Origin of the sequence: Streptomyces sp. NPDC085932 (assembly GCF_044540525.1) — a bacterium.
Classification (GTDB): domain Bacteria; phylum Actinomycetota; class Actinomycetes; order Streptomycetales; family Streptomycetaceae; genus Streptomyces; species Streptomyces levis.
In genome coordinates, this window is record NZ_JBITSJ010000001.1 from 286942 (window position 1) to 344414 (window position 57473).

46 protein-coding genes and 1 pseudogene (2 of these 47 only partly in view) are annotated in these 57473 nt (G+C 73.6%); 27 read left to right on the forward strand and 20 right to left on the reverse strand.

The genetic code is table 11. The features are described 5' to 3' along the window. Together murC and msrB are read left to right on the forward strand one after the other, a co-directional pair. Positions 1-954, forward strand: the 3' portion of a protein-coding gene (murC, locus tag ACIGAQ_RS01180; RefSeq protein WP_399778211.1) for a UDP-N-acetylmuramate--L-alanine ligase. 438 nt of this gene lie to the left of the window's left edge; 954 of the gene's 1392 nt are visible here — the last part of the coding sequence; the start codon falls outside the window, past its left edge; it ends in the stop codon at positions 952-954. 14 nt (positions 955-968) lie between these two features. Next, positions 969-1376 carry a peptide-methionine (R)-S-oxide reductase MsrB gene (gene msrB / locus ACIGAQ_RS01185; protein ID WP_094052766.1) on the forward strand — a complete coding sequence of 136 codons (408 nt, stop codon included), beginning with the start codon at positions 969-971 and terminating at the stop codon, positions 1374-1376. Between the two features lie 6 nt (positions 1377-1382). On the opposite strand, the gene ACIGAQ_RS01190 is transcribed toward msrB, so the two are convergent. After that, the gene (locus tag ACIGAQ_RS01190; protein WP_399778214.1) at positions 1383-4241 is read right to left on the reverse strand and encodes an ABC transporter substrate-binding protein; all 2859 of its coding nucleotides are present in this window, start codon (positions 4239-4241) and stop codon (positions 1383-1385) included. A gap of 602 nt (positions 4242-4843) precedes the next feature. Between ACIGAQ_RS01190 and ACIGAQ_RS01195 the strand changes: the two genes are divergently transcribed. Next, entirely contained in the window at positions 4844-5782 is a 939-nt protein-coding gene (locus tag ACIGAQ_RS01195; protein ID WP_399778216.1) for a Dyp-type peroxidase, read from the forward strand. A 10-nt stretch (positions 5783-5792) separates the two neighbouring features. Here ACIGAQ_RS01195 and ACIGAQ_RS01200 read toward each other — a convergent pair whose 3' ends face one another. The 4 genes from ACIGAQ_RS01200 to ACIGAQ_RS01215 all read right to left on the reverse strand — a co-directional run bounded on the left by ACIGAQ_RS01200 (position 5793) and on the right by ACIGAQ_RS01215 (position 9505). After that, positions 5793-6803 carry a YbhN family protein gene (locus tag ACIGAQ_RS01200; RefSeq protein ID WP_399778217.1) on the reverse strand — a complete coding sequence of 337 codons (1011 nt, stop codon included), beginning with the start codon at positions 6801-6803 and terminating at the stop codon, positions 5793-5795. Positions 6804-7077: 274 nt separating this feature from the next. Then, complete coding sequence (locus tag ACIGAQ_RS01205; protein WP_399778219.1) at positions 7078-7794, reverse strand: FAD:protein FMN transferase; 717 nt, start codon at positions 7792-7794, stop codon at positions 7078-7080. Positions 7795-7797: 3 nt separating this feature from the next. Beyond that, positions 7798-8205, reverse strand: coding sequence for an FMN-binding protein (locus tag ACIGAQ_RS01210; protein ID WP_399778221.1), 408 nt, complete (start codon positions 8203-8205; stop codon positions 7798-7800). A gap of 13 nt (positions 8206-8218) precedes the next feature. Next, positions 8219-9505 (reverse strand): ferric reductase-like transmembrane domain-containing protein, encoded by a 1287-nt coding sequence (locus tag ACIGAQ_RS01215; RefSeq protein WP_399780620.1) that lies wholly within the window; start codon positions 9503-9505, stop codon positions 8219-8221. 205 nt (positions 9506-9710) lie between these two features. Here ACIGAQ_RS01215 and ACIGAQ_RS01220 point away from each other — a divergent pair, with 205 nt between their 5' ends. The 7 genes from ACIGAQ_RS01220 (at position 9711) to ACIGAQ_RS01250 (ending at position 16521) form a co-directional block, all read left to right on the forward strand. Continuing rightward, positions 9711-10409 (forward strand): response regulator transcription factor, encoded by a 699-nt coding sequence (locus ACIGAQ_RS01220; RefSeq protein WP_311683025.1) that lies wholly within the window; start codon positions 9711-9713, stop codon positions 10407-10409. Further along, entirely contained in the window at positions 10406-11863 is a 1458-nt protein-coding gene (locus tag ACIGAQ_RS01225) for a HAMP domain-containing sensor histidine kinase (RefSeq protein WP_362278012.1), read from the forward strand. Before ACIGAQ_RS01220 ends, ACIGAQ_RS01225 begins: the two co-directional genes overlap by 4 nt. 81 nt (positions 11864-11944) lie before the next feature. Next, positions 11945-13069, forward strand: coding sequence for an ABC transporter ATP-binding protein (locus ACIGAQ_RS01230; protein ID WP_399778223.1), 1125 nt, complete (start codon positions 11945-11947; stop codon positions 13067-13069). Further along, positions 13066-13767: an ABC transporter permease gene (locus ACIGAQ_RS01235; protein ID WP_399778225.1), complete on the forward strand. Its 702-nt coding sequence runs from the start codon at positions 13066-13068 to the stop codon at positions 13765-13767. The genes ACIGAQ_RS01230 and ACIGAQ_RS01235 overlap by 4 nt, the downstream gene beginning before the upstream one ends. Beyond that, positions 13764-14429, forward strand: a complete 666-nt coding sequence (locus ACIGAQ_RS01240; protein WP_399778227.1) for an ABC transporter permease — start codon at positions 13764-13766, stop codon at positions 14427-14429. The genes ACIGAQ_RS01235 and ACIGAQ_RS01240 overlap by 4 nt, the downstream gene beginning before the upstream one ends. Positions 14430-14504: 75 nt before the next feature. After that, positions 14505-15461 carry an ABC transporter substrate-binding protein gene (locus tag ACIGAQ_RS01245; RefSeq protein WP_311683015.1) on the forward strand — a complete coding sequence of 319 codons (957 nt, stop codon included), beginning with the start codon at positions 14505-14507 and terminating at the stop codon, positions 15459-15461. Positions 15462-15585: 124 nt separating this feature from the next. Next, entirely contained in the window at positions 15586-16521 is a 936-nt protein-coding gene (locus ACIGAQ_RS01250) for a hypothetical protein (protein WP_399778229.1), read from the forward strand. 13 nt (positions 16522-16534) lie between these two features. Here the strand turns inward: ACIGAQ_RS01250 and ACIGAQ_RS01255 are convergent, their stop codons facing one another. The 7 genes from ACIGAQ_RS01255 to ACIGAQ_RS01285 all read right to left on the reverse strand — a co-directional run bounded on the left by ACIGAQ_RS01255 (position 16535) and on the right by ACIGAQ_RS01285 (position 23109). Continuing rightward, the gene (locus ACIGAQ_RS01255) at positions 16535-17119 is read right to left on the reverse strand and encodes a GTP-binding protein (protein WP_399778231.1); all 585 of its coding nucleotides are present in this window, start codon (positions 17117-17119) and stop codon (positions 16535-16537) included. Then, positions 17106-17465 (reverse strand): DUF742 domain-containing protein, encoded by a 360-nt coding sequence (locus tag ACIGAQ_RS01260; RefSeq protein ID WP_311683009.1) that lies wholly within the window; start codon positions 17463-17465, stop codon positions 17106-17108. The genes ACIGAQ_RS01255 and ACIGAQ_RS01260 overlap by 14 nt, the downstream gene beginning before the upstream one ends. Before the next feature lies 1 nt (position 17466). Beyond that, on the reverse strand, positions 17467-17898 hold the full coding sequence (locus ACIGAQ_RS01265; protein WP_094052780.1) for a roadblock/LC7 domain-containing protein: 432 nt from the start codon (positions 17896-17898) through the stop codon (positions 17467-17469). Positions 17899-17919: 21 nt separating this feature from the next. After that, complete coding sequence (locus tag ACIGAQ_RS01270) at positions 17920-20436, reverse strand: nitrate- and nitrite sensing domain-containing protein (RefSeq protein WP_399778234.1); 2517 nt, start codon at positions 20434-20436, stop codon at positions 17920-17922. A 194-nt stretch (positions 20437-20630) separates the two neighbouring features. Next, a complete protein-coding gene (locus tag ACIGAQ_RS01275; protein WP_311683004.1) occupies positions 20631-21641 on the reverse strand; it encodes a substrate-binding domain-containing protein in 1011 nt (336 codons plus the stop codon). Positions 21642-21940: 299 nt separating this feature from the next. Further along, a complete protein-coding gene (locus ACIGAQ_RS01280; protein ID WP_399778236.1) occupies positions 21941-22429 on the reverse strand; it encodes a DUF6114 domain-containing protein in 489 nt (162 codons plus the stop codon). Continuing rightward, entirely contained in the window at positions 22429-23109 is a 681-nt protein-coding gene (locus ACIGAQ_RS01285; protein ID WP_399778238.1) for a DUF6230 family protein, read from the reverse strand. Before ACIGAQ_RS01285 ends, ACIGAQ_RS01280 begins: the two co-directional genes overlap by 1 nt. 628 nt (positions 23110-23737) lie before the next feature. Between ACIGAQ_RS01285 and ACIGAQ_RS01290 the strand changes: the two genes are divergently transcribed. Then, positions 23738-24379, forward strand: coding sequence for a Tat pathway signal sequence domain protein (locus ACIGAQ_RS01290; protein ID WP_311682998.1), 642 nt, complete (start codon positions 23738-23740; stop codon positions 24377-24379). 18 nt (positions 24380-24397) lie between these two features. Here ACIGAQ_RS01290 and ACIGAQ_RS01295 read toward each other — a convergent pair whose 3' ends face one another. After that, on the reverse strand, positions 24398-25231 hold the full coding sequence (locus tag ACIGAQ_RS01295; RefSeq protein ID WP_399778240.1) for a lytic polysaccharide monooxygenase: 834 nt from the start codon (positions 25229-25231) through the stop codon (positions 24398-24400). A 363-nt stretch (positions 25232-25594) separates the two neighbouring features. On the opposite strand from ACIGAQ_RS01295, the gene ACIGAQ_RS01300 reads away from it, so the two are divergent. The 6 genes from ACIGAQ_RS01300 to ACIGAQ_RS01325 all read left to right on the forward strand — a co-directional run bounded on the left by ACIGAQ_RS01300 (position 25595) and on the right by ACIGAQ_RS01325 (position 34491). Then, positions 25595-27391, forward strand: a complete 1797-nt coding sequence (locus ACIGAQ_RS01300; RefSeq protein ID WP_399778242.1) for a S8 family peptidase — start codon at positions 25595-25597, stop codon at positions 27389-27391. A gap of 280 nt (positions 27392-27671) precedes the next feature. Continuing rightward, a complete protein-coding gene (locus ACIGAQ_RS01305; protein ID WP_311682992.1) occupies positions 27672-28319 on the forward strand; it encodes a ScbR family autoregulator-binding transcription factor in 648 nt (215 codons plus the stop codon). Positions 28320-28357: 38 nt separating this feature from the next. Beyond that, complete coding sequence (locus ACIGAQ_RS01310) at positions 28358-29533, forward strand: damage-control phosphatase ARMT1 family protein (RefSeq protein ID WP_362277979.1); 1176 nt, start codon at positions 28358-28360, stop codon at positions 29531-29533. Between the two features lie 98 nt (positions 29534-29631). Continuing rightward, positions 29632-31797 (forward strand): germacradienol/geosmin synthase Cyc2, encoded by a 2166-nt coding sequence (gene cyc2 / locus ACIGAQ_RS01315; RefSeq protein ID WP_399778244.1) that lies wholly within the window; start codon positions 29632-29634, stop codon positions 31795-31797. Between the two features lie 116 nt (positions 31798-31913). Next, entirely contained in the window at positions 31914-33797 is a 1884-nt protein-coding gene (phsA, locus tag ACIGAQ_RS01320) for an O-aminophenol oxidase PhsA (RefSeq protein WP_399778246.1), read from the forward strand. Between the two features lie 127 nt (positions 33798-33924). Next, positions 33925-34491 carry a PDZ domain-containing protein gene (locus ACIGAQ_RS01325; RefSeq protein WP_311682985.1) on the forward strand — a complete coding sequence of 189 codons (567 nt, stop codon included), beginning with the start codon at positions 33925-33927 and terminating at the stop codon, positions 34489-34491. Positions 34492-34555: 64 nt separating this feature from the next. On the opposite strand, the gene ACIGAQ_RS01330 is transcribed toward ACIGAQ_RS01325, so the two are convergent. Next, the gene (locus ACIGAQ_RS01330; protein ID WP_399778248.1) at positions 34556-35311 is read right to left on the reverse strand and encodes a phosphodiesterase; all 756 of its coding nucleotides are present in this window, start codon (positions 35309-35311) and stop codon (positions 34556-34558) included. Between the two features lie 185 nt (positions 35312-35496). Between ACIGAQ_RS01330 and ACIGAQ_RS01335 the strand changes: the two genes are divergently transcribed. Then, on the forward strand, positions 35497-36624 hold the full coding sequence (locus ACIGAQ_RS01335) for an aminopeptidase P family protein (protein ID WP_362277969.1): 1128 nt from the start codon (positions 35497-35499) through the stop codon (positions 36622-36624). A 47-nt stretch (positions 36625-36671) separates the two neighbouring features. Next, positions 36672-37652: an aminoglycoside phosphotransferase family protein gene (locus tag ACIGAQ_RS01340; protein ID WP_399780623.1), complete on the forward strand. Its 981-nt coding sequence runs from the start codon at positions 36672-36674 to the stop codon at positions 37650-37652. Positions 37653-37667: 15 nt separating this feature from the next. On the opposite strand, the gene treZ is transcribed toward ACIGAQ_RS01340, so the two are convergent. Continuing rightward, positions 37668-39413 carry a malto-oligosyltrehalose trehalohydrolase gene (gene treZ / locus ACIGAQ_RS01345; RefSeq protein WP_311682980.1) on the reverse strand — a complete coding sequence of 582 codons (1746 nt, stop codon included), beginning with the start codon at positions 39411-39413 and terminating at the stop codon, positions 37668-37670. Between the two features lie 173 nt (positions 39414-39586). On the opposite strand from treZ, the gene ACIGAQ_RS01350 reads away from it, so the two are divergent. Continuing rightward, positions 39587-40138: a DUF1707 and FHA domain-containing protein gene (locus tag ACIGAQ_RS01350; protein ID WP_311682978.1), complete on the forward strand. Its 552-nt coding sequence runs from the start codon at positions 39587-39589 to the stop codon at positions 40136-40138. Positions 40139-40312: 174 nt separating this feature from the next. Next, positions 40313-41660: pseudogene (locus ACIGAQ_RS01355) on the forward strand (M14 family zinc carboxypeptidase). 10 nt (positions 41661-41670) lie between these two features. Here ACIGAQ_RS01355 and ACIGAQ_RS01360 read toward each other — a convergent pair. The 3 genes from ACIGAQ_RS01360 to glgX all read right to left on the reverse strand — a co-directional run bounded on the left by ACIGAQ_RS01360 (position 41671) and on the right by glgX (position 47842). Next, positions 41671-42921, reverse strand: a complete 1251-nt coding sequence (locus ACIGAQ_RS01360) for a M14 family zinc carboxypeptidase (protein WP_311682977.1) — start codon at positions 42919-42921, stop codon at positions 41671-41673. 288 nt (positions 42922-43209) lie between these two features. Next, positions 43210-45579 (reverse strand): malto-oligosyltrehalose synthase, encoded by a 2370-nt coding sequence (gene treY, locus ACIGAQ_RS01365; protein WP_399778252.1) that lies wholly within the window; start codon positions 45577-45579, stop codon positions 43210-43212. A gap of 127 nt (positions 45580-45706) precedes the next feature. Then, entirely contained in the window at positions 45707-47842 is a 2136-nt protein-coding gene (gene glgX, locus ACIGAQ_RS01370) for a glycogen debranching protein GlgX (protein WP_399778255.1), read from the reverse strand. A gap of 501 nt (positions 47843-48343) precedes the next feature. On the opposite strand from glgX, the gene ACIGAQ_RS01375 reads away from it, so the two are divergent. Together ACIGAQ_RS01375 and ACIGAQ_RS01380 are read left to right on the forward strand one after the other, a co-directional pair. Continuing rightward, entirely contained in the window at positions 48344-49585 is a 1242-nt protein-coding gene (locus ACIGAQ_RS01375) for an SAV2148 family HEPN domain-containing protein (RefSeq protein WP_311682971.1), read from the forward strand. A 131-nt stretch (positions 49586-49716) separates the two neighbouring features. Then, on the forward strand, positions 49717-50439 hold the full coding sequence (locus ACIGAQ_RS01380; RefSeq protein WP_311682969.1) for a 3'-5' exonuclease: 723 nt from the start codon (positions 49717-49719) through the stop codon (positions 50437-50439). Positions 50440-50456: 17 nt separating this feature from the next. Here the strand turns inward: ACIGAQ_RS01380 and ACIGAQ_RS01385 are convergent, their stop codons facing one another. Then, a complete protein-coding gene (locus tag ACIGAQ_RS01385) occupies positions 50457-51320 on the reverse strand; it encodes a phosphotransferase enzyme family protein (protein WP_399778258.1) in 864 nt (287 codons plus the stop codon). A gap of 160 nt (positions 51321-51480) precedes the next feature. Here ACIGAQ_RS01385 and ACIGAQ_RS01390 point away from each other — a divergent pair, with 160 nt between their 5' ends. The 4 genes from ACIGAQ_RS01390 (at position 51481) to mgt (ending at position 56253) form a co-directional block, all read left to right on the forward strand. Beyond that, positions 51481-52425, forward strand: coding sequence for a carbohydrate ABC transporter permease (locus ACIGAQ_RS01390; protein WP_399778259.1), 945 nt, complete (start codon positions 51481-51483; stop codon positions 52423-52425). Then, a complete protein-coding gene (locus ACIGAQ_RS01395; RefSeq protein ID WP_399778261.1) occupies positions 52422-53255 on the forward strand; it encodes a carbohydrate ABC transporter permease in 834 nt (277 codons plus the stop codon). The genes ACIGAQ_RS01390 and ACIGAQ_RS01395 overlap by 4 nt, the downstream gene beginning before the upstream one ends. Beyond that, a complete protein-coding gene (locus ACIGAQ_RS01400) occupies positions 53255-54529 on the forward strand; it encodes an ABC transporter substrate-binding protein (RefSeq protein ID WP_399778263.1) in 1275 nt (424 codons plus the stop codon). Before ACIGAQ_RS01395 ends, ACIGAQ_RS01400 begins: the two co-directional genes overlap by 1 nt. Before the next feature lie 521 nt (positions 54530-55050). Beyond that, on the forward strand, positions 55051-56253 hold the full coding sequence (gene mgt / locus ACIGAQ_RS01405; RefSeq protein WP_362277945.1) for a macrolide-inactivating glycosyltransferase: 1203 nt from the start codon (positions 55051-55053) through the stop codon (positions 56251-56253). A 94-nt stretch (positions 56254-56347) separates the two neighbouring features. Here mgt and ACIGAQ_RS01410 read toward each other — a convergent pair whose 3' ends face one another. Further along, positions 56348-57473 carry the 3' portion of an MMPL family transporter gene (locus tag ACIGAQ_RS01410; protein ID WP_399778265.1) on the reverse strand. The gene runs 1124 nt beyond the window's last position, so the window shows 1126 of its 2250 coding nt (coding positions 1125-2250); the start codon falls outside the window, past its right edge; its stop codon occupies positions 56348-56350.

A 57473-nucleotide genomic window follows, 5' to 3' on the forward strand; every position in this document is an offset into this window, starting at 1 on the left:
CTGGACGCGCCCGGCTCCAACGCGCTGCACGGCGAGGGCGAGATCTTCGTCGCCGAGGCCGACGAGTCGGACCGCAGCTTCCACAAGTACGCGCCCGAGGTGGCGATCGTCCTCAACGTCGAACTCGACCACCACGCCAACTACGCGTCGATGGACGAGATCTACGCGTCGTTCGAGACGTTCGTGGACCGGATCACCGAGGGCGGCACGCTGGTGATCTCCGCCGACCACGAGGGCGCGCGCGAGCTGACCCGGCGGGTCGCCGGACGCGGTGTACGGGTGGTGACCTACGGCGAGTCCGAGGACGCCTCCGTGCGCGTGACGTCGGTCGTGCCGCAGGGGCTGAAGAGCCGGGTCACCGTCGTGCTGGAGGGCGAGGAGCTGACCTTCGCGGTCTCCGTGCCCGGCCGCCACTACGCGCACAACGCGGTCGCCGCGCTGGCGGCCGGGGCGGCGCTCGGCGTCCCCGCGGCCGAGCTGGCTCCGGCGCTCGCGGCCTACACCGGCGTGAAGCGGCGGCTGCAGCTCAAGGGCGAAGCGGCCGGCGTCCAGGTCATCGACTCCTACGCCCACCACCCCACCGAGATGACCGCCGACCTGGAGGCCATGCGCGGAGCCGCGGGCGACGCGCGGATCCTGGTCGTCTTCCAGCCCCACCTGTTCTCGCGCACACAGGAGCTCGGCAAGGAGATGGGGCAGTCGCTGGCCCTCGCCGACGCCTCGGTCGTGCTCGACATCTACCCGGCCCGCGAGGACCCGATCCCCGGCGTGACCAGCGAGCTGATCATCGAGGCGGCCCGGGCAGCGGGCGCGGACGTGACGCCCGTGCACGACACGGCGGACGTCCCCTCGGTCGTCGCGGGAATGGCGAAGCCCGGTGATCTCGTTCTCACCATGGGAGCGGGCGACGTCACCGACCTCGGCCCGCGGATCCTGGACCGTCTGTCGAACTGAGGGGCTGGAGGCTCATGCCGTACGACGTCGAGAAGCCGGACGAGCAGTGGCGCGCGGAGCTCAGCCCGGGCGAGTACGCCGTGCTGCGCCAGGCGGCCACCGAGCCCGCCTTCACCGGTGAGTACACCGACACCAAGACACAGGGTGTCTACTCCTGCCGCGCCTGCGGTGCGGAGCTGTTCACCTCGGACACGAAATTCGAGTCGCACTGCGGCTGGCCGTCCTTCTTCGACCCGAAGGACACCGACGCGGTGGAGCTGATCGAGGACCGGTCGCACGGCATGGTGCGGACCGAGGTGCGGTGTGCGCGCTGCGGCTCGCACCTCGGGCACGTCTTCGAGGGCGAGGGGTACCCCACGCCCACCGACCAGCGGTACTGCATCAACAGCATCGCGCTGCGGCTGACGCCCGACGCGGGCTGAGCGCGCTCAGCGGATCCGGCACTCCTTGCGGGTGAGGGGTGCCGTGTCCCCCGCCGTGCGGCGGCACACCACACGCGGCCGGGAGGTGCCGTCGCCGTGGCGGCGCACCTCCTTCAGGACGATGCTGTGCCCGGTGCGGTCGCCGTAGAGCGGGGCGCGGGTGAAGTCGATGGTGCCCGTGGCCATGCCCTCGATCTTGACGTTGCGCAGGTTCACCCAGGTCGAGGCGCGGCTCTGCGGCCGGTCGTCTCGGCTGGCCGCCCAGAACAGGGCGCGGGTCGCGTCATGGGCGAGGGCGGTCTGGCCGCTGGACAGGGCCGGGCTGTCGTGGCGCAGGCGCCGGCCCGCCAGGCCCGGCAGGTGCTGGGCGGCGTCCAGGTAGAAGGCTGTCGTGGTGGCGGCCTGCTCCAGCTCGGCGAGGGCCGCGTGGTACAGCGTGACCTTCGGCGCCACGGACTGTCCCCCGGCCGTGAAGTCGGCCTTGGACAGGTCGTCGCCGGTGATGATGGCCAGGGGCCGTCCGGCGCAGCCCGGCTCGGTGCCCAGCTGGGCCATGAGCGGGTCGACGTCCTCCACCCGCCCCGCGAAGTAGATCACCGACGGGACCCGCTCGCCCCGGCAGATCTCCTGCGCGTGCGAGCGCAGCTGCGGTGTGCCGCCGCTGAGCCGGTAGCGGCGCTGATCGAGCAGGGTGAAGCCCTGCAGCCGCAGCATCCGCCCGCCGTAACGGGCCTGTTCGTCGGTGTACAGATCGTCGGTCCGCGCCGTGTCGCGGGCCAGGACCAGGGCGTACTGCCGCCGCTGCGGGGTGCGCAACTGGGCGGCTATCAGGCCCAGTTGGCGGGTCTGCCACTCGTCGGTGGCGGCCAGGCTGAACCAGTTGGCGAACTCGCGGGGCAGATACGTCGCGGAGTTCGTGCCGGAGACGACCGGCAGGCCCGCCTCCATCAGCGTGCGGGTCGTGGCCCGGCTCGACTTCAGGTCGCGGCCGGTGCCGACGACCCCCACCACGGTCGGGTCGTGCGCGGCGTACGCGGCGATCGCCTCGGCCATCTGCTCCTGGTGGCCCAGGTCCACACCGCCGTTGGCGATCAGCACGCGCAGTTTCACGCTGGAGTTCTCGTTGACGACCGCCTGCGCCAGATACACGCCCGCCAGTTCCTCGGCGCCCTTCACCAGCGAGGAGCCGTCGGCCGGGTCGGCGCTGAGCGGTCCGGCGTAGACGACGGTGACGTACCGGCCGGTGTGCCGGGCGAGGACGTCGGCGTTCTGCCGGCCGATGCGGTCCTCCAGCTCCGCCACCGTCCAGGGTCTCTGCTCGCCTGCCGCGAGGGCCGAGACCTCGTCGGCGGGCCGGGGCTCCGGCAGCCAGTCGGCGAAGCGGACGCCGTCCGTCGCTATGCCGATGCACTCCACCCCGCCTCCGGGCACGGGCGCGCGCCGGGTGTCGCGGTTGGCGGTGAGCAGGGACGCCGAGCAGTAGCGGTCGTGCAGGGCGTCGGTCCGCATGACCGTGCCGGCGGCCAGCAGGGCGATCACCAGGACCAGGGTGTGCAGCGCCCACACCAGCCGGGCGAGCGTGGGCCGGGTGGAGGCCCGCAGATGCCGGCGGCGCTCCTCGACGGGCCCGAGCTGGTCGTGCGGCAGCGGGATCTTCATCACCCAGGGCAGGACGGACCTCTCCCGGCTGGGGGACTGCTCGGCCCGCAGGTTGTGCGCCCACTCGCGGTACCAGGTGCGCAGCCGCTCGCCGAATTTCGGCGGTACCGGATCCGGATCGGGCGCCGTCCGGACCACGCTGCGCTCCAGACGTGCCACGTCGTGCGCGCGCACCGCGGCCACCACGAGCAGCGGATCGAGTTCGCTGCGCCGGCTGCGGACGTCGCTGACGGCGCGGATCAGCTCGATGCCGCCGTTGCGGGCGTCCGCGTGCGGCAGGAACAGCATCGGCGGGCGCGGCCGCTTGAAGCCGCGCAGGTCCCAGCTCCAGCGGCGGTGGTTGTCGCGCAGGTCCTCCCGCAGCGCCAGCACGCACAGCTGGAGATGGAAGTCGCCGCCCGCCTTGAGGGACTCGGCCACGTCGTACGCCCGGGCGGCGATCGCCTTCCAGGACCGCACCGGCCGCAGCAGCGAGACCTCGGTGGGCTCGTCCTGGCCGGCCGCCTGCAGGAAGGTCGTCGTCATGAACCAGCGGCTCTCGCGGCGCAGCCACAGGAAGATCGGCGCCCGGCCGGGCAGCACGTAGTTGAGCACGGTCAGCAGCAACAGGAAGACGAGGCCGGCGCCCACCGCCACGTACCACTCGCTGCGGGCCAGCAGCGCGGCCAGCACGGTGACGAGACTGGCCGGGAGGATGTGCGCCATGTCGAACAGCGGCAGGCCCGAGTGCCAGCGGGCGGTGTTCCTGGGCCGCCAGCGCTGCTGCGCCAGCTGGTTCAGCAGCAGCTGCCGCTGGTCCTGCCCGGCCTCGGGGCTGCCCGGGGCGGGCGCGGGCCAGCTGTCGCCGAGCGCCGCCACCGCGTCGTCGATGGCGTGCACCAGCCGCAGCCGCGGGAATGCGTAGCGCCGGTACACCGCCTTGGGGCCGCCCCACTTCTTCGGGTCGCTCAGCGCGCGCACCAGGGCGGCGGCCCTGCGCACCTCCGTGGGGCCCTCGTAGCCGTCCTGCACCACGGCGCAGCGGGTGCCGTGCGCCTCCTGGCCCGCGTACAGCTGCCGGACCAGCCCCGTCACCGCCTCGTCGTCGGCGCTCTCCTGCGCGTGCACGACGAACACCGGCATGGGCGGCTCGGCGCTCGTGCGGAAGTCCTGGATGAGCATTTCGAGCTGGTCCTGGAGATGCGCCCCGGCGCCGGTCTCGGGCATGCCGTCATGTCCCCCGGGGCAGTCGGGCGGCGTGCGATCGGCGTTCACCATGGGCAACCCCCGTTCACCTTCGGTGACTTACGAGGCTAACCGCTGCGGCTGAGGTGAGAGTGGGTGACGCAGGAACTTCGACCGGCGGTCCGGCCGGCGAGCGCGGCGCTGCGGACCCCCGGGGCGGCCGAGGTGACGTACGACGAGTGCGGCAATCTGCGTGACCCGCTGCCCGTCGCCGGCACGGACGCGCTCCCCCTGCCGCCGGGCGCGCACGCCCTGCACGGGGCGGACGGGCTTCGTCCGCAGGGCGCCGGGACACCGGCGGCCTGCCGGCACCCGCCCTTCGGCCGCCGACCCGCCACCACCACGCACCGCCACGGCACCGGGCCGAGGCGATGCCGCTCGGACCCCGGGACGTCAAGGTGCCGCGGGAGGATGCCGGCCGGCAACCGGCAACCGGCAACCGGCAACCGGCAACCGGCAACCGGCCGCCGGGCGGCGGGAGTTCCGCCCGCCCGTTCGCTGGGCATCGTGTCAGGGGCGTGGGCCGCGCCGCCCCGGAGGGGGAGCGGGCGGGCCGTACCGGCCGGCGAAGGGATGGGAAAGCCATGACGTCACCGCTGCCCTCGGGAGAGCCGCTGCCGCAGCCGCTGCTGAACCCGCCGGCCTCGGTCGCGGTGTTCCTGGTCGCCACGATCGAACCCGGCGGGGAGACCGCCGTGCGGGAGGTGCTGGGCTCGCTCGCGGGCCTGGTGCGCTCCGTCGGCTTCCCCAGCCCCGACGGCGGCCTGGGCTGCGTCGCAGGGGTCGGATCCCGGGCCTGGGGCCGGGTGTTCGGCGGCCCGCGGCCCGTCGCACTGCACCCGTTCCGCGAACTGGCCGGGCCCCGCCACCACGCGCCGGCCACCCCGGGCGACCTGTTCTTCCACCTCGAGGCCGCCCGCACCGACCTGTGCTTCGCCCTCGCCGCCGAGCTCGTGCGGCGGCTGCGCGGCGCGGTCGCCGTGCGCGACGAGACACAGGCGTTCTCCTCCTTCGACTCGCGCAACCTGCTCGGCTTCGTCGACGGCACCGAGAACCCCGTCGGCCGGGCCGCCGCCGACGCGGCCCTCGTCGGGGACGAGGACCCCGGCTTCCGCGGCGGCGCCTACGCGCTCGTGCAGAAGTACCTGCACGACGTGGACGCCTGGGAGGCCCTCGCCGTCGAGGCGCAGGAGAAGATCATCGGCCGCACCAAGCTCACCAACCTCGAACTCGACGCGCCCGGCTCCCACAAGGACGTCAACACCGTCCTCGGCCCGGACGGCGGGGAGCAGCGGATACTGCGCTCGGCGATGCCGTTCGGCCGGCCCGGGCACGGGGAGTTCGGCACGTACTTCGTGGCCTACGCGCGCACGCCGGAGATACCCGAGACGATGCTGCGCAAGATGTTCCTGGGCGGGCCCGGGGCGGGGCCCGACCCGCTGCTGGACTACTCCCGGGCGGTCACCGGCAGCCTGTTCTTCGTCCCGCCGGCCGCCTTCCTGGAGGCCCTGCCGGACAGCTGAGGGGCGGAGCTCACAGCAGCCTGCGGTGCAGCAGGGCCGACAGGACGAGCACGCCCGGCAGCATCGGCAGCCACACCGTCAGCACGCGGTAGCCGATGACGGTGGCGGTGGCCGTGCCGGCGGGCGCGCCGAACGCGGCCATCGTGACCACGAGCGCCGCGTCCACCGGGCCGATCCCGCCCGGCGCGGGCACCGCCCCGGCCGCGGCGCCGGCCACCAGCAGCGCGAGCACCACCTGCGCCCAGGACAGCGGCAGTCCGAGCGAGAAGCCGACCGCGGCGACCGCACTGCCCTGGAGCAACGGGGCCGCGGCCGCCCCGCCCCACAGGGCCAGCACCCGGCTCGGACGTCTGTGCAGCGCGCGGGCGTCGGTCAGGGCGGTGCGCAGGAAGCCCAGGACGGGCCGGCGCAGGGCGGTTACGGTCACCAGTGTCACGACGGCCGCGACGAGGACGACCGCCGCCACCCCGGCCGCCGTCAGGAGCGCGCGGTGGCCGGGCAGGAGCGCGCCGGGCCGCAGCACCTGCGGGAACGCCACCAGGAACGCGAGCAGCACCAGCATCTTGACGACCGGCCTGACCAGGGCGTAGAGGGCGAGCGAGGCGGTGGCGCGGGGGAGCGGGACGCCCTGGCGCTGCAGGAAGCGCAGGGTGACGGCGTGCGCGCCGATCCCCGCGGGCAGCACCTGGTTCGCGGCACCGGCGGCGCACTGCGACGCCACCAGCGGGCCGGGCGGCAGCCGCTCCGGCAGCGCGCCCTGCCGGGCACAGGCGGCGGCCACCCAGGTCAGGCAGGTGCACAGGAACGCGGCGAACAGCCACCGGGGGTCGGCGGACGCCAGCCGCGCGACCCCCTCGGCGGCGGCCCGCCGGTCGGTCAACGCCCACCCGCCGATCAGCAGCAGCGGCAGCAGGGCGAGGGCGGGCCGGGCGAACCGGGCGGCGGCGGGGGAGCGCCGGGGCGGACCGGCCGGGCAGGCGGCGGGGAGCGGTGCGGGCGGCGTTTCGAGGAGCTGGGACACGGCGTATGTCGTCCTTCCGGGTGCCGCCCGGGGACGGGGCGGCCGGGCACGGGGCGGGGACGGCCGAAACGTGCCCGGCCGGCGTGACGCCGCGGTGTCCGCGACGCAAAGGGCGGCGGACGGGGCGGCGACACGGCGGGCCGGGGCCACGATCCTCGGCGTCCCGGCCGGGCGCGGAGCGCAGGCCCTCGCCCTCGACGTGCGCGTTCGGCAGGGCGCGGCCGAGCCACCCGGTCCGGTCCCCGCGCGGCCCGTGCCCCGGCTCCCCCCGGCCCTACGCCGCCACCGGGAACCCCTCGCTGCGCAGCACCCTGCGCCGCGCGTCCACCGCGAACACCTCGCAGCCGGGCCGGGACGCCGCCCAGGAGACGCCCTCCGGGCCCAGCGCGAAGGCCGCCGTGGCCACCGCGTCCGCCTCGGTCAGCGTCGGGGCCACCACCGTCATGCTGAGCAGTCCGGTCGCCGGGCGGCCCGTGCGGGCGTCCAGGATGTGGTCGCCGCGTTCGTAGCGGGCGGACGTGGCGACGGCGCGGTCCGTGAGGTCCAGGACCGCGCACAGCCGCGCGGCGTCCTCGGGGTGGCGGACCCCCACGCGCCAGGGGCCGCCGGCCGCGACCACGTCGCCGCCCGCGTTGAGGCAGAAGCGCCGCGCACCGGCCGCCGACAGCAGCTCCGCTCCGCGCTGCACCGACCAGCCCTTCACCACCGCGCAGGGATCCAGCCGGCCACCGGCCGGACGGACGTCGAAGGCGCCGCCGGTGGCCACCCGGTACTCCTCGCACAGGTCCAGGACCTCGCGCAGATCCGGGCCGGGCTCGGGCAGCTCGCCCCGGTCCAGCCGCGACACCTCGCTGTCCGGGCGGAACGGGCTGAAGCGTGCGTCGACCTCCCGCAGCCACGCGAACAGCTCGTCCACCGGTGCCGCGGGGTAGCCCGCGTCGTCGATCCGCACCGAGACCGGGAACCCCATGACGTGCTCCACGCGCCGCATCCGTCAGCCCTTCGCGTCGAGGGCGGCCTGGAGCGACTCCTTGTAGCCGTCGCTGGTGACCGTCGCGCCGGACACCGTGTCGATCTCGGCGCTCTGGGCCCGCAGCGTCTCCTCGATGAGCTTCGGCACGGCGGCCGTGGTCTGCGGATGGTCCGGCTGCCGCAGCATCCGCACCGAGGCGATCCGGTCGCCCGCGAAGGTGACCTCGACCTGCACCGGTCCCTTCTCGGTGCCGACCGTGGACCCCCGCACGACCGTCGACGTCGTGCCGCCGGGTCCCGCGGACGACGACACCGAGGGTGCCGGCGCCGGGGCCGCGGCCTCCGTGCCGGTGTCCGGGGAGGGGGCGTAGCGCCAGACGGGGATCAGGCCCGCGACGCTGAGGACGAGGACGGGTAGGGCTCGCTTCACGACAGTCTCCTCGTCATCCGGCCAGGCTGAAGCGCTCGAAGTGGATCTGCGGCCGGGGCACGCCCAGCTCCCGCAGGCTGCCGAGCACGGCGTTCATCATCGGCGGCGGGCCGCACAGGTAGACGTCCCGCTCGTTGATGTCCGGCACCAGCCGCGCCAGCTCCCCGGGCGCCAGCCGGTCGGGCACCGGCGGGCCCGTGACCAGGTGCAGTGCGGCGCCCCGGGCGAGCGCGAGGTCACGCAGCTCGTCGTAGAGCACGGCGTCCCGGTCGGTGGCGACCCGGTAGATCACGACCGCGTGGCCGTGCAGCTCCTCCAGCAGGGCCCGGATGGGCGTGACACCGACGCCGCCCGCGACGAGCACGGCGTCGGGCCGGGTGCGGTGCAGGGCGGTGAAGGCGCCGTAGGGGCCCTCGGCGAAGACGCGGGTGCCGATCCTCAGGTGCCGCAGGGCCGCGCTGCCGTCGCCCGCCCGCTTGACGGTCAGCCGCAGCGTACGGCCGTCGGGCGCGGCGGACAGCGAGAACGGGTTCGCCTGCCACCAGCGGTCCTTCGTCAGGAACCGCCACAGGAAGAACTGACCGGCCCGCGCCGGCAGCCGGTCCAGGTCGCGGCCGGTGAGGTACACCGAGACCACGTCGTCGTTCTCGGGGACGACGGCCGTCACCCGCAGCCGGTGGCGCAGGTTGCGCCACAGCGGCAGCGCCAGCCGGCCGGCGAACACCGCGGCGAGGGCCGCGCCCCACAGCGTGTACCAGTACGCCGTCGCCACCGGCGAGGCGGTGAACGTCGTCCCGGCCGCGACCTGGTGCGTGAACGCCAGCACCACCGCCACGTAGGTGTACAGGTGGATGAAGTGCCAGGTCTCGTAGGCCAGCCGCCGCCGGGCCGAGCGGGCCGAGACGACCCCGACCACGACGACGACCGCCAGGGCGACGATCGCCCGCAGCACGCCCTCGACCGTCTCGGCGAGGTCCACCAGCTGGTTCACCGGGTCCAGGGAGGACGACCCGGCGTAGCCGAGGACGACGAACACGGCGTGCGCCAGCAGCAGCCACAGCACCGAGAAGCCCGTCCAGCGGTGCCAGGAGGTCAGCCGGTCCATGCCGATCCGCCGGTCGAACCACGGCAGCCGTGCCACCAGCAGCAGCTGGAACGCCATCAGCAGTGCCGCGTACAGCCCGGTCAGCCGGCCCAGCACGAGCAGCGCGTTCGAGGCGAAACCGGCCTGGACGAAGAAGACGGTCACCACGGCCGCGTTGGCCAGCAGCAGCGCGTACAGGCCGGTGCGGCCCACCACGTTCGGCCGCACACCGGGGCGGGTCGCCGCGGGAGGTTGTCGGAGGGGCGTCACGGTCGGCAGCTCCTTGATCGGATCCTGGGATTCGAGCTTGGCGCCGGGGAGCTGTCGGAAAGCTGTCGCTCAACTTTCAAGTTTTTATCGATCCCACCACGGCAGGGTGGGCGGCTATGGCGGCCCGGGACGGGTGCAGCACTATGAGGGCGTGGAAAAAGTACGACTTCTCGTCGTCGACGACGACCCGCCGATCGCCGACCTCGTCGCGACCGTCGCCCGCTACGAGGGCTGGGAGGCGGTCACCGCGTACAGCGGCGAGGACGCGCTGCGGCGGGCCGCCGAGTTCCACCCGGACATCGTGGTGCTCGACCTGATGCTGCCCGGCGTGGACGGCTTCGGCGTCCTGGACCGGCTGCGCGCCTCCGGCACGATGGTGCCGGTGGTGTTCCTGACCGCGCGCGACGGTGTCGCCGACCGGGTCGCCGGCCTCACCCGGGGCGGCGACGACTATCTGGTCAAGCCGTTCGCCGTGGAGGAGCTGATGGCCCGGCTGCGCACCGTCCTGCGGCGCAGCGCGGGCCCGTCCTTCCAGCGGTCCGTGCTCCGGGTCGGCGATCTCACCATGGACGAGGACACCCGCGAGGTGCGGCGCGGTGAGCGGCTGCTGTCGCTGACCCCGACCGAGTACGAGGTGCTGCGCTACCTCATGCGCAAGTCGCCCACCGTGCTCACCAAGGCGCAGATCCTCGACCACGTGTGGGAGTACGGCTTCGGCGGCCGCTCCAACGTCGTCGAGCTGGTCGTCAGCCGGCTGCGCCGCAAACTCGACGAGACCGACGACGGCGCCGCCCCGCTGATCCACACCGTGCGCGGCTTCGGATACGTGCTGCGGCAGGCCGCCGAGTGATCGCCCGGCTGCGGCGGGCCTACCGCAGGATGCGCCTGGGCACCCGGCTGGCCCTGGGCCTCGGCGCCCTGTCGCTGGTGGTGTTCGCGGTGGTCGGCACGGCCCTGACCACCTCCATGCGCGACTACCTGTCGGCCCAGCTCGACACCCAGCTCGCCCAGGCCCAGATCGCCCAGTCCAAGAGCATCGCCGACTACGGCACGCTCTCGGGCAAGAAGTACTACAGCTGGTTCTACGCCGTGTACGACATCAAGGACGGCGGGCCCGAGCTGCGCCGGCCCGAGGACCCGGCGGACCTGCCGAAGGACGTCGACGACTTCGCCGCGCTGGCCTCGGCGCAGTCCGCCGCGCACGAGGAGCTGCTGCGCACCGAGCACCTCAGGGGCGCGGGCACCTACCGGCTGCGCGCCTGCGAGGTCGAGCCCGGCGTGGTCCTGGTCAGCGCCGCGCCCATGGACGAGATCCAGGACACGGTCGGGCAGCTGATCACCCTCCAGGTCGTCACCTTCGCCCTCGCGCTGCTCGCCCTGGTCGTCTTCGGCCGCCGGATGCTGCGCCGCGGCCTGAAACCGCTCAGCGACATGGCCACCACCGCCCACGGCATCGCCTCGCACGACCTGACCGAGTCGGCGGCCCGGCTGCCGCTGCGCGCCGACGGCCGGGACGGCGGACCGGAGGTGGACGAGCTGCGGACCGCCTTCAACACCATGCTGGAGCACATCGACGACTCCCTCGCGGTGCGCGCGGAGGCCGAGCAACGGCTGCGCCGGTTCGTCGCCGACGCCTCCCACGAACTGCGCACCCCGCTGATGTCGGTACGCGGCTACGCCGACCTCTTCCAGTACGCGGCCGCCAACGCCCCCGGCGAACGCGACCGGCATCTGGCCCGGCTGCGCGCCGAGGCCGCCCGCATGGGCGTGCTCCTGGACGACCTGCTGCTGCTCGCCCGGCTCGACGCCGCAGAGGTGGAGACCCCGCTGCGGCTGCAGGACGCCGATCTGACGGAGCTGGTGGGCCAGGCCGCCGACGCCTTCCGCGCGGGCCACCCGGACCACCCGCTGACCCTGCTCGCGGGACCCGGCCCGGTACGGCTGCGCATGGACCCGCTGCGCATCCGCCAGGTCGTCGACAACCTCCTCACCAACGCCGCCGTGCACACGCCCGCCGGGACGAAGGTCTCCGTCGAGGTGCGTGTCACCCCCGGCACCGCCGAGGTGCGCGTCGCCGACACCGGCCCCGGTATCCCGCCCGACGACCGCGCGCGGGTCTTCGACCGCTTCTACCGCGTCGACAAGGCCCGCAGCCGGGACCGCGGCGGCAGCGGCCTCGGCCTGGCGGTGGCCCGGTCGCTGATCGGAGCGCACGGTGGCCGGATCGAGCTGGACAGCGCACCCGGAACGACGGTGTTCACGGTCTGTCTGCCCCTCGACGGCGCGGGCCCCGCGGGCCGTTGACCCGGGCCCTTTAGACTCGTCCGGCAACAGCCCGTACGACCATGGCCAAAAGTCTCCGCCAACCCGAAGGGCCCCGGCGTCTTGATACGGATGGAATCAGTCACCAAGCGGTACCCGGACGGCACGGTGGCGGTCGACCGGCTCTCGCTGGAGATACCCGACCGCTCGATCACGGTCCTGGTCGGACCGTCCGGCTGCGGCAAGACGACCACCCTGCGGATGATCAACCGCATGGTCGACCCCAGTGAGGGAACGATCCTGCTCGACGGCGAGGACATCCAGCGCCGGCCCGTCACGACCCTGCGCCGGTCGATGGGGTACGTCATCCAGAACGCCGGCCTCTTCCAGCACCGCACGATCGTCGACAACATCGCGACCGTCCCGCGCATGCTCGGCTGGGGCAAGCAGAAGGCCCGCGCCCGGGCGGCCGAACTCATGGAGCGGGTCGGCCTCGACGCCGCCCTCGCCAAGCGCTACCCGTACCAGCTCTCCGGCGGTCAGCAGCAGCGCGTCGGCGTGGCCCGGGCGCTCGCCGCCGACCCGCCGGTGCTGCTCATGGACGAGCCGTTCTCGGCGGTCGACCCGGTGGTCCGCAAGGGACTCCAGGACGAACTGCTGCGCATCCAGGACGAGCTGGGCAAGACCATCGTCTTCGTCACCCACGACATCGACGAGGCCATCAAGCTCGGCACCATGGTCGCCGTGATGCGCGAGGGCGGCCGGCTCGCCCAGTACGCGCCGCCCGCCGAACTCCTGGCCGCTCCCGCCGACGCCTTCGTCGAGGACTTCCTGGGCGCCGACCGCGGCATCCGCCGGCTGTCCTTCTTCCCCTCCGCCGGACTCGCCCTGACGACCGGCCCGGTGCTCCCGCTCGACGCCACCGCCGAGCAGATCGCCGCCGCCGGCGCCCCCTGGCTGCTGGTGACCGACGCCGAGGGCCGTCCGCTGGGCTGGGGCGAGCCGCGCACCCTGACGGCCGGTGCCATCCGGCCCGCCGAACTCCTCCCGCACGGACGGCCGTTCGTGCCCGGCACCGACTCGCTGCGGACCGCCCTCGACAGCGCCGTGCTCTCCCCGGCCGGTCACGCCGTCGCCGTCGACGACGCCGGGCGGGTGACGGGGGTGGTCTCGCAGGCGGCCATCGGCGAGGCCATCCGCGGCGCCCACGCCGCCGACCGGGCCGACGAGGCCAAGGTCGCCTCGTGAACCTCGACCGCTTCTTCGACATCCCGAGCGACCTCCAGCACAGCTGGGCCGGTCTGATCGGACTGCATCTGCGCGAGGCCCTGCTGCCGGTCCTGGCCGGGCTGCTGCTCGCCCTCCCGCTCGCCCAGCTGTGCGTCCGCTTCCGCTGGCTCTACCCGCCGGTGCTCGGCGCCACCACCGTCCTGTACGCCGTGCCGTCGCTGGCCTTCTTCGTCGTCCTCATCGACTACACCGGCCAGACCGAGCTGACGGTGATGATCCCGCTGGCCGTGTGCAGCCTCGTGGTGCTCGTCCCCGCCATCGTCGACGGGGTGCGCTCCGTGCCGCAGGAGACCCTGGCCGCCGCCACCGCGATGGGCATCGGACCCGTACGCCGCTACCTCCAGGTGCAGTTGCCGATCGCCGTGCCCGCCATCATGGCCGGGCTCCGGGTCGCCACCGCCTCCAGCATCTCCCTGGTCAGCGTCGGCGCCCTGATCGGCAACCAGGGCGCGCTCGGCAACCTGCTCGCCGCCGCGCAGAAGTACGACCGCCCCGAACTGGCCCTGAACTCCGTGCTCACCACGGCCGCCCTGGCCATCGTGTGCGACGCCCTGCTGGTCCTGCTGCGCGTCGCGCTGACCCCCTGGATGCCGAGCGGCGGACGTCCCAGGACGGCCGCGCGGCAGCGTCCCGTGCCCCAGGAGGCGACCCGGTGAACGTGCTGAACTTCGTCCAGGCCTTCTTCAGCGACGGCGCCCACTGGCACGGCTACGACGGCATCCCGCAGCGCCTGCTGGAACACGTGCAGTACTCGCTGCTCGCCCTGGCCCTGGCCGCCGCGATCGGCCTGCCGGTCGGGCTGCTGACCGGGCACACCGGGCGGGGCGGCAACGCCCTCGCCTTCATCGCCACCGCCGCCCGCGCCCTGCCCAGCTTCGGCCTGCTGGTGCTCATCGTCATCGTGCTGGGATTCGGCCTGCTGCCCGTGATGATCCCGCTGGTCATCCTCGCCGTCCCGCCCGTCCTCGTGACCACCTACGAGGCGGTCCGCTCCGTCGACCCGTCCCCGGTGGACGCCGCCCGCGGCATGGGGATGCGGGAGTCGCGGATCCTCCTCCAGGTCGAACTGCCCGTCGCCCTGCCGCTGATCCTCAGCGGGCTGCGCTCGGCGGCCATCCAGATCGTCTCCACGGCGACCATCGCCGCGTACGTGAGCCTCGGCGGGCTCGGACGGTACATCGTCGACGGTCTCTACCAGCGCGACTACGAGAAGGTCGTCGGCGGTGCCACCCTCGTGGCCCTCCTGGCGCTGGTGACGCTGGCGGTGTTCTGGGCGGCCGGCCGCCTGACCGTGTCACCGGGCGTACGCAGACGGTGAGTTCTTGACGATTCGTCAGAAACCGTAACAAGGTCGCCCTTGACTGATCACAAAGCGGCTGGATTGGATCGGTGGATGACTTCTACCGCGAAAAGCAGCTGGTCCAGGACGAGGCACACCGGCGCGGCGGCCGTCGCGCTCACCGCCGCCGCGGCGCTGCTCGCGGGCTGTTCCTCCGGCGACACCTCCGACGACCCCCTGGCCGGCGAGAAGGCGAAGGCGGGCACCGTCGTCGTCGGCTCCAACAACTTCGCCGAGAGCACCCTGCTCGCCGACCTCTACGGCGAGGCGCTCAAGGCCAAGGGCCTGAAGGTCACCTACAAGCACAACATCGGCAGCCGCGAGACCACCTACGGCCTGATGAAGAACGGCTCCGTCACCGTCCTGCCCGAGTACAACGGCTCCCTGCTCGCCTACCTGGACCCCAAGGCCGAGCAGAAGTCCGCCGAGGCCGTCAACGAGGCGGTCAAGGCCAAGCTCGACAAGAAGCTGACGCTGCTGGAGTCCTCGCCCGCCGAGGACAAGGACTCGGTCACCGTCAACGCGCAGACCGCGAAGAAGTACAAGCTGACGTCCTCCTCCACCCTCGCCGATCTCAAGGACGCCGCGCCGGAGCTGGTGATCGGCGGTTCGCCCGAGTTCCAGACCCGGCACCAGGGCCTGGAGGGATTGAAGTCCGTCTACGGCCTGGAGTTCAAGTCCTTCAAGGCACTCGACGCGGGTGGTCCGCTGACCCAGGCGGCGCTGACCCGCAACACCGTGCAGGCCGCGGACATCTTCACCACGGACCCGACCATCGTGAAGGAGAAGTTCGTCGTCCTGAAGGACCCGGAGAACCTCTTCGGGTTCGCCAACGTGACCCCGCTGGTGTACAAGAGCGGCCTGCCGAAGGAGGGCGTCGAGGCGCTCGACGCCGTCTCCGCCGCGCTGGACACGAAGACGCTCCTGGAGCTGGACGCGCAGGTGCAGTTGGAGAAGAAGGACCCGCTGGACGTCGCCCGGGCGTGGCTGAAGTCGGCGGGCCTGGCCTGAGCCGGCCGCCCGTCACGATGCGGTGACGGCGACGGCCGGGCCCCCGGGGGACCGAACGCGGGCCGGCGGCGGGGCGTCACAGGGACGACAGCCGTCCCGGCCGCCGCCGACCCCTGGGAGAGTCATGCGCACCGACCCGGCCCGCACCGCCCGTCTGCTGCTCGTCCTCGTCCTGACCGCCGCCGCGGCCGGTGCCGCCGCCGGGTGCGGCACCCGGGAGGCCGGCGCCGCCCCACCGGCCCCGCGCTCCGCCGACCGCCCGGACCCCGTCGCGGCGGAGCGCGCCCGGCAGGTCGCCGACGCCTGGGACGGCTCCCGGGCCGCCGCACGGTGGCGCGCGGGTTACCACCCCGTGGCTCCGGCCGTCCGGCTTCCCGGGTCCGGCCCGCTCCTCGACGACACCGGCCGCCGCGCCTACGAGACCGGGAACTTCGACCTGCGCGGGACGCTCCCCGCCGCACCGGGCCCGAACGGCCGGGTGACCTGGCCGGGAAGGGGCTCTCTCACCGTGCCGCTCCTGGACGCCGAGGACGCCTACCGGGCCCTGGACCGTGCCGACGGCCCCGGCCCGCGCCTGACCGTGACCGGCGCGCGGCTGGGCGAGATGACCCTGGACACCAGCCGCGGCCCGGCCACCGTGCCCGCCTGGCTGTTCACGCTGGAGGGCTACGACCGTCCCCTCGCCCGCGCCGCGGTGCGCCCCTCCGAGGAGCCGGCGTCGCCCATCGAGCCGCTGGGGCCGGACGTGTCCACGAGCACGCTCGCGCCGCTCGGCGGCCTGACGGGGATCGCGGGCGACGGCCGTTCCGTCACCGTCGTGGCCCACCACGGCTCCTGCGACGACGGCCCCGTGGTGACCGCGCACGAGACGGACGGCAGTGTCGTGCCGTCCGCGGCCGTGCGCGGCGTCCACGACGGCCCCTGCACCTCCGAACTGCGGGGCAGGAAGGTCACGGTGAAGCTGGACCGGCCGGCCGGCGACCGCGTCCTCCTGGACGCCTTCACCGGCCGTCCCGTGCCGTACACCGGCCGGCCGGGTGCCGCGCCCGCCCCGGACTGAGCCGCCCGCGGCCTCAGGTCTGCACCGCCGACGCGATCAGCTGGTCGATCAGCGCGATCAGCACGTCCCGGGACGACTCCCGCTCCCGCGCGTCGCACAGCAGCACCTGCACGCCCTCCGGCAGCGCGAGCGCCTCCCGGATGTCCTCGGCGGGATAGGGGTGTTCGCCGTGGAAACCGTTGACGCCCACCACGAAGGGGATGCCCCGGCGTTCGAAGAAGTCGATCGCGGCGAAACTCGACTCGGGCCTGCGGACGTCGACCAGGACCACGGCGCCCAGCGCGCCGAGGGCCAGGTCGTTCCACATGAACCAGAACCGCTGCTGCCCCGGCGTGCCGAACAGATACAGCACCAGGTCCCGGCTGATGGTGATGCGGCCGAAGTCCAGGGCCACGGTCGTGGCCCGCTTCTCCTCGATGCCGTCGAGGTCGTCTACGCCCAGACCGGCCATGGTCAGGGGCTCCTCGGTCCGCAGCGGGACGATCTCGCTGACCGACCCGACCATGGTGGTCTTGCCCACGCCGAAGCCGCCGGCGATGAGGATCTTGACCGTGTCGGGTGCCGAGGACGCGTCGGTGGCAAGGTCAGAGCCGGCCAAGGCCGTCCCTCACTTTCTGCAGCAGGTCCAGGTCCGGGGTGGTACGGGAGACGGGGCGCGGCGGGCGGACGGTGATCCGGCCCGCCTCCAGCAGGTCGCACAGCAGGATGGCGACCACGCTCACCGGGAGGTCGAGCCGGGCGGCCAGCTCCGCCACGGCGACCGGCTCGGCACACAGCCGCAGGATGCGGATGTGCTCGGGCTGCGGCCGGGCCGCGTTGGCGGGCGGCGGATCGACCGCGGTGACCGTCGCGATCAGCGTGAAGTCGGCGCAGTTGGGCCGCGTCCGCCCGCCGGTCAGCGCGAACGGCCGTACGAGCCGGCCCGCCGTATCGCCTCCGCCCACCTCACGCGCCGGGGTCGACGACGGGCCCGGCCACGCCCCGCGGAGCCGCGCTGAGGTGCTCGCCGATCTTCTTCACCAGCATGTTCATCTGGTACGCGACCACCCCGACGTCCGCGCCCGGCCCGGTCAGCACCACCAGGTGCGCGCCGGGGCCGGCGGAGGTCAGGATCAGATAGCTGTTGGCCATCTCGATGAGCGCCTGGCGCACCGGACCGCCGCGGAAGTCCATGCTGACGCCCTTGCTGAGGCTCATCAGCCCGGACGCGGTCGCCGCGAGCCGCTCGGCGTCGTCGCGCAGGAACCCGGTGGACTTGCTGACCACCAGGCCGTCCTCGGAGAGCACCACGGCCTGGTTCACGTCGGCGACGCGCTCCACGAGTCCGGTCAGCAACTGGTCGAGCTGGGTGTGCGTGGCGGGGATGGGGCGTGTCATTGCGGTGTCCTTCGTCAGCGGTCAGCGGTCGGCGGGCGGAGTCGGGGGGACGGGACCGGCGGCGGCCTGCCGGGGTGATGCGGCCGCCTCCTCGCGCGGCGGCTCGGCGTCGTCGTCACGGGCCCGGAGCGTGCCGCGCTGGAAGCCGGCCAGGGAGGAGGCGGCGGCCTCCGCGGTGAACTCGTCGAGGGAGGTGTCCTCGGCGGCGGGCGCGGCCTCCTCGCGCAGCTCCTCCACGAGGCTGGTCTGCGGCACCCGGCGCGGGAGCGGGGCGAGACCGTCCCGGCGGGGGATGACCTCGCGGGCGGCGCCCCGGGGCGCGGGCGCGGAGACGGCGGTGCGGGCGGCCACGAGCGGGCGGGGCTCGCGCGGGGAGGCCGCCCCGGACCGGGCGGCTCCGGTGCTCGGCGACGACCCGGTGCCCTCGGGCGTCCCCCTGTCCCGCGCGGTTCCGCCGGTGCCGGACCGCGCCGGAGCGTGGCCGTCGGCCGACGTGGGTCCGTCTGCCGGCATCCGTCCGTCCTCCGGGGTGTCGGTGGCGCTGTCCGCGCGGCGCTTCGCCCCGGCCGCGTCCTCGGTGCCCGGCGGCTCCGGTGCCCCGTCGCCCGGTGCCTCGCGCACCACGATCTCGTGCGGGACCAGCACGATCGCGGTGGTCCCGCCGTACGGCGAGGCCCGCAGGGTGACCGCGATCCCGTGCCGGTGGGCCAGCTGGGCGATCACGAACATGCCGAGCCTCAGGTCGTCGGCGAGCGCCACCACGTCGAACTGCGGGGGGACCGCCAGCTGTTCGTTGAAGGACGCGTAGTCCTCCTCCGACATGCCGAGGCCGCGGTCCTCCACCTCGACGGCCAGCCCCTTGGCCACCATCGCGGCCCGTACCGTGACGGGGCTCGGCGCGGGCGAGTAGGCGGTCGCGTTGTCGATGAGCTCGGCCAGCAGGTGGATGACGTCGGCCACCGCGGGCGGGGCGACGAACACCTCCTCCTCGGTGTGCACCTCCACCCGCTGGTACTCGGCGACCTCCCCGATCGCGCTGCGCAGGATGTCGATCAGCGCCACCGGCTCGCTCCAGCTGCGACCCGGCCGTTCCCCGCTGACGATGACCAGGTTCTCCTCGTAGCGGCGCAACTGGCTGGCCGTGGAGTCCAGTTCGTACAGGCCCTTGAGGATGTCCGGGTCGGTGTGCTCGCGCTCCAGGGTGTCGAGCTTGCTCAGCTGGAGGTTGACCAGGTTCTGGCTCTGCCGGGCGATGCCGAGGATGACCTTCTGGAAGCCGCGCCGGGTGTCGGCCAGTTCGACCGCCGTGTGCACGGCCGTGCGCTGGGCGGTGTTGAACGCCTGTGCCACCTGGCCCAGTTCGTCGTGGCCGTAGTCCAGCTCGGGCGTCGCCGACTCCGGGTCGACCGTCTCGCCCCGCTCCAGCCGCGCCACCACGTCCGGCAGCCGCTCCTGCGCGAGACTCACGGCGGCCCGGCGCAGCCCGCGCAGCCGCCGGGACAGCGAGCGCGTGATCCGCCAGGACATGCCGACGCACACCAGCAGCGCGAGCAGGCCGCCGGCGCTCAGCAGGGCCGCCTTGAGCAGCAGGGCGTCCGCCTTGTCGGCGCTGCGCTCCAGCAGCCCCGTCGTCTGCTGCTGGATCAGGCCCGCGTACTGCTCGGACAGCTTGTCCATGGCGGCGTTCCACCGCTTCTGGGAGTCCGGCAGGGCGATCCGGTCGGGCGCGCCACCGGAGTTGCGCGCCGCCAGCACGCGGTCCTCGATCGACTGCAGCGTCCGCCACTCGGCGCCTGCCAGGATCCGCTCGGTCTGCGCCTTGGCGTCGCCGGTCAGCTGCGGCACGACCTGGTCCTCCACCAGCCAGCGCCGGGTGTTCACCAACTCCGCGAACTGCGTCCAGGCCGCGTCGTCCAGGTGCCCCGACGGCCAGGCCAGGGTCAGCTGCGCGTCCCCCCGGGAGACCAGCTCCGCGGTGTGCTCCAGCGCCACGAGCGGACCGGCCTGCGAGGTCAGGTCACCGTCGTCGACCTGGGACAGTTCCTGGAAGGCGTGGATCTGGTCGTCGATGATCGAGGAGTACTGGTCGAGTGCCTGCTGGGGCGTGATGTCGGTGGGGTTGTCGACCTGGTCCCGGTAGTACTCCAGGCTGCCCACCGAGCCGAGCACCGAGTAGAGCCGGTCGGAGATGCGGGAGGGTGCCTTCTCGATCGCGTCCGCCTGCCCGACCAGCTTGGCGACCGCCTCGTCGGTCTCCTCGCGCTGTGCGTCCAGGGCGGCCCGGGAACCGTGCGGCGAGGCCAGCCAGGCGGCCGACAGGCTGCGCTCGCGCTGCAGGGCGAGCGTCGCGTCGGTGCCCATGGCACCGGTCGACCGGCTCAGCTCGGTCTGGTCGCGCAGCCGCAGCCCCTCCGAGAACATCTGGATCGTCGTCACGCCCCACATGGCGGCGAGGGTGACGCCGGGCACCAGGGCCAGCAGCACCAGGGAGAGGCGTATGGAACCGAGACGGCGCCGGGCACCTGTCCGTCGAGACATCGTCGTCCTAGGGCGATCAGCGGGGGGGGGCGAGGAACGGGGAGGCGGAGCGGTCGGGGAGGGCGGGGGAGGGGCGCGGGGGTGAGGGTGTGCCCGGAGCGGCACATGGGATGCGCAGGATGTTATCCGCACAAGTGGACGTACGGGCCGGGCGTGACCGAATCTTTGGCGACACCGTCACGGGTAGGGACGGCTCACCGGGTGCCGGCGGCGGCGAACCGTGCCACGGCGGACACGTTCGACCTGGTGACGAAGGCGGGCCCGGTGAGCACCGGGGCCACCCCGCCGCCGCTGACGTTGCCGTTGGTCCGGTACAGCCACAGGGCGTCCACCGCGAGGTAGCCCTGCAGATACGGCTGCTGGTCCACGGCGAACTGCACGGAGCCGTCGCGCACCGCCCGGACCAGGTCCTTGTCGAGGTCGAAGGTGGCCACCTCGGCCCTGCTCCCGGCCTGGCGCACGGCCTTGACGGCGGTGAGCGCGTACTGGGCGCCGTTGGTGACGACCTCGTCGATGCTGCGGTCCTGCCGCAGCCGGGCGGCGAGGGCGGCGGTCACCGCGTTCATGTCGGTGCCGTCCACGTACAGGTTGGTGGTCTCGCCGCCGAAGGTCTTCTTCACGCCGGCGCAGCGGGCCTCCAGTGCGACGTTGCCCCGCTCGTGCACCACGCACAGGGCGTGCTTGGCCTTGAGGTCGTCCAGCTTGTCGCCGACGGCCCGGCCCGCGACGGACTCGTCCTGGCCGAAGTACTCCAGCAAGCCCGTGGGCCGCCAGGCGTCGATGCCGGAGTTCAGCCCGACGACGGGGATGCCGGCCGCCCTGGCCTGCGCGACCGGGCCCCGCATCGCGGCGGGCTTGGCCAGGGTCACCGCGATGCCGTCGACGTCGTCGCGGACCGCGTCGCGCACCAGGTCGGCCTGCGCGACCGGGTCGGCGTCGCTGGTGTACGTCAGCTCGATGCCGTCCTTGGCCGCCGCGGCCTCGGCGCCCCGGCGCACCAGGTCCCAGAACGCGTCGCCCTCGCCGCCGTGCGTGACCAGGGCGACCCTCATTCCCGAGCCGGACCCCGCCGCCGCGTCCCCGCCCGATGCGTCGTCGGCCGCGCCCAGGACGGAGCAGCCGGACATCAGCAGGCACAGGGCGGACGCCAGGGCCGCGGCACGGGTGCGTCCGAGGGGGGTGTGCGGCGGGGGTGGAGTGTTCATGGGGGCGGAACCTCGCTGTGCGGCCGAGCTGGAGCAGGGTGAGAGCGCAGGCGGGCCGCGGGGTGTGCACCGACCGGATGACTCTCGCTGGCCCGGAGCCAACCGTGTGTGACCACACCCCGTCAAGTGAGCAGCCACATGCCGTGAGTTGATGCTGCCGCATCGTGATGATCTGTCCGACCCGTCGAACGGCCCGGTTCCGCTTCGGCGCGCGACGGCACCGCCCCACGGCGCGACGTCCTCGTCGCGGCCGCCCTCACCTCCGTTTTCCGTACCGTCCGCGCGGTTCCGGCCCGGGGTCAGCCCGAGGCGAGGGCGGCACCGCTCTCCGCGTCCGTGCCGCCCGAGCCCGTGCCGCCCCGGGTCTGTGCGGCCCGTGCCGCCCGGGCCTGCTTCCGGCGCCTGCGGCGGCTGACGCGCGGTTCCTGGTCCGGCAGCCAGCCGAAGGCGAGGCAGCTGCCGACCACGCCCAGGAGCAGGCCGACGAAGAAGCCGCCCAGGTTGGAGGTCAGCCAGGAGCCCAGCGAGACCAGGACCCCGATGATCGAGTAGAACAGGCGCTGGGCAGGGTTGAAGAGGATCAGCACCCCGCACAGCAGCATCACGGCGGGCAGCAGATAGCCGGCCAGGCCCTGCATGCCGACGTGCAGGACGACGTCCAGCGACGCCCTGAGGGTGAGCAGGATCTCCGCGCCGCCCAGCGCGAGCAGCAGCCCGCCCCAGAACGGCCGGCCGGCCCGCCACCGCCGGAAGGCGGGCCGGAGCTTCCCGCGCGGGACGCCGGACATCAGCAACCCGACCCGCTGAAGCCCAGTTTCAGCCCCGGCAGCTTGAACACGCCGGCGGTCGTGGCGTAGTTGGTCTGCCGCAGGTTGGCGATGCGCACCGTGTCGGACTGCTGGCTGAACACGCCCTTCGGCCCACGGCCCTTCGGACCGGCCTTGTCGAGGGTGCTCGCGTCGTTGCCGATCTCGATGTTGTTGAACGCCGCGTCGCCGGAGAGCTGGGTGGAGTCGGTGGTCAGATCGCTGGCGGTGACCTTCTGCGCGCCCTCTCCCGCCCGGATGACCAGGTTCGTGCCGCCCAGGTCCACGCTCTGGCACAGCTTGGTGAGGGTCGCGTTCTTGATCACGGACGTGACGACCAGCACCTGGCCACCGGTGTCGCCGGCGTTCGGGCTGCCCTCGGCCATCTCGTCCAGGGCTCCGAACTGCGCGAAGCCGGTGCCGTTCAGCTCGGTCGCGGTCACGGTGAACGGCATGCCGGAGATGGCGAACTGCACGCCCAGCGCCCCCTCGGCGGTGAGGATCGCGAGGCCCGCGGCGACCGCCGCGGCCGGCACCGCCATCACCGCGGCCCGGCGTGCCCGGACCCGCCCGCGACGCGCGGGGGTGTTCCCGGCGTCCTGGACGGCGGTGCCGTCCGGTCTGTCGGAGGTGTGCTCGGCGTGCTCGGCGGAGGAGGTCATGTCTGCTCCCGGTGCTGTCGGTGCGGATCGGACATCGGTGGCACGTTGCCCTGGCGCGGACACCGACCGCGTGCGTACGGCTGCCCGCAACTCCCGGCGGTTGCAAGGGCTTTCTCGCTGCGCCGCGGTAGCCGAGCAGGAAGTTACCGCCGGTTACATGAAGGGTCAAGGGAAGTGTGGACAAAGAGTGCCGACGGTGTGCTCCAGGTGAGTCCCCGTGTCACGGAAACGCTCACTGTCGGCACAACTCGCTTACAGCGCCTTGACGTTGACGGAACGCCAGGTCTACAACCTTGCTCGTCCCACCGGATCCGTGGCGCCGGGTCCGGCAGCTCGGCACCGTCCGCGCACCGCGGACCGCCCGTCCCGGACGGGCGTCCCGCCGCCCGGTGACGCAGTACGGGCTTTCTCCCGCCCGAGTCCCGCTCCTCCGGCACGGCCGCTTCCTTCGGCGCCGTGCCCCCGGCCACCCCCCGCCCGGCCCGGCCGGAGACCTGTCCCCGTGGCGCGCCTCCGACCGGTACCGGCCAGCCGTCGCCGGCCCGTCACGTACGGAGAAGGCGTGCCGGGCAGGCGACGGCCGGCACCGGACGGCCCTTCACCCCCCTCACGAAAGAGGTACACCCGCATGCGTACGCGCACCCTCCTCAGCCTGACCGCGGCCGTGGCCGCCCTGGGCCTCGCCGCCCCCGCCTCGGCGGCCGACACCCCTGTCCTGACCACCGCCGACGGCGCCGCCGTCGCGGTCGGCGACGTGCTCGACGCGTCCCTCGCGAGCGGCACGGCCGCCACCTTCTACTCCAGCGCGACCGGCACCAGCGGCATCTCGTGCACCAAGTCGGCGTTCGCCGCCACCGTCACCGACAACCCGGCGGCTCCCGGCGTCGCCACCGAATCCCTGACCTCGCACAGCTTCGACGCCGGCGGCTGCACCACCAACGTCGTCGGTGTGCTCGGCGTCAGCGGCATCACCGTCGACAACCTGCCCTACACCACCAGCGTGTCCTCGGGCGGCACCGTCTCCGTGACCCCGGCCGCCGGTTCCACCGTCCAGTCCACGGTCAAGCTGCGCACCCTGCTCGGCACGATCACCTGCGTCTACCAGGCCCCCGGCCTGACCGGCACGGCGAGCAACGCCGACAACAGCATCTCCTTCACCAACCAGCAGTTCACCAAGGTGTCCGGCTCGTCGCTGTGCTTCGCCAACGCCTTCTTCACGGCCAAGTACGCCCCGGTGACGAAGGGCGGTGTCGCGATCACCGTCAACTGACCCGGCCGATGGCGCAGTTCAGCGCCGCCGTAGCCGTAGCACCAGGGCGGCGCCGCCGGTGAGCACCAGCACCGCCGCGGCGCCGCCCGCCAGCACGGGCGTGCCCGGCCCGGCGCCGTCCTCCACCCGCCGCGGCTCCGCGGCCTGCCGTGCCCGAGGTGCCACCTCGTCCTCACCCGGCTGCTCGCCCGGCTTCTCCTCCTCCGGCTTCCGCTTCGCCGGGAACACCACGTCGGAGCACGAGTAATACGTGTCGGGCGTACTGCTGTTCTGCCACACCGTGTACAGCACGTGCCGTCCGGCGCGATCGGACGGCAGCGTCACCTCCATGCGGTACGCGCCGTCCGTCAGCTCCGGGTCCGTCACCCGTGCGAACGGCTCGCCGGGCAGGTCCGACCAGGACAGCGGCCCGGAGGGGTCGTAGCCGGGCCTCGTCAGGTACATCCGGAACGTGCCCGTGTGCGGGATCGTCGACGCGTACCGCATCGTCAGCGTCGCGCCGGGCGTCACCCATGCCGACGGCCAGTCCGCGCGGGCCAGGTCGAGACCCCGGTAGCCGGGCAGATTCCCGCTGCACAGACGGCCGTCCGGGACGACCTGCCGGTCCCGGCCGTTCACGCCCGCCAGGCGCAGGTCGTCCCACGCCGCGAACGGGCCGCCGTTCGCGGCCACGGCGGCCCGGCACGCCGCCGAGCCCGCCGCGTCGCCGCCCTCCGGTGAGCAGGCCACGACCCGGCTCACCGGATCCGTCGGCGCCCCGTGCGCCCACGCCGGCACCGCCGCCCACCACGGCAGCAGCGGGGTCACGAGGGCGGCCGCGAGCGCGGCGCGGCGGGTGGTCGTACGGGGCATGCGGCTGCGTCTCCTCGTGCCGGGGGCGGCGACGTCCGGTAGTGCAGTACGGGAAACCGGCCCGACGCGTTCACCTCGCCACCAGCCGTTCGAAAAGGGGGCACATGGGGGAGCGACGGCCCGCCATAGAGGGTGGGTTTCCGGCCGGATCGAGGGTTTCCCCCGTATCCCGATGACCTGCCCTTTGCCTATCGTTCCTGCACAGCTGACCCACAGGTAACCCCGAACGGGTCCGCGTCCGTCTCGCGCCTGGCCGGCCACCGCGTCGCTCTTCGCTTTTCGAACGACCCCCCTCCGCTTCGACGACGAAGCGACCCCACCGCCGCTCCGCGCAGCCCGGAGTCCGGCCACGAAAGGCAGACTGTGCGTACCTCCCCAACGCTCAGACGGAAGCTGATATCCGTCGCCGCCGTCTCCGCCGCCCTGCTGACCGCCGCCCCCGCGGTCGCCGTCGCCCAGGAGTCCGCCCCCACCCCGTCGGCCGTCCCGGCCGCGCAGACGGAGGCCGCCCCCGGCACCACGGCCGAGCGCCTCATCGTCGGCTACAAGTCCGGCGCCACCGAGGCGAAGTCCAACAAGGCCGCGGCCGCCGACGCCGCGGCCAAGGCCGAGAAGACCGGCGAGGACGTCGGCTTCCAGCGCCGCCTCGGCACCGGTGCCGCCCTCGTCGAGCTGGGCACCGACCCCACCCGGGCGTCCGTCGCCGACGTCGTTGCCGCGTACCAGGCCGACCCGCAGGTCGCCTACGTCGTTCCGGACCGTCTGAACAAGCCGACGGCCGTCACCCCGAACGACACCGACTACGCCAAGCAGTGGGACCTGTTCGAGTCCACCGCGGGCATGAACGTCCCGGCCGCGTGGGACACCACCACCGGCTCCGGCGTGACCGTCGCCGTCATCGACACCGGCTACGTCGCCCACTCCGACCTGGCCGCGAACATCGTCGGCGGCTACGACTTCATCTCCGACACGGCCGTCTCCGTCGACGGCAACGGCCGTGACAGCAACCCGGCCGACCCGGGCGACTGGTACAACGCGAACGAGTGCGGCGCGGGCATCCCGGCCTCCACCTCCTCCTGGCACGGCACGCACGTGGCCGGCACCATCGCCGCCGCCACCCACAACGGCAAGGGCGTCGCCGGCATCGCCTACGGCGCGAAGATCTCCCCGGTCCGCGTCCTCGGCAAGTGCGGCGGCTACGACTCGGACATCATCGACGCGATCACCTGGGCGTCCGGCGGCACCGTCTCCGGCGTGCCCGCCAACACCAACGTCGCCAAGGTCATCAACATGAGCCTCGGCGGGGGCGGCGCCTGCTCCACGGCGACCCAGAGCGCCATCAACGGCGCCGTGAGCCGGGGCACCTCGGTCGTCGTCGCGGCCGGCAACGAGAACACCAACGCCTCCAGCTCCTCCCCGGCGAACTGCGGCAACGTCATCACGGTCGCCGCCACCAACCGCGCCGGCAGCCGGGCCTCGTACTCCAACTACGGCACGGTCGTCGACATCGCGGCGCCCGGCGGCGAGACCCGCACCACCACCGCCAACGGCATCCTCTCCACGCTGAACTCCGGCACGAAGACGCCGTCGACCGAGAACTACGCCTACTACCAGGGCACCAGCATGGCCACCCCGCACGTCGCGGGCCTCGCCGCCCTGATGAAGTCGGCCAACCCGGCCCTCACCCCGGCGCAGATCGAGTCGGCCATCAAGGCCAACGCCCGTCCGCTGCCCGGCACCTGCTCCGGCGGCTGCGGCGCCGGCCTCGCGGACGCCGCCAAGACGGTCCAGGCGGTCAAGAGCGGCACGTCCACCGGCACGACCTTCTCCAGCACCACGGCCGTCGCCATCCCGGACAACGCCGCGGCGATCGAGTCCCCGATCACCGTCAGCGGCCGCAGCGGCAACGCCCCCTCGGCCCTCCAGGTCGGCGTGGACATCACCCACACCTACCGCGGCGACCTCGTCATCGACCTCGTCGCGCCGGACGGTTCGACGTACCGTCTGAAGTCGGCCGCGTCGGACTCCGCCGACAACGTGAACACCACCTACACCGTGAACGCCTCCAGCGAGGTCGCCAACGGCACCTGGAAGCTGCGCGTCCAGGACACCGCGGCCCAGGACACGGGCACGCTGAACAGCTGGAAGCTCACCTTCTGAACCTTCCTCGGAAACGCTGAACGAGGCAGGCCGTCGAACGGGCGGGCCGGCCGGTGCGGATGGGGCACCGGCCGGCCCGCCTTCACGTGCGCCCCGTATCCTCCACGGTTAGATACCGAACCCGCTGTTTTCTTTGTCCGGTTGCACTGGTTTTGCCGGAAGTGCGCTCGCACTCCGGCACACTGGTGTGATGAGCGCCGTCTCAGGGTGAGTTATCGTGTACGCGGGGTAAAAACAAACGGCATGACCCGTTCATTTCCGTCCCGGGAGAGTTCAGTCGATGGCGAGGCAGTTGCGAGCCGAGCAGACCCGCTCGACGATCATCACGGCCGCCGCTGACCTGTTCGACCGTCGCGGCTACGAATCGACCAGTCTCAGCGACATCGTGGAGCACGCCCAGGTCACCAAGGGCGCCTTGTACTTCCACTTCGCCGCCAAGGAGGATCTCGCCCACGCGATCCTCGAACTCCAGTCGCACACCGCCCGGCGGCTGGCGGCGGAGACCGACCAGCGCGGCCACACGTCACTGGAGGCGTTGATGCGCCTCACGTTCGGCATCACGCGCCTGTCCGTCGAGGACCCGGTCCTACGGGCCGGCCTACGGCTCGCGACCGGCGGGATCCGCCCCCGGCCGCCCCTGAGCCACCCCTTCACGGAGTGGCTGGACATCGTCACGGCCCGGCTGGTCGGCGCCGTCAAGGAGTCCGACGTCCACCCCGACATCGACATCGACGTCGTGGCCCACTCCCTGGTCTGCTTCTTCGTCGGCACCCGGGTCGTGGGCCGCTCCCGCGAGCCGGTCGCCCGCCAGCCCCGCCGTACCGCCGAGATGTGGAACATACTCATCCGTGGCCTGGTCCCGGTGACCCGCCGCGCCCGCTACCTCAGCCTGGCGGCCCGGCTGGAACGGGAGATCGTGCCGGTGTGACGACCGGCGCGGCGAGGCCCGCCCGTTACCGTGGGCCCATGCCCGACACCCCCACCGCACCCGTGCTCCTCGGCAACGAGCCGGGCTCCTTCCCGCACAGCGTGCTCGCCGAGCGGCACCCCGCCGTCATCAAGCAGGTCCGCGAGGCCTTCCCGTACGAACCGGCGCAGCACCGCGCGCTCGACGAGCTGCTGGTGAACTGCACCGAGGGCACGATCGAACCCCTCCCCGCCGACGCGCACGACCGGGAGAACTGGGACGACTGGGGGCTGCGCGCCTGCACCGGCCGGTCCTGGTTCGACGTGCCGTGGCTGTGGTCCGAGAGCTGGTTCTACCGCCGACTGCTCGACGCCGTCGGCTACTTCGGCCCCGGACCCTGGCAGGGCATCGACCCCTTCCGCCCCTTCAAGCTGGCCGAACTCGACGCCCCCGAGACCGACGAGGAGCTGGCCGCCCTCGACGACCTCGCCGGCCGGCCCGCCGACGAACAGGCGGACGCCCTGCTGCACGGCTCCCTCTGGGGCAACCGCGCCGACCTCGGTTTCCGCCTCTCCGCCGAAGGCGCCCGGGAGACCCAGGCCGTGCCCGGGCTGGTGGCCGACGACAGCGACCGGCTGTGGTCCCTGCTGGACAGCGCCCGCCCGGGCACGCTCTGCCTGGTCGCCGACAACGCCGGGCGGGAACTCGTCCCCGACCTGCTGCTGATCGCGCACCTCCTGGCCGAAGGGCGCGTCGAGCGGGCCGTCCTGCACGTCAAGCCCTCCCCCTACTACGTCTCCGACGCCACCACCGCCGACGTCGTCGACGCCCTGCGCCGGCTGACCGGGGCCGGGGGAGCGGCCGCCGCGTACGGACGGCGGCTGTGGTCCGCCCTGTCCGACGGGCGCCTCACCCTGCGCGCCCACCCCTTCTCCAGCGCCCCGCTGCCCTACGCGGAGATGCCCGCCGACCTGCGCGCCGAGTTCGCCGCGGCCACGCTCACGATCCTCAAGGGCGACCTCAACTACCGTCGCCTGGTCGGCGACCGGCTGTGGGCCCCGACCACGCCGTTCGCGGACGTCACGGCGTACTTCCCCGGCCCGGTCGCGGCCCTGCGCACCCTGAAGTCCGACGTGATCACCGGGCTGGACGCGCGCACCGAGGCCGCCCTGAACGCCGCGGAGGGCCGGCGCTGGCGCACCGGCGGCACACACGCACTGATCCAGGTCGCATAGGCGAGGTCCAACTCCCCGATCCCGGCCCGATTCACGCGATGGTGTGATCATGTCCGGGCTCGTGGATGCCGCCACGGGACGCCGGGTAGGGCCCGGCCATGACGCAGCCGTTCGAACTCCCGCACTTCTACATGCCGCACCCCGCGCGGCTGAACCCCCATGTCGACGAGGCCCGCGCCCACTCGACCGCGTGGGCGCGCGACATGGGCATGCTGGAGGGCTCCGGCGTCTGGGACCAGGCCGACCTCGACGCGCACGACTACGGCCTGCTCTGCGCCTACACCCACCCCGACTGCGACGGCCCCGCCCTCTCCCTCATCACCGACTGGTACGTGTGGGTCTTCTTCTTCGACGACCACTTCCTGGAGATGTACAAGCGCAGCCAGGACCGCGTCGCCGGCAAGGCGCACCTGGACCGGCTGCCCCTGTTCATGCCGCTGGACCTCGCGACGACCGTGCCGGAACCGCAGAACCCGGTCGAGGCGGGTCTCGCCGACCTCTGGGCCCGCACGGTGCCCGCGATGTCCGAGGACTGGCGCCGCCGCTTCGCCGTGGCCACCGAGCACCTGCTGAACGAGTCGATGTGGGAGCTGTCCAACATCAACGAGGGGCGGATCGCCAACCCCGTCGAGTACATCGAGATGCGCCGCAAGGTCGGCGGCGCCCCGTGGTCGGCGGGGCTCGTGGAGTACGCGACCGCCGAAGTCCCCGCCTCCGTCGCCGGGTCGAGGCCGCTCAGGGTGCTGATGGAGACGTTCTCCGACGCCGTGCACCTGCGCAACGACCTGTTCTCCTACCAGCGCGAGGTCGAGGAGGAGGGCGAGAACAGCAACGGCGTGCTCGTGCTGGAGACCTTCTTCGGCTGCACCACCCAGGAGGCCGCCGACACCGTCAACGACGTCCTCACCTCCCGCCTCCACCAGTTCGAGCACACGGCGTTCACCGAAGTGCCTGCGCTGGCCCTGGAGAAGGGCCTCGCGCCGGACGAGGTGGCGGCGGTGGCGGCGTACACCAAGGGCCTCCAGGACTGGCAGTCCGGCGGGCACGAGTGGCATCTGCGCTCCAGCCGGTACATGAACGAGAACGCCGTGCGCGGGGGCAGCCCCTGGCCGGGATGCAGCGGGCCGGGCACTTCCGCCGCCGACGTGCGCGCGCTGCTCGCCGCGGCCGGCGCCGAGCGCGTGCGCTCCTACACGCACGTGCCGTACCAGAAGGTCGGGCCGGCGCGGATCCCCGACATCCGGATGCCGTTCCCGCTGGAGCTCAGCCCGCATCTCGACCGCTCCCGCCGGACCTTGGGCGACTGGGTGGCCCGGATGGGCATCCTCGCCGAGGGCGTCTGGGACGCGGACAAGCTCAGGGCCTACGACCTGCCCCTGTGCGCTGCGGGCCTCGACCCGGACGCCACTCCCGAGGCCCTCGACCTCAGCTCGCAGTGGCTGGCCTGGGGCACCTACGGCGACGACTACTACCCGCTGGTGTACGGCCACCGCCGCGACCTGGCCGCCGCCCGGCTGACCACGGCGCGTCTGTCCGACTGCATGCCGGTCGACGGTGCCGAACCACCGGTCCCGCTCAACGCCATGGAGCGCGGCCTGATCGACCTGTGGGCGCGCACCACCGCGGACATGACCCCCGAGGCGCGGCGCACGCTCAAGGCCGCGGTCGACGTCATGACCGAGAGCTGGGTGTGGGAGCTGTCCAACCAGCTGCAGAACCGCGTCCCCGACCCGGTCGACTACCTGGAGATGCGCCGGGCCACCTTCGGCTCCGACCTCACCCTGAGCCTGTGCCGGCTGGGGCACGGCCCGGCCATTCCGCCGGAGGTCTACCGCAGCGGCCCAGTCCGGTCGCTGGAGAACGCCGCGATGGACTTCGCGTGCCTGCTCAACGACGTGTTCTCGTACCAGAAAGAGATCGAGTTCGAGGGCGAGATCCACAACGCGATCCTCGTCGTGCAGAACTTCTTCGGCTGCGACTACCCGACCGGCCTTGGCATCGTGCACGACCTGATGAGCCAGCGCATGCGGCAGTTCGAGCACGTGGTGGCCCATGAACTGCCCATCCTGTACGACGACTTCGGGCTCTCGAAGGAGGCGCGGGCGGCCATGGGCACCTATGTGGCCGACCTGCGCAACTGGCTGTCCGGCATCCTCAACTGGCACCGGCAGGTGGACCGTTACAAGGACGCGTGGCTGTCCCGGCGGGCCCACGGCTTCCTGCCCGGCCGGCCGCCCGCCCTGCCCGTGCCCGCCCTCGGCTGAGGCGGCGTTTTCCAGCCGGATCATCCCGGAACGGGACATGACGGAACCCCCGGCGGCGCGTCGGGGGTCTTTCCGTGTGCAAGGGAAACAGACGAGCACCACACGGGGGATCCACCTTGACCGACATCATCGAAAGGCCCGGCGCCCGTACGGAGCCCGGGGCACAGGCCCCGGCACCCGCGCCGGCCGAACTGACGCCGTACGTCGCGCCGCTGCCCGTCCCGCCCGTCCTGCGCCCGGCGGGCGGCGACCTGCTGCGCGAGACCGAGATCGCCCTGCGCCCGGCCTGGGTGCGCCTGCACCCGCACCTCCCGCCGACCCTGATGTGGGGCTACGACGGGCAGGTGCCCGGCCCGACCATCGAGGTGCGGCGCGGGCAGCGGGTGCGCATCGCCTGGACCAACCGCATCCCGAAGGACGGCGAGTACCCGGTCACCTCCGTGGAGGTGAAGCTGCGCCGGGACGGCCGCCCCCAGTCGAGCACCGAGCCGGGCCGCGACGGGGCCGCGCCGAACAAGGACGTCGCCGCCCTGCCCGCCTGGTCCGTGACCCACCTGCACGGCGCGCAGACGGGCGGCGGCAACGACGGCTGGGCCGACAACGCGGTCGCCTTCGGCGACGCCCAGCTCTCCGAGTACCCGAACGACCACCCGGCGGTGCAGTGGTGGTACCACGACCACGCCATGAACATCACGCGGTGGAACGTGATGGCGGGCCTGTACGGCACCTACCTCGTGCGGGACGACGAGGAGGACGCCCTCCACCTCCCGTCCGGCGCGCGGGAGATCCCGCTGCTGCTGGCCGACCGCAACCTCGACACCGACGAGGACGGCCGGCTCAACGGCCGGCTGCTGCACAAGACCGTCATCGTCCAGGACGCGAACCCGGAGACGGGCAAACCGGTCTCCCTCCCGTTCACCGGCCCGTACTCCACGGTCAACGGCCGTATCTGGCCCTACCTGGACGCGGACGCCGGCTGGTACCGGTTCCGGCTGGTCAACGCCTCCAACGCGCGCATCTACGACCTCGTCCTCGTCGACGAGGACGACCACCCGGTGCCGGGCGTGCTGCACCAGATCGGCAGCGACGGCGGGCTGCTGCCGCGCCCCGTCCCCGTCGACTTCGACGCGGCGCTGCCGGCCCTGACCGCGGCCCCGGCCGAACGCTTCGACCTGCTGGCCGACTTCCGGGGACTGGCGGGCCGCACGCTGCGGCTGGTCAACAAGGGCCGCAACCAGCCGCCCGGCGTGCCGGACCCGGCGGGAGACGTGCCGTACCCGGCCGTCATGGAGTTCCGGATCCGGGAGACCCGCGAGCCGGACACCTTCGAGCTGCCGCCGGTGCTCTCCGGCTCCTTCCGCCGCCTCACCCACGACATCGGGCACGGCCACCGCCTGGTCGTCCTCACCCCGCCCGCCACCAAGGGCGCGGGCGGGCACCCCGAGATGTGGGAGATGACGGAGGTGGAGCACCCGCACGACGTCCGCGTCCCCACCGACGGCATCATCCAGATCACCGGCCCGGACGGCACGACCAGGACGTACCGGCGCACGGCACGGACGTTCAACGACGCCCTCGGCTACACCATCGCCGAGGGCAGCCACGAGCAGTGGAGCTTCCTCAACCTCGCGCCCATCGTCCACCCGATGCACATCCACCTGGCCGACTTCCAGCTGCTCGGCCGGGACGCGTACGACGTGTCGGGCTTCGACCCGGCGGTGGGCGGCACCCGCACGCCGATCCGCCACGACCCGGGCACCCGCGTCCCGCTCGCGCCCAACGAGCGCGGCTGGAAGGACGTCTTCCGGGTGCCGGGCGACCAGATGCTGCGCGTCATGGGGAAGTTCGACGGCGCGCACGGCCGGTTCATGTACCACTGCCATCTGCTGGAGCACGAGGACATGGGCATGATGCGGCCCTTCGTCGTGATGCCCGCCCCGGTGCTGAGGTTCGACCACGGCGGGGCCCATGGCGGTCACGGGGAGGGGCACCCCGGCTGACGCACCGGACCGCGCCGGTCAGTCTCACTCGTTCGTGGCTCGTCGGCCGCCGACGGGCCGGGTAGAGCACCTGCCGAGATCGTTCCGGCACCCGCCGGAGGCGATCGGCACCACCCGGAGGCGAGCCATGGAACAGACCGCGCTGCGACCCAAGCCGATGCCGGGTCAGGAGCCCGAGCCGTCACCGGCGACGGGGTCCGGGCCGCCGCGGCGGCGTCCGCACGCCGCCCGGCGGCGCGGGCGGCGGTTGCTCAACGTGCTGCTCGCCGCCTTCGCCGGTGCCGTCCTGGTGCTGTCCGGGATCGGCCTCGGGGCGATGGGCGCCACCGTGACCGGCCAGGGCGGCCTCCTCGATCCGCGGGGGCGGCACACGCCCCCGCTCACCCGCCCCTCGCCGGCCGGCTCCGCCGCGTCCGCGCCCGGGCCCGCCGCCGTGACACTCGGGGTGCAGGTCATGGACGCGCGCGGCCCCGGGGCCGTGGTCGTCGGGCTCCACGTCCCCGGCCCGGTGCAGCAGGCGGGCCTGGTGCGCGGCGACGTCCTGCTGAACTTCGGCACGACCCGGATCGACACGGCCGACGACCTGGTGCGGGCCGTGGCCCGGGCCCGCCCCGGGCGGGAGGTGAGGCTGACGGTGCGGCACCGCGGCGGCGGCTACGAACAGGTGACGGTCGTACCGGCGCTGGTCACCTGAGCCGCGGTGGTGTGCCGGTGCCGCCCCGGTCGTCCGCGCCGGTCCCGCCTCGTGCGTCCCACCGTCAGGTGACGACCCGGAAGTGACTGGTCAGCCGCCCCGCGTCGTCCAGGACGTGGAAGGCCAGCCCGGGCGGCGCGTCGCGGTCCGCGGCCTGCTCGCCCTCCCAGGGCAGCCGCAGCGTCCATGTCACTGCCGGCCCGACGACCAGCGGCCGGCCCGCGAACCAGGTCGCCGCGGGGGTGTGGGCGTGGCCGGTGAGCAGACCGGCGATCTCGGGCCGGCGCTCCAGCAGCCGGGCCAGCCGGCCCGGGTCCCGCAGCCGGTACGCGTCGGGCAGGGGGTGGTGCAGCGCCACCGGCGGGTGGTGGAAGGCGAGCAGGGCCGGCAGATCGCCGTCGAGTTCGTCGAGGGTCGCCTCGATCCAGTCGTAGGTCTCGTCCGCGAGCTCCCCGTCGTCGCTGCCCGGGACGCTGGAGTCGCACATCAGCACGGCGGCGTCGTCGAAGACGTGCACGCTGTCGACCGGCTCCCCGCTCCCCGGCCGGCCGAGCAGCGCCTTGCGGTAGGGCGCGCGGCTGTCGTGGTTGCCCGGGCAGGTCAGCACCGGGAACGGGGCGTCGCCGTCGCGCAGGCCCAGCAGGCCGGCGGCCTCCTCGTACTCCGCTTCCGTGCCGTGGTCCGCGATGTCCCCGGTCACCAGCAGCGCGTCCACCCGGCCGGGCAGCCGCCACAGCAGGTCGCGCACCCGCCGGGCGCGCTCCGTCGCCCGCGCGCTCCCGTCGAGATGCAGATCGCTGATGTGTGCGAGTACGAGCACGGTCGTACGCCCCCTCGTTCGAATGATTAATGGTGTGACTGCATCCAAGCATTAGAACTAATGGCTGAGCAACGTGCTTCCGTTAGGGGTGCTGCCGGGGTGAAAGCCCGCAGACGGCTCGCGCCGCCCCCTCCGGCCGGGCAGGATGCTGCCCGTAGCCCCTTCGTCCGTCCTGGGAGGCCCGGATGACCGGAAGCACGGCCGCGTCCTTCACCGCCGACGACTACCGGGCCCGCATGGAGCGCGCCGCGCGGACCGCCGCCGAGGCCGGGCTCGCGGGCCTCCTCGTCGCCCCCGGGCCGGATCTCGTCTGGCTCACCGGATACACGCCCCCGGCGGTCACCGAGCGGCTCACGCTGCTGGTCCTCGCCGCCGGGCAGGACCCCGTCCTCGTCGTCCCCGCGCTGGAGGCCCCCGACGCGCTGGAGGCCGCCGGCGCACCGGCCCTGACCCTGCGCGACTGGACCGACGGCAAGGACCCCTACGCCGCCACCGCCGCGCTACTCGACCCCGCAGGCCGCTTCGGGATCAGCGACAACGCCTGGGCCCTGCACCTGCTCGCCCTGCGGCGGGCCCTGCCGGGCAGCTCCTACGCCTCGCTCACCGAGGCCCTGCCCATGCTGCGCGCCGTCAAGGACGCGGCCGAACTGGAGCTCATGGCGGCCGCGGGGGCCGCCGCCGACGCCGCGTTCGAGGAGATCCGCCTGGTCCCCTTCGCCGGCCGCCGGGAGTCCGAAGTGGCCGCGGACCTCGACCGGCTGCTGCGCCGGCACGGCCACGAGCAGGTCGACTTCACCATCGTCGCCTCGGGCCCGAACGGCGCCAACCCCCACCACGAGGCCGGCGACCGGGTCATCGCACGCGGCGACATGGTCGTCCTCGACTTCGGCGGCCTGCGGGACGGTTACGGCTCCGACACCTCCCGCACCGTCCACGTCGGCGCGCCCACCGACGAGGAACGCCGGGTGCACGACGTGGTGCGCGCGGCCCAGGAGGCCGGATTCCGCGCGGTGCGGCCGGGAGCCGCCTGCCAGGACGTCGACCGGGCCGCCCGCGCCGTCATCGCCGACGCCGGCTACGGCGAGTACTTCATCCACCGCACCGGCCACGGCATCGGCGTCACCACCCACGAGCCGCCGTACATGATCGAGGGCGAGGAGCAGCCGCTCGTGCCCGGCATGTGCTTCTCCGTGGAACCCGGCATCTACCTGCCCGGCCGGTTCGGCGTGCGCATCGAGGACATCGTCACCGTCACCGAGGACGGCGGGCGGCGGCTGAACGACACCACCCGCGAGCTGGTCATAGTGGAGTGAGGCCACCGATGTCCCCCGCACGCCTGACGAACGGCAACGGCGCGACCATGACCCAGGCACCCACCCCCACCGAGGACACCGTCCGCCGGCTGGTCCGATCCCTGCTCAAGGACGGCGGACAGGGCAGGGCCGGCCGGACCGGCGCGTCCGGCGAGCGAGGCGGGGGCACCGCGCGGGACGGCGGCCCGGACCTCAGGCCCGCCACCGAGGACGCCGAACCCACCACCTGGTGGGTCGGCACCCGCCACGTGCTGCGCCTGGCGGCCGACCGGGAGGCCACCGTGCGCCGGCGCCGCGAACTGCGCCTGCGCGACCTCGTCCGCCCGCACCTCCCGGTGGCGGTCCCGGCCAGCGTGGCGCACGGCGAGTGGGCACCCGGGCTGGTCTACACGCTCGACACCAGGCTGCCCGGCGGATCGGGCGAACGGCACGACGTGTCCGCCGTCGGCGAGGCCGACCTGGCGGGGCTGCTCACCGGCCTGCGCGAGGTGCCGGTGCGCCAGGCCGAGCCCCTCGGCGTGCCGCGCGTCGCGCCCCGCTCACTGGAGACGCTGCGCCGGGCCGCCGTACGCGCCGCCCAACGCCTCGACGAGGCCGACGAGTTCGACGCCGCCCGGCTGCACCGGCTCACCCCGCCCGCCGCGGCCCAGCTGGCCGCCCAGCCCGGCTCGGCGGTCCTCACCCACCACGCCCTGACGGCGGGACACCTCGTGGTCGGCGCGGACGGGCGGGTGCGGGGCGTCCTCGGCTGGTCCGGGGCGGTGGTCGGCGACCCGGCCGAGGACATCGCGGGCCTCGCCCTCGCCGTGGGCGCGCCCGCCGCCGTGCGCGCCGCCACCCTCGCCGGCTACGGCGCCCGGCCCTGCCTGCGCGGCCTCTGGCTCGCCCGCTGCGACGCCCTCGTCGGCCTCGCCGAGGTCCTCACCGCCAAGGACCTCACCCTGCCGCGCACCCGGCTGCGCCACGCCTGGGAGCCGATCCTGCTGGAGCGGGTGACGGACCTGGGCGCCACCGACGACGCCCTGTGACCCGTCCCGGCCGGCTCACTCCTGCAGCAGCACCACGGCCGACTCCCCGGGCAGCCGCACCACGCCGTCCGCCCCGGGGGGCTCCACCGGCTCCCAGGCGGCCAGCACGCGCGCGTGGGGCACCCCCAGCGGCAGCTCGGCCGGCTCCGGGGCCAGGTTCACCGCCACGAGGACGTCCCCGCGCCGGAAGGCCAGCCAGCGCCGCTCCTCGTCGTGGGCCACCTTCGTGTCGGCGAGGTCCGGATCGGTCAGGTCGGGCTGCTCGTGACGCAGGGCGAGGAGCCGGCGGTACCAGTCCAGCATGCGTGCGTGGGGCTCGCGTTCCGGCTCGGACCAGTCCAGGCAGGAGCGGTCCCGGGTCGCCGGGTCCTGCGGGTCGGGGACGTCCTCCTCCTTCCAGCCGTGCGCCGCGAACTCCCGCCGCCGGCCCCGGCGTACGGCGTCCGCCAGTTCCGGGTCGGTGTGGTCCGTGAAGAACTGCCAGGGCGTGCCCGCCGCCCACTCCTCGCCCATGAAGAGCATCGGCGTGAACGGCGCGGTCAGCACGAGCGTGGCCGCACAGGCCAGCAGCCCGGGGGAGAGCAGGGCCGAAAGGCGGTCGCCCTGGGCGCGGTTGCCGACCTGGTCGTGGGTCTGGCTGTAGCCCAGCAGCCGGTGCCCGGCGACCCGGGTGCGGTCCAGGGCCCGCCCGTGGTGACGCTCGCGGAAGCTGGAGTAGGACCCGTCGTGGAAGTAGCCGCCGGTGAGGGTCTTGGCGAGCCCGCCGAGGGAAGCGCGCGCGAAGTCGGCGTAGTAGCCCTGGGCCTCGCCGGTCAGCACCGTGTGCAGGGCGTGGTGGAAGTCGTCGTTCCACTGCGCGTGCAGCCCGAGGCCCCCCTCGGCACGGGCGGTGATCAGCCGCGGGTCGTTCAGATCCGACTCGGCCACCAGGAACAGCGGCCGCTCCACCTCGGCGGCCAGGGCGTCCACGGCCGTCGACAGCTCCTCCAGGAAGTGCAGCGCGCGCGTGTCGACCAGCGCGTGCACCGCGTCCAGCCGCAGCCCGTCCAGCCGGTAGTCCCGCAGCCACGCCAGCGCGCTGCCGATCAGGAACGCGCGCACCTCGTCCGAGCCGGGCGCGTCCAGATTGACCGCGGCACCCCAGGGCGTGTGGTGCGTGTCCGTGAGATACGGCCCGAAGACGGGCAGGTAGTTGCCGGACGGGCCGAAGTGGTTGTGCACCACGTCGAGGACGACGCCCAGCCCGAGTTCGTGGGCCCGGTCGACGAAGCGTTTCAGCGCCTCGGGCCCGCCGTACGGCTCGTGCACCGCCCACAGACAGACGCCCTCGTAACCCCAGCCGTGGGTGCCCGGGAAGGGGGTGAGCGGCATCAGTTCCACGTGCGTGACGCCCAGTTCGGCGAGATGACCGAGCCGCGCGGCGGCCGCGTCCAGCGTGCCCTCGGGCGTGTACGTCCCCACGTGCAGTTCGTACAGCACCGCCCCGGCCAGGGGCCGCCCCCGCCAGGGCACGCGCCAGGTGTGGCGCTCGTGCTCGACGACGGCGCTCAGCCCGTCCGGGCCGTCCGGCTGGCGGCGCGAGCGCGGATCGGGCAGCACCGGCCCGTCGTCCAGCGCGAAGCCGTACCGGGACCCGTCGCGCGCCTCCGCCTCGCCCCACCACCACCCCGCCCGTTCCGGATCGCGCTCCAACGCGTGCGTGACGCCGTCGCACTGGAGCGTCACTCGGCCGGCCTGCGGTGCCCACACCTCGAACTGCACGGACGGTTCCCCTTCGTCTGCTCACCGTGATGTAGCCCGTCCATGGTGCGTCAAACGAGATCAATCCGCCGGTGCATCCACCCTTTTGCGGCGGGTCTCACCGGGTACGGGCGCGTGGCGGGCGTTTTCCCGTTTCCTGGACAGCCCGGCCGCGCTGCCCGACAATCACGAGCGTGACGTCGTCCTTCGAGTTCCACACCTACCCCGCGCGGCTCTCCGACGCGGAGCGCGACAAGGCGCTGCGGGTGCTGCGTGACGGCGTCGCCGTGGGCCGCCTGTCCCACGACACGTTCATCCGCCGCATGGAACTGGCGCTCGCCGCACGCCGCCCGGACGAGCTCGCGGTGCTCACCGCCGATCTGCCCACCGAGAGCCGCTTCTCCCGCCTGCTGTTCGGCTCCGTCGAGGCGGTCTCCGGCTTCACCGTACGGCTGCGCCGCGCCTGGCAGGCCGAGCGGCTGCCCAAGCTGCTGCTGCCGCACCCGGCCCACGGCCATCCGCTGCGCATAGGCCGCGACCCCGCCAGCGGGCTGCGCCTCAACCACGAGACGGTCTCCCGCGTCCACGCCGAACTGCGCCACCAGGGCGGCCTGTGGGTCCTGCGCGATCTGGGCTCCACCAACGGCACCACCGTGAACGGACGCCGGGTCGTCGGCGCGGCCGTCGTCCGCGAGGGCGACCAGGTCGGCTTCGGGCACATGCTGTTCCGGCTGTCCGCCACCTGACCGAAAAGCACGCCCCCTCTCAGCTCTGGCCTGGGGTTGACCGGCCGTCGATCCTTCCGGAGTGGCCGAAATCCCTTTGTGTCGCACGGTGTTGACGTACCTCCCAAGTCGTGACTGACTGTGCGTACGCCCTGCACTCGGGGTGAACCGTCGGCGCCGCATCGGAGGTGTGCCCTGCCGCCTCTCCCGCGCTACCCGACCGTCGACGAACTGGGCGCCCGGGCCGCCGCGCTCGTCGCCCGCCACCCCCGTGACGCCCGGCTGCGCCGGGTCGGGACGTCCCGCGCGGGCACGCCCCTGTGGCTGCTGTCCGTCGGGCACGGCGACCGCCAGGCCCTGGTCGTCGCCGGACCCCACGCCAACGAACCCGTGGGCGGCGCCACCGTGCTGCGCCTGGCCGAGCGTGCCCTGGCCGACCCGCGGCTGACCGAGGGCGCGGGCGCCACCTGGAACCTGCTGCTCAGCCTCGACCCGGACGGCCTGCGCCGCAACGAGGGCTGGCTGACCGGCCCCTACACCCTCGGCCGGTACTTCCGGAACTTCTTCCGGCCCGGCTTCCTGGAACAGCCCGAATGGCTGCCCGACGGCGCGGCCGCCGCCGCCCTGCCGGAGACCCGCGCCCTCCTCGACGTCCAGGACGAACTGCGGCCGTTCCTGCAGTGCTCCCTGCACGGCGTCGACGTCGGAGGCGGCTTCGTCGAGCTCACCCACGACCTGCCCGGCCTCGACCGGCGCCTCGCCCGCATCGCCGCCCGGCTCGGCATCCCCCGCGAACTCGGCGCCTACGACGCGCTGTACTGGCCGGGCCTCGGCCCCGCCGTCTACCGCATCCCGCCGCCGCGCCGGGCCTCCCTGGCCGCCGCCATCACCGAGGCCGCCGTCGAGTCGACGTGGTTCCACCCGCACCGGCACGGCACCGTCACCGCGGTCGTCGAGGCGCCCATGTGGGGCGTGGCGGCCGTGGCGGACGACGCCCCGCCCGGGGACCGGGACGCGGTGCTGCGGGCCGTCAGCGGGACCCTGCGCCACGACACGGACCTCCTGCGGCGCCTGCTGGCCCGGATCCGCCCGCACCTGGACACCGCACGCGACGCGGCGCGCCTGCTCGCCCCGGTGGACGACTACCTCCTGGTCTGCCCCGGCCTCGCCGACGCCTGGGACCCCGACACCGGCACGGCCCGGCCCCTGCCGTCCCTCGGCAGCGCCCACCTGGCCGCCCTGCGCATCTCCGGGCGGCGCCTGGCCCTGCGCACCGCCGGACTGCTCCACCAGCTCGTACGGGCCGCCGGTCACGATCCGGCCGGGGTGCTGCCGGAGCTGGACCGGCTGATCGACGCGTGGTGCGCCGACTACCGCGACGGCTGCGGAGCGCGCTGGATCCCGGTCGCCCGCCAGGCGGAGTACCAGGCGCGGGTGGTGCTGTCGGCGTTCGAACTCGCCGGGCGGCTCCCGCACGCGGGCTCCGGCACGGGGGAGCCAGGGGTGGCGGTCCGGGGCGGCGGCGCCGACGCGGCGGGGATGACGCCCCAGGTCTAGCCGGTCTTCTCGCGCGCGTGCAGCGCGGCCGCGACCACCGTCCGGGTCTGGTGCTCGACCTGGTTCTCCAGGGGTACCCAGCGGGCCCGGAAACGCTCCGCGAAGGCGTCGCTCCAGGTCGCCACGAGGTGCTCCAGCTGTTTCGCCGCCCGTTCGTCGGTCCCGCGCAGCACCCGCCGCAGCATGGCCGCCGCCCGCAGGGGCACGCGCCGCGCGAACGCGTCCACACTGCCCACGTAGGCCATCGTCCGGTCGGCGGGCGGGGTGTGCGCCAGGTCGGCCGCGAGCCCCGGCACCAGCTCCAGGCCCCACCGCGCGGCCCGCAGCAACGGCCCGTCCAGCTCCGCCAGCCGGGGCAGCGCGCCGTCCAGCACGCGCGTCACCTCCAGCGCGTCGCGCTGCAGCCGGCGCGCGAGCCGCCCGAGCGCCGCCGCCGGGGCCGGGTGCGGAGCCGGGTCGTCCACCAGGTCGCTCGCCCACATCGGCACCTCGACCACGGCGGTCAGGCCGCCGTAGCGGTGGGCGTGGAACCAGGTGCTGTGCCGTGCGTCGTCCGGCAGGCTCGGGTAGGCCGGGCCGATCCCCGGAGCGGGCATCACGTGCACGCCCGGCCCCGAGGCGGGCCAGCCCGCGGCGTCCGAGGCGCCGGTCTCCACCGGGATGTGCAGTTCCGCCGCGGACTTGGCGAACGGCTCGGCCAGCCCGGGCACGTCCTTGGTGAGCTGCACCCAGCTGCCGCCGAGGTCCGTGCCGTGCAGGGTCACCTGGAGATACGGACGCAGCTCGTCGATGACCCCGGTCAGCGCCCGGGTCTCGGGCGGCAGCCGGTCGGGCGGCAGCACGGACGGCGCCCACTCGGGCTGCTCCGGGCCCGCGGGCCGGAAGAAGCCGAGGTGGTAGTCGAACAGGCTGCGCGGCGCCGGCGTCACGTGCAGACTCGCCCCGTCCGGGTCGGCGCACAGCAGGAAGTGCCAGGAGATGCCGTCGCGCAGCTCCCGCTGCTCCAGCACGCGCCGGGCGAGCGCGAGGAGCGTGCAGGAGCCGGTCGGCTCGTTGGCGTGGGCGCCCGCGACCACCAGCACGGCGCGGCGGGCCCGGCCCACGGACAGCAGGTGCAGCGGCCGGCCGGCCCGTGAGGCGCCCACCTGGCGCAGGGTGCACACGCCGGGACGCTGTGCGGTCAACGCGCGGGCAGCGCGGACCTGTTCGGTCACCGTCGGGTAGCGCAGCTCCGGCAGGACACTCACCCCCGTCACATCCGCCCGAGTTCGCCCTGGCAGTACCCCACGGCCATGGTGCGGTGTCAAGGGCGCGACGGGGGAGGCTCCCGGGGGCGCCCGGAAGCACTGGCCCGCCGGGGCCGGCCTCCGTCCGGCGCCGCGCGTCCGGGCCCGGCGCCGCGCGCCCGGACCGGGGCCCGGCGGCGCGGAGTACGGACCGGGCCCGGCGGCGCGGCGCGGGGTACGGAGGGATGCCCGGCGGCCCTCGGCGCGGGGTACGGAGGGATGCCCCTAGGGCCCCCGCGGTCGCCCGGGTCAGTCGCCCGTCTTCTGCAGCAGAGCCACCGGCCGGGCCGCGAACAGTTCCGCCAGGCGTGCCCGCCCCGTGAATTCCCGGCCCGGCTCCAGTACGTCCGCCCAGCGGCCCGGCGGCAGCGGCAGCGTGGTGTCCCGCCAGCCGCCCGCCTCGGCGAGCCGCAGAGACAGCCGGGTCACGGCCGTCACCACCTCACCCGAGCGGGCGAACGCCAGGCAGTGCCCGGACGCCGGGCCCTGAGCCGGCAGCGCCATGTACGTGGCCGTGTCGCCGAACGCGCCGGGGAGCCGCGCCCGCAGTCCCAGCGCGGCCCGCGTCACCGCGGCCTTCTCGCCGGACGTGCCCCCGTCGTCCGCGGGCGGGAAGTCCACCGCCCGCCGGTTGTCCGGGTCGACCAGGGCCCGGTACTCGGCCTCCGTGCCCTGGTACACGTCCGGGACGCCCGGCATGGTCAGCTGCACCAGGGCCGTGCCCAGCACGTTGGCCCGGATGTGCGGGGCGAGCGACTCCCGGAACGCGGCGACGCGCTCACCCGGCGCCCCGCACGGCCCGGCCGCCACGAACCGCGCCACCGCCTCCTCGTACGGCGGCTCCTGCTCGGTCCAGCTGGTGAACAGGCCCGCCTCGCGCACGTGCTTCAGCAGCGCGCCCTGCACCCGCTCGGCGGTCCCGTCGGCCGGGCCCAGCCCGAAGACCGTCTGCCAGGCCGCCCACGCCAGCTGCGCGTCCGGCACGCCCTCGCCGGAGCGGGTCACCTCGGCGAGGACGTCCGCCCACCGGTCCGGGCACTCGGTGAGCACGTGCAGCGCGGCCCGGACGTCGGCGCTGCGCTTGGTGTCGTGCGTCGAGGCCACCGTCCCGGTCGACGGCCAGTCGCGCTGCACGCGCGCGCAGTACCCGTGGAACTCCTCGGGCGTCAGCGCGGGAGCACCCGGGTTCCCGCCCACCTCGGTCGCCGACAGCAGCGGCACGTACCGGTAGAACGCCGTGTCCTCGACGGACTTCGCCCGCAGCGCCGACGAGGTCTGCGCGAACCGCGTGCGGAACTCCAGCTGGGCGGGCCCGTCGCCGTACCGCCCCAGCACCAGATCGCGTACGACGTCGACCGCACCGGCCTCCTCCGGCACCGCGAAGGCGCCCCGGGCCTCGGCCGCGGCCTCCTCGGTGACCACGGACGCCGCGTCGACGGACTCGTAGGGCCGGTAGACCTCCATCCGGACCAGCAGCTCCTGCAACGCGGTGCGCAGCGCCCAGGGGGCGCGGTCGCGCAGCGCGGGCTCCGGCGAGGTCGCGCACAGCCGGGTCGCGACCCGCGTCAGCCGCTCCGTCTCGGTCGCCAGCTCGTGCGTGAGCACCTTGTACGCCGCGCGCCGCACCGTCGCGTCCCACTGCCCGCCCCGGTCCGTCTGCGGGGCCGCGAAGCGCCGGTACTGACCGAGCAGCTCCCCGAAACCGGCCGGGTCCGTGAAGACGCCGTCCACGTGCCGCAGGGCGTCGTAGCCGGTGGTGCCCGCGACGGGCCAGGAGGCCGGGAGGTGCTCGCCGTCGGCCAGGATCTTCTCCACGACCGTCCAGCGCCCGCCGGTCGCCTCGTGCAGCCGGCGCAGGTAGCCGTCGGGGTCGGCGAGCCCGTCCGGGTGGTCGATGCGCAGCCCGTCGATCACGCCCTCGTGCAGCAGCTGGAGGATCTTGTCGTGGGTGGCCTCGAAGACCTCGGGGTCCTCCACCCGCACCCCGATGAGCTCCGAGATGCTGAAGAACCGCCGGTAGTTGAGCTCGGTCCGGGCCAGCCGCCACCACACGGGCCGGTACCACTGCGCGTCCAGCAGGTGCGGCAGCGGCAGGTCCTCGGTGCCCTCGCGCAGCGGGAAGACGTGGTCGTGGTAGCGCAGGACGTCCCCGTCGACGCGCAGGTCGTCGAGCACCTCGCCCACGGGCCCGCCGAGCACCGGCAGCAGCACCTGGCCGTCCTGGGCCTCCCAGTCGATGTCGAACCAGCGGGCGTACGGCGACTTCGGGCCCTCGCGCAGCACCTCCCACAGGGCCCGGTTGTGGCGCGGTGACATGGCCATGTGGTTCGGGACGATGTCCACCACCAGGCCGAGCCCGTGCTCGCCCGCCGTACGGGCCAGCGCCCGCAGTCCGTCCTCGCCGCCCAGCTCCTCGCGCACGCGCGCGTGGTCGACGACGTCGTAGCCGTGCGTCGAGCCGGGCACCGCCTCCAGGACGGGGGACAGGTGCAGGTGGGAGACCCCGAGCGAGGCCAGGTACGGCACGACGGCCGCGGCTGCTCCGAACGGGAAGTCGGGCTGCAGCTGCAGCCGGTACGTGGCCGTGGGCACCACCGGGTCAGGTCGCTCAGGTGTCATGGAGACGTACGTACCCGCCCCGCGGCGGTTCGTGCCCCCGGAGCCCTCCGGGTGCGCCGCGCGTCGCCCGGACGAGTGGCTCTCACCGGGCGACGCGCGGCGGCACGCTCCTGCGGCCGCGCGGCGGCTACACGGGCCGCTGGAGCACGGTCATGCTCCGGTCGGCGAGGGTCAGCCGGTCCCCGGCCTGCACCTTCGGGCCGGTGTCCGACGGCACGCCCTGCGGCAGCGCCGTGTCGACCACGACCTCCCACTGGCGCCCGTGGTTGACCGGGACGACGAACTCCAGCGGCTTGGGGGAGGCGTTGAACATCAGCAGGAACGAGTCGTCCGTGATGCGCTCCCCGCGTGCTCCCGGCTCCGAGATCGCGTTGCCGTTGAGGAACACGGTCAGCGCCGAGGCCTGCGCCGAGTCCCAGTCCCGCTGGGTCATCTCCCGGCCGTCCGGGGTGAACCACGCGATGTCGGACAGGTCGTCGTGCGTGCCCTCCACCGGCCGCCCGTGGAAGAAGCGCCGGCGGCGGAAGACCGGGTGGTTGCGGCGCAGCCACACCATCGCGCGCGTGAAGCCCAGCAGCTCCCTGCTCAGGCCCCCCTCGCCGCCGTCCTCCGTCTCCTCGGGCCACTCCACCCAGGCCAGCTCGTTGTCCTGGCAGTAGGCGTTGTTGTTGCCGCGCTGGGTGCGGGCGAACTCGTCGCCGTGGCTGATCATGGGCACGCCCTGGGACAGCATCAGCGTGGCGATGAAGTTGCGCATCTGCCGGGCCCGCAGCCGCAGCACGTCCGGGTCGTCGGTCTCGCCCTCGGCGCCGCAGTTCCAGGACCGGTTGTGGCTCTCGCCGTCGCGGTTGTCCTCGCCGTTGGCCTCGTTGTGCTTGTCGTTGTAGGCCACCAGGTCGTGCAGGGTGAAGCCGTCGTGGCAGGTCACGAAGTTGATCGAGGCCAGCGGGCGGCGCCCGTCGTCCTGGTACAGGTCGGAGGAGCCGGTCAGCCGGGAGGCGAACTCCGCGAGGGTGCGCTGCTCGCCCCGCCACAGGTCCCGCACGGTGTCCCGGTACTTGCCGTTCCACTCCGTCCACAGCGGCGGGAAGTTCCCCACCTGGTAGCCGCCCTCGCCCACGTCCCACGGCTCGGCGATCAGCTTCACCTGGGAGACCACCGGGTCCTGCTGCACCAGGTCGAAGAACGACGACAGCCGGTCCACCTCGTGGAACTGCCGGGCCAGCGTCGCGGCCAGGTCGAAGCGGAACCCGTCGACGTGCATGTCCGTGACCCAGTACCGCAGCGAGTCCATGATCAGCTGGAGCACGTGCGGGGACCGCATGAGCAGGGAGTTTCCCGTCCCTGTCGTGTCCATGTAGTAGCGGGGGTCGTCCGTCAGCCGGTAGTAGCGTGGGTTGTCCAGGCCCTTGAAGGACAGGGTCGGGCCCAGGTGGTTGCCCTCGGCGGTGTGGTTGTAGACCACGTCGAGGATCACCTCGATCCCGGCCTCGTGCAGCGCCTTCACGGCCGACTTGAACTCCAGCACCTGCTGGCCCCGGTCGCCCCAGGACGCGTAGGCGTTGTGCGGGGCGAAGAAGCCGATGGTGTTGTAGCCCCAGTAGTTGTTCAGGCCCATGTCGACCAGGCGGTGGTCGTTCACGAACTGGTGCACGGGCATCAGCTCCAGCGCGGTGACGCCGAGCTCGGTGAGGTGCTCGATGATCGCTGGGTGCGCGAGGGCCGCGTAGGTGCCGCGCAGCTCCTCCGGGAGCCCCGGGTGGCGCATCGTGAGGCCCTTGACGTGGGCCTCGTAGAGCACCGTGTGGTGGTACTCGGTGCGCGGACGCCGGTCGTCGCCCCAGTCGAAGTAGGGATTGACCACGACCGAGGTCATCATGTGCGGCGCCGAGTCGAGATCGTTGCGCCGGTCGGGATCGTCGAAGTGGTAGCCGTAGACCTCCTCGCCCCAGCGGACGGATCCGCTGATCGCACGTGCGTACGGATCGAGCAGCAGTTTCGCGGAATTGCACCGCAGCCCGTGCTCCGGTGCGTACGGACCGTGCACCCGGAACCCGTACCGCTGCCCGGGCATGATCCCGGGCACGTACGCGTGCCGGACGAACGCGTCGCTCTCGCGGAGCTCGATCGCCGTCTCCGAGCCGTCGTCGTGCAGCAGACACAGCTCTACTCGGTCCGCGGCCTCCGTGAAGACCGCGAAATTGGTACCGGCGCCGTCATACGTGGCACCGAGTGGATACGCCTCGCCAGGCCAGACCTGCATGGATACGACTCTTTCAGGTGTACGGCGCCGGTGGGGACGCCTTGGCCCCCGAGTCTCCCCGAAAGTGGGGGGACCCCCTATGACTTATGTCCCTCCTACCGAGTGACCAGTGCATACGAGATATGCCGAACCGACGGGGCCAAAACATACTGCCGGGGCTGTGGGGGAGCGGGGGACGATGTGTGCGAAGAAGGCCGCCCCGAGAACCGCCGCCGGCGGTGGCCGGCGCGACCGGCGAGAACAAGGACGGACACGCGCGCTCCTACGAGATCGTCCCGGGACCCACCACCAGGTACCCGGGTCACGGCTGCGCCAAGCACGATCGGCGCCACCGCCATCGATCCGCTCACTTGGGACGGGCCCGGTCGGCGGAACGGGCCCCGGCGGCCGGGCCGTTGAGAACGATGCTGCCCATCGGGCTGCACCGTCGACCGCTCCCGGAGTACCCTTCCTTGATCGTTGACAAGGGGAGTGCTCAGGGGAGCGGAAGGCGGTGCGCGGGTGGGCTCGGGAGGGCTGGAGCTGCCCCCTGGTGACGAGGGTCACGAGGGGAACTCCACAGACGTCCCGACCGGTGCCGTGTCCCTGGCACGGCCGATGGACGCGTCGGGCTCGATCGGTCCGGAACTGGACTGGGACGCCGATGCCTGGCGCGAGGTGCGCACCCGTGCCCAGCGGGCCGGCCGGGCCTACATCTGGCTGAACCTCGTCGAGCAGCGGCTGCGCGCGGTCGTGGCCGCCGTGCTGCGGCCGGTCTACGAACCCGTCCACGGCGACGACTGGGTGGTGGCCGCCGCCGGGCCCGCCGGCCAGGAGTGGGTGCAGCGCGCGGTCGCCGTGCGCGAGGTCAGCCGCCGCAAGGGCTACCTGCTCGACCCGGCCGACGACAACGTGCTGTCCTTCCTCACCCTGCCGCAGCTGCGCGAGCTGATGGTGCAGCACTGGCCCTGCTTCGAGCCCTACTTCGACGACCGGCGGGACGTCGAGCTGGCCCTGGACGAGCTGGAGGTGACCCGCAACGTCGTCTCCCGCAACCGGGCGCTGTCCGAGGCCGTGCTGAACCAGGCCGAGCGGGCCTCGGCCCGGCTGCTGGAGATGCTCGGCGCGGGCGGTGACGTGCCCTCCGCGCGCCGGCTGCCGGTGGACGCGGTCGAGGATCTGGTCGGCGACCGGTACGCCGACGTCGTCGCCGTCCACTCGGACCGGGTGCGGCTGATGCGGCAGTTCCCGGCCGAGGACATCTTCGGTGGCGCCCGCCGCCTCGACGCCATCGGCATCGGCCTCAACCTGCTCGTGCAGAACTTCTCCGGCCGCCGCCTGGTCCGGCTCGCCGAGTCCGGCTGCCGGGTACGGCTGCTGTTCCTCAATCCGGCCTCCAGCGCGGTCAAACGGCGCGAGCGCGAACTCGGCATCAAGCGTGGCGAGCTCAGCCGGGCCGTGGAGATGAACATCCTGCACATGCGCCGGGTGCGGGCCCGGCTGCGCGACCCGGGCGCCTTCGAGATCCAGGTCTTCGACGAGACGCCCCGCTTCACGGCGTACCTGGTCGACGGCGACGGCGCGGACGGCATCGCGGTCGTGCAGAACTACCTGCGCCGCACGCGCGGCATGGAGGCACCGGTCTTCGTCCTGCGCAACGGCAGCAAGGTGGTCAAGTCGGGCGAGCCCGACGAAAGCGGCCTCTTCCCCACCTATCGCGAGGAGTTCGAGGTGATGTGGGCGGATTCGCGGCCGGTGTCGTGAACCGTGCCCCGATGAGCGGCGGTTCGGGGGGCCGGGGCGGGAGCGAACGGAACGCGGTCCTCTGATTGTCAGTGGTGCGTGGGAAGGTGGGGACCACTGGGGGAACGCACCACGAGAAGGGGGGCCCGCCCATGGGCTGGCACCGGGAGCTGCTGATCGGCTTCGACCTGGAGACGACGGGCACGGATCCGCGCGAGGCGCGCATCGTCACGGCGGCCGTGATCGAGGTCAGGGGCGGGGAGCCGATGGGGCGCCGGGAGTGGCTGGCCGACCCCGGGGTGCCGATCCCGGAGGACGCGGTGGCGGTGCACGGCATCAGCAACGAACGGGCGGCCGCCGAGGGCGGACCGGCCGACCGGGTCGCCGACGCCCTCGCCGACGTCCTGACCTCCTACTGGAAGACGGGCGTGCCGGTCGTCGCCTACAACGCCGCCTTCGACCTGACCCTGCTCTCCGCCGAGCTGCGCCGCCACGGCCTGCCGTCCCTGCGCGACCGGCTGGGCGGCGTGGACCCGGCCCCGGTCATCGACCCGTACACCATCGACCGCCGGGTCGACCGCTACCGCCGCGGCAAACGCAACCTCGAAGCGGTCTGCGCGGAGTACGGCATCGTCCTCGGCTCCGCCCACGACGCGCTGGCCGACGCCCTCGCGGCGGCCCGTCTGGCCTGCGCGATAGCCGAGCGCCACCCCAAGATCGCGATGCTCGGCCCGGCGGCCCTGCACCACCGCCAGATCGAGTGGTACGCCGAGTGGGCGGCGGACTTCCAGAACTTCCTGCGCGGCAAGGGCGACACCACGGCCCTCGTGGACGGGGCGTGGCCGCTGCGGGAGTTGGCCGACGACCGGGCCTGAGGCAGACCGCCCCGCCCTCAGAACGGATACCAGCGCACGGTCTCGTCCCCGTCCCGCAGGGACGCCACCCGCCGCTCGAACTCGGCCAGCGCCTTCGGGTTGCCCGGCGCGTGCTGCGCCACCCACGCACAACTGGCCGTCTCCCGCGCGCCGCGCAGCACCGAGCAGCCCTCCCACTCCCGTACGTCCCAGCCGTACGCCTCGGTGAAGGACGCGTACGCCTCGTCCGGGAGTCCGTACCGGTCGTGGGAGAGGGCCATCACCACCAGGTCGTGCTCGCGCAGGTCCGAGGAGACCGTCTCCAGGTCGACCAGGACCGGCCCGTCCGGCCCGACGTGCACATTGCGCGGCAGCGCGTCGCCGTGGATCACCCCGGGCGGCAGGTGCGGCGTCAGCGCGGCGGCCTGCGCGGCGAACGCGTCCCGCCGCTCGCGCAGATACGCCGCGTCCGCGGGATCGACCGCGTCCCCCGCGAGTCGCAGCCAGCGCTCCACACCACCCAGCAGATCACGCCCCGCCAGCGCGAAGGGAGGAGGCGGCGTGGCGTGCACGACCCGCAGCAGTTCGGCCAGATCCCGCGGCTCGGCGGGCCGCACGGCGTCCGGCAGCCGGTGCCACACGGTCACCGGATGGCCGTCCACCAGCAGTGGCTTCGGCTCGGCCGCGCGCACCGCGGGCACCCCGGCCTGAGCGAGCCACCCGGCGACGTCCAGCTCGCGCCGCGCCCGGTCGAGGAGCTCGGCGTCACGGCCGACCTTGACGACCAGGTCACCGGCGGCGAACACCGCGTTCTCGCCCAGGGCGAGCAGCCGTGCCTCGCGGTCCGCACCGGGCAGCACCCGCGCCGCCGCCAGTACGTCCCGTGCCCGTGCCTCGTCCATCGTCCGCCTCCGTCGTCCCCACCGCTGCCGCCGGGTTCCGGCCATCCTCCGGTCAGTGTCGCATCGGCACAGGTCGGCGGGCATACGCGGTGTCTTGACGAGGCAGACCGCTGTCACGACCATGACGTGGCCGGCCGAGCTGTGCAGAGGGGCTGATTCCGTGACATCGGTGACCGGGGCGCCGCCGCCGAGGAGACCGGCCGGCCGTCGGCGGGGAGACGGCGGGTCGCGCCGGACCGTCGACCACGGTGCCTGGTTCCTGGTGCTGCCCGCCCTGATCCCCGTCCTCGTCCTCAGCGTCGGGCCGCTGCTCCACGGGATCCTGCTGGCCTTCACCGACGCCCAGTCGGGCCGCACCGAGCCCACCGAGTGGATCGGCGGCCTCAACTTCCGGGATGTGCTGCACGACAGGCTCTTCCGGGAGTCGTTCCGGATCGGCCTGGTGTGGGCGGTCGGGGTGACCGTGCCGCAGTTCCTGCTCGCCCTCGGCCTGGCCCTGCTGCTGAACCAGGAGCTCCGGCTGCGCTGGCTCGCCCGCGCCCTGGCGATCATCCCGTGGGCCATGCCGGAGGTCGTCGTCGGCGTCATGTGGCGGCTCGTCTACCACCCCGACGCGGGCATCCTGAACGAGACCCTGCGCGACCTGGGGTTCGGCGGCGGCCGGGACTGGCTCAGCTTGCTGACCACCGCGCTGCCCGCCGTGATCGTCGTCGGTGTCTGGGCGGGCATGCCCCAGACGACGGTGGCGCTGCTCGCCGGGCTGCAGAACACCCCGCGCGAACTGCACGAGGCGGCGGCCGTCGACGGGGCGGGCGCCTGGCGCCGCTTCCGCACGGTCACCTGGCCCGCCCTCAGGCCGGTCGCCCTCGCCATCACGGCGCTCAACCTCATCTGGAACTTCAACGCCTTCGCCCTGGTCTACGTGCTCACCAGCGGCGGCCCCGGCGGCCGGACCCGGCTGCCCATGCTCTTCGCCTACGAAGAGGCCTTCCGCTACGGCCAGTTCGGCTACGCGGCGGCCATGGGCTGCGTCATGGTCGCCGTGATCTCGATCGCCCTGGCCGTGTTCCTCGCCGGCCGCCTGCGGGGAGGTGACGACACATGAGGACCGGCCTCCCGGCCCGCGTCGGCCAGTACACCGCGCTGCTCGCGTATCTCGTCTTCCTGGCCCTCCCGTTCCTCTGGCTGCTCTCCACCGCGTTCAAGCCGCCGCGCGAGCTGGGCAGCCTGCACCCCACCTGGCTCCCGCGGGACCCCACCCTCGCCAACTTCCGCCAGGCCTTCGACGAGCAGCCACTGCTGCACGCCGCCCTCAACTCCCTGCTCGCCGCGCTCGGGGCGGCCGTCCTGGCCGTGCTGATCGCCACGCCGGCGGCCTACGCCGTCGCCCGGCACCGGACCCGCCTCGCCCGGGCGGTGACGGGCTGGGTGGTGGTCAGCCAGGCGTTCCCGTTCGTGCTGCTGATCATCCCGCTGTTCCTCGTGTTGAAGAACCTGCGCATGATCGACTCGGTGCCGGGACTCGTGCTGGTGTACGTGGTGGGGGCGCTGCCGTTCGCGCTGTGGATGCTCGCCGGGTACGTCCGGGCCGTGCCGCGCGAGCTGGAGGAGGCCGCGGCGGTCGACGGGGCCGGGCGGGTGCGGACGCTGGTGTCGGTGACCGCGCCGCTGCTCGCGCCGGGCATCGTGGCGACCGGGCTGTTCGCCTTCGTCACCGCGTGGAACGAGTTCTTCTTCGCGCTCGTGCTGCTCAAGACACCGGAGAAGCAGACCCTGCCGGTGGTGCTCACGCACTTCATCGGCGCCGAGGGCGTCGCCGACCTCGGTCCGCTCGCGGCGGCCGCCTTCCTCGCGACCCTGCCCTCCCTCGTCGTCTTCGCGCTCATCCAGCGGCGCATCACGGGCAACATGCTCACCGGGGCGGTGAAGAGCTGATGCGCGCACGCCTGCTGGCCCTCGTCCTGCTGCTGCTCCTCGCCGGCTGCTCCTCAGGCGGCACGTCCGACGACGGGCGGATCACCCTCCGCTTCCAGTCCCTGGCCTGGCAGGAGGAGTCCGTCGAGGCCACCAGGGACCTGGTGGCCGAGTGGAACGCCACCCATCCGGACGTCCGCGTCGAGTACGTCCAGGGCTCCTGGGACAGCGTCCACGACCAGCTCCTCACCGCCTTCGAGGGCGGCGAGGCACCCGACGTCATCCACGACGCCTCCGACGACCTGGCCGACTTCGCCTACGGCGGCCACCTGGCCGACCTCACCGGCCTGCTGCCGGCCGGCCTCACGTCGGACATCCCCGAACGCAGCTGGCGGACCACGACCTTCGGCGACGGCGTCTACGGCGTGCCGTTCCTCCAGGAGCCGCGCGTGCTCGTCGCCAACGCGACCTGGCTGAGCGAGTCCGGTGTGCGCATCCCCACCCCCGAGGAGCCGTGGAGCTGGGAGGAGTTCCGCCGGATCACCGACCGGCTCAGCGGGCCCGGGAAGTACGGCGTCGCCTGGCCGCTGAAGGAACCCGTCTCCGCCACGCTCAACCTCTCCCTGTCGGCGGGTGGACAGCTGTTCCACCGCGGCGCGGACGGCAAGGTGACGGTCCGGTTCGAGGCGGCCGACCAGGTCGTGCCGCGCACCATCCACCAGCAGGTGGGCACCGACCGCAGCGCCTCGCCCACGACCCTCGGCAGCGGCGGCTCCGACACCCTGCCCGGCTTCTTCGGCGGCCACTACGCGATGGTGCCGCTGGGGTTCTCCTACCGGCAGCAGATCGTGCAGCAGGCCCCGAAGGGCTTCGACTGGCAGGTGCTGCCCGCCCCGGCCGGTGCCGGCGGACTCGCCCAGGGCGTCAGCCCGCAGACCCTCTCCATCGCCGAGGACTGCCCGCACAAGAAGGAGGCCACCGCCTTCCTCGGCTTCCTGCTGCGCCCGGAGAACATGGTCCGCCTCGCCCTCGGCGACTGGATGCTGCCCACCGGCACCCGCGCGCTGAAGGACCCCGCCCTGCACACCGCCCGGCACGGCTGGGCCGTCGGCACGGCCCTCGCCGCCCACCTGCGCCCCGCCCCCGCGCAGACGGTCCGGGGCTACCCCGAGTGGAAGGACAAGGTGGCCACACCGGCCTTGCAGGAGTACTACAGCGGAGCGATCGGCCTGGGCGCCCTGCGCGACCGACTGGAAAAGGACGGCAACCTGGTCCTCGCCCGCTACCAGCGCTGACGCCCCGGCGAAACAACGTTGCCCGCCACCGCGGACACCGCCTGGCGTGCCGACCGCGGGTATCGACACCATCCGCACGTCCGGCCCCGGCCACAGCCGAACGCTCCGCACGGCTCTCCCTCCCGGGGGCCCGTTGCTGCTCGAAGCCGGAGCCGACGTGGCCGAGTTGACCACCCCGCCACCCCACCGTCCCGCCGCGCCGCCACCCCACCGTCTCGCCGCGCCGCCGTCCCGCCGTCCCGCCGCGCCGCCGTCCCGCCGTCTCATCGGTCTGCTGCCCGCCGCTGCCGTGAGCTGCGCGCGTTCGAGGGCGACCCGCGGCTCGTGCTCCGGCTGTGCGCACGGTTCTCCGCCCCCGGCACGTGCACGTCGTCGCGCCGGGAACTTCCTGGCCCTGCGGGTGCCGCGCACGCCCTTCTCGGTCACCGGGAGCGTGTCGTCCCGGCGCACCGGCTGCGGCTGCACGCGGTGCCGGCGCATCGTACTTGCACGAGACGTCTCGTCTCGTCTAAGGTCGGCGCATGACCAGTCGCGCGCACATCGCCATGTTCTCGATCGCCGCCCACGGGCACGTGAACCCCAGCCTGGAGGTGATCCGCGAGCTGGTGGCGCGCGGCCACCGGGTGACCTACGCGATCCCGCCGGTCTTCGCGGAGAAGGTCGCGGAGACCGGCGCCGAGGTGAAGCCCTGGACGTCGACCCTGCCCTCGCCCGACGACGACCCGGAGGCGTGGGGGAGCACCCTGCTGGACAACGTGGAGCCGTTCCTCGACGACGCGATCCAGGCCCTCCCGCAGCTGATCGCGGCGTACGAGGGCGACGAGCCGGACCTCGTGCTGTACGACATCGCCGCGTACCCGGGCCGCGTCCTCGCCCACCGCTGGGGCGTGCCCGCCCTCTCGCTCTCGCCGGCCATGGTCGCCTGGGAGGGGTACGAGGAGGAGGTCGCCGAGCCCATGTGGGCGGAGCCGAGGAAGACCGAACGCGGCCGCGCCTACTACGCCCGCTTCCGAGCCTGGCTGGAGGAGAACGGGATCACGCTGCACCCCGACGCGTTCGGGGGGCGGCCCGACCGCTCGATCGTGCTGATTCCCAAGGCCCTCCAGCCGCACGCGGACCGGGTCGACGAGAGCGTGTACTCCTTCGTCGGCCCCTGCCAGGGCGACCGCTCGGCCGAGGGCGGCTGGCAGCGGCCGGCCGGCGTGGAGAAGGTCGCGCTCGTCTCCCTCGGGTCCGCCTTCACCAAGCAGCCGGACTTCTACCGGGAGTGCGTCAAGGCGTTCGGCGACCTGCCCGGGTGGCACCTGGTGCTCTCGGTCGGCAAGCACGTCGACCCGGCCGGGCTCGGCGAGGTCCCCGCCAACGTCGAGGTGCACTCCTGGGTGCCGCAACTGGCCGTCCTGAAGCAGGCCGACCTGTTCGTCACGCACGCCGGCGCGGGCGGCAGCCAGGAGGGCCTGGCGACGGCCACGCCGATGATCGCCGTACCGCAGGCGGCGGACCAGTTCGGCAACGCCGAGACGCTCCGCGCCCTCGGTGTCGCCCGGTACCTCCCGACGGAGGAGGCGACCGGCGAGGCCCTGCGCGAGGCGGCACTCGCCCTGGTCGACGACCCGGAGGTCGCGCGCCGCCTGAAGGAGATCCAGACGCAGACGGTCCAGGAGGGCGGCACGCCCCGCGCCGCCGACCTCATCGAGGCGGAACTGCCGCGGCGCCGGGGGTAGTCGGCACCGCCGCGCCGGACCGGCTGGGCCGAGGGCCGGAAGGGCCCGGCGCTCCCCTGCGGGAGCGGCGGGCCCTTCGAGGGGCGGGGAGGCGTCAGACCCTGACGGGCTCACCCTCGTCGTCGCGCGCCGCCGGCCCCGCGATCGCCTGCGGCGTCTCGTCGTGGGTGAGGTCCGGCAGCCGGTGCAGCCACTTCGGCAGGTACCAGTTGCGCTCGCCGAGCAGCGCCATCACCGCCGGCAGCAGCACCCCGCGGATGATCGTCGCGTCGATGAGCACCGCCGCCGCCAGGCCGACGCCCATCTGCTTCATGGACTGCATGGACAGCGTGCCGAAGATGGCGAACACGGCGACCATGATGACCGCGGCGCTGGTGACCACCCCGGCCGTGGTGACCACGCCGTGCCGGATCGCGTCCCTGGTCTCCAGGCCCCGCAGCCGGGCCTCGCGGATCCGGGACACCACGAACACGTGGTAGTCCATCGACAGCCCGAACAGGATCACGAAGAGGAACAGCGGCAGCCAGGTGATGATCGCGCCGACGCCCTCCGCGCCCACCAGGGACGCGCCCCAGCCGTGCTGGAAGACGGCGACGAGAATGCCGTAGGCCGCGCCCACCGACAGCAGGTTCAGCACGATCGACGTGACCGCGATGGTCAGCGACCGGAACGACAGCAGCATCAGCGCGAAGGCGAACACCACCACGAACGCGAACACCGGCACGACGGCACCCGCCAGCTGGTCGTTGAAGTCCTTCGACCCGGCCACCTGCCCGGTGATCGGCGCCTCCACCCCGTCGACCCTGCCCAGCGTGGCGGGACGCACCTCGTCGCGCAGCTTGTCCAGGCTCTCCCCGGCCCGGTCCAGGTCCGAGCCGCCCACCAGCGGCACGTAGACGAACGCCACGTTCTGCGCGTCGTGCAGCTTGATCTCCACCGGGCCGCGCGAGGCACCCGAACTGATCGCCCGGTCACGGAAGCCGGCGAGCGCCGCCTGCACCTCCGGCGCGTTGATGTCGTCCGCCTTCACGACCACCTCGGCAGGCTCCGAGCCGCCCGGGAACGCCTCGTTGAGCCGGTTGTACGTCTGCACGATCGGCAGTGAGTCCCCGAACTCCTGGTCCAGCGTGAGCTGCTGCGTCTTCATGCCGAGCGCGGGCGCCGCGACGGCCAGCAGCGCACCGGCCGCCACCACCACGGAGAGCACCGGCCGGGCCAGG

Excerpts from the sequence above, each read along its gene's own strand:
- msrB (WP_094052766.1), top strand. The coding sequence starts at position 969 with ATGCCGTACGACGTCGAGAAGCCGGACGAGCAGTGGCGCGCGGAGCTC.
- ACIGAQ_RS01190 (WP_399778214.1), bottom strand. The coding sequence starts at position 4,241 with ATGCCCGAGACCGGCGCCGGGGCGCATCTCCAGGACCAGCTCGAAATG.
- ACIGAQ_RS01195 (WP_399778216.1), top strand. The coding sequence starts at position 4,844 with ATGACGTCACCGCTGCCCTCGGGAGAGCCGCTGCCGCAGCCGCTGCTG.
- ACIGAQ_RS01205 (WP_399778219.1), bottom strand. The coding sequence starts at position 7,794 with ATGCGGCGCGTGGAGCACGTCATGGGGTTCCCGGTCTCGGTGCGGATC.
- ACIGAQ_RS01245 (WP_311683015.1), top strand. The coding sequence starts at position 14,505 with ATGACTTCTACCGCGAAAAGCAGCTGGTCCAGGACGAGGCACACCGGC.
- ACIGAQ_RS01250 (WP_399778229.1), top strand. The coding sequence starts at position 15,586 with ATGCGCACCGACCCGGCCCGCACCGCCCGTCTGCTGCTCGTCCTCGTC.
- ACIGAQ_RS01265 (WP_094052780.1), bottom strand. The coding sequence starts at position 17,898 with ATGACACGCCCCATCCCCGCCACGCACACCCAGCTCGACCAGTTGCTG.
- ACIGAQ_RS01270 (WP_399778234.1), bottom strand. The coding sequence starts at position 20,436 with ATGTCTCGACGGACAGGTGCCCGGCGCCGTCTCGGTTCCATACGCCTC.
- ACIGAQ_RS01275 (WP_311683004.1), bottom strand. The coding sequence starts at position 21,641 with ATGAACACTCCACCCCCGCCGCACACCCCCCTCGGACGCACCCGTGCC.
- ACIGAQ_RS01280 (WP_399778236.1), bottom strand. The coding sequence starts at position 22,429 with ATGTCCGGCGTCCCGCGCGGGAAGCTCCGGCCCGCCTTCCGGCGGTGG.
- ACIGAQ_RS01285 (WP_399778238.1), bottom strand. The coding sequence starts at position 23,109 with ATGACCTCCTCCGCCGAGCACGCCGAGCACACCTCCGACAGACCGGAC.
- ACIGAQ_RS01290 (WP_311682998.1), top strand. The coding sequence starts at position 23,738 with ATGCGTACGCGCACCCTCCTCAGCCTGACCGCGGCCGTGGCCGCCCTG.
- ACIGAQ_RS01295 (WP_399778240.1), bottom strand. The coding sequence starts at position 25,231 with ATGCCCCGTACGACCACCCGCCGCGCCGCGCTCGCGGCCGCCCTCGTG.
- ACIGAQ_RS01305 (WP_311682992.1), top strand. The coding sequence starts at position 27,672 with ATGGCGAGGCAGTTGCGAGCCGAGCAGACCCGCTCGACGATCATCACG.
- ACIGAQ_RS01310 (WP_362277979.1), top strand. The coding sequence starts at position 28,358 with ATGCCCGACACCCCCACCGCACCCGTGCTCCTCGGCAACGAGCCGGGC.
- cyc2 (WP_399778244.1), top strand. The coding sequence starts at position 29,632 with ATGACGCAGCCGTTCGAACTCCCGCACTTCTACATGCCGCACCCCGCG.
- ACIGAQ_RS01325 (WP_311682985.1), top strand. The coding sequence starts at position 33,925 with ATGGAACAGACCGCGCTGCGACCCAAGCCGATGCCGGGTCAGGAGCCC.
- ACIGAQ_RS01335 (WP_362277969.1), top strand. The coding sequence starts at position 35,497 with ATGACCGGAAGCACGGCCGCGTCCTTCACCGCCGACGACTACCGGGCC.
- ACIGAQ_RS01340 (WP_399780623.1), top strand. The coding sequence starts at position 36,672 with ATGACCCAGGCACCCACCCCCACCGAGGACACCGTCCGCCGGCTGGTC.
- treY (WP_399778252.1), bottom strand. The coding sequence starts at position 45,579 with ATGACACCTGAGCGACCTGACCCGGTGGTGCCCACGGCCACGTACCGG.
- glgX (WP_399778255.1), bottom strand. The coding sequence starts at position 47,842 with ATGCAGGTCTGGCCTGGCGAGGCGTATCCACTCGGTGCCACGTATGAC.
- ACIGAQ_RS01380 (WP_311682969.1), top strand. The coding sequence starts at position 49,717 with ATGGGCTGGCACCGGGAGCTGCTGATCGGCTTCGACCTGGAGACGACG.
- ACIGAQ_RS01385 (WP_399778258.1), bottom strand. The coding sequence starts at position 51,320 with ATGGACGAGGCACGGGCACGGGACGTACTGGCGGCGGCGCGGGTGCTG.
- ACIGAQ_RS01395 (WP_399778261.1), top strand. The coding sequence starts at position 52,422 with ATGAGGACCGGCCTCCCGGCCCGCGTCGGCCAGTACACCGCGCTGCTC.
- ACIGAQ_RS01400 (WP_399778263.1), top strand. The coding sequence starts at position 53,255 with ATGCGCGCACGCCTGCTGGCCCTCGTCCTGCTGCTGCTCCTCGCCGGC.
- mgt (WP_362277945.1), top strand. The coding sequence starts at position 55,051 with ATGACCAGTCGCGCGCACATCGCCATGTTCTCGATCGCCGCCCACGGG.